This is a genomic window from Nocardioides sp. LHD-245 (assembly GCF_030929495.1).
GTDB lineage: Bacteria > Actinomycetota > Actinomycetes > Propionibacteriales > Nocardioidaceae > Nocardioides.
In genome coordinates this window covers 1-40,744 of sequence record NZ_JAVFWN010000027.1, presented here as the reverse complement: position 1 = coordinate 40,744, position 40,744 = coordinate 1, and the positions used below count along the sequence as shown (strand labels likewise).

General features: G+C 70.7%; 42 protein-coding genes. 38 read left to right on the top strand and 4 right to left on the bottom strand.

Features of this window, described 5'->3' with window-relative positions:
• Window positions 1-180: 180 nt before the first annotated feature.
• Both RB608_RS27760 and soxR read right to left on the bottom strand, forming a co-directional pair.
• Entirely contained in the window at window positions 181-726 is a 546-nt protein-coding gene (locus RB608_RS27760) for a hypothetical protein (protein WP_308091344.1), read from the bottom strand.
• Between the two features lie 80 nt (window positions 727-806).
• Complete coding sequence (gene soxR / locus RB608_RS27755; RefSeq protein WP_308091343.1) at window positions 807-1,274, bottom strand: redox-sensitive transcriptional activator SoxR; 468 nt, start codon at window positions 1,272-1,274, stop codon at window positions 807-809.
• A gap of 36 nt (window positions 1,275-1,310) precedes the next feature.
• On the opposite strand from soxR, the gene RB608_RS27750 reads away from it, so the two are divergent.
• Together RB608_RS27750 and RB608_RS27745 are read left to right on the top strand one after the other, a co-directional pair.
• Window positions 1,311-2,270, top strand: a complete 960-nt coding sequence (locus RB608_RS27750) for a zinc-binding dehydrogenase (RefSeq protein WP_308091342.1) — start codon at window positions 1,311-1,313, stop codon at window positions 2,268-2,270.
• Window positions 2,267-3,607: an MFS transporter gene (locus RB608_RS27745; protein ID WP_308091341.1), complete on the top strand. Its 1,341-nt coding sequence runs from the start codon at window positions 2,267-2,269 to the stop codon at window positions 3,605-3,607. Before RB608_RS27750 ends, RB608_RS27745 begins: the two co-directional genes overlap by 4 nt.
• 1 nt (window position 3,608) lies before the next feature.
• Here RB608_RS27745 and RB608_RS27740 read toward each other — a convergent pair whose 3' ends face one another.
• Window positions 3,609-3,779, bottom strand: coding sequence for a hypothetical protein (locus RB608_RS27740; RefSeq protein ID WP_308091340.1), 171 nt, complete (start codon window positions 3,777-3,779; stop codon window positions 3,609-3,611).
• Window positions 3,776-4,129 carry a hypothetical protein gene (locus RB608_RS27735; RefSeq protein ID WP_308091339.1) on the bottom strand — a complete coding sequence of 118 codons (354 nt, stop codon included), beginning with the start codon at window positions 4,127-4,129 and terminating at the stop codon, window positions 3,776-3,778. The genes RB608_RS27740 and RB608_RS27735 overlap by 4 nt, the downstream gene beginning before the upstream one ends.
• Before the next feature lie 232 nt (window positions 4,130-4,361).
• Here RB608_RS27735 and RB608_RS27730 point away from each other — a divergent pair, with 232 nt between their 5' ends.
• From RB608_RS27730 to RB608_RS27555, 36 genes are all read left to right on the top strand, one after another.
• Window positions 4,362-5,669, top strand: a complete 1,308-nt coding sequence (locus RB608_RS27730; protein WP_308091338.1) for a homoserine dehydrogenase — start codon at window positions 4,362-4,364, stop codon at window positions 5,667-5,669.
• Window positions 5,666-6,727, top strand: coding sequence for a threonine synthase (gene thrC / locus RB608_RS27725; RefSeq protein WP_308091337.1), 1,062 nt, complete (start codon window positions 5,666-5,668; stop codon window positions 6,725-6,727). The genes RB608_RS27730 and thrC overlap by 4 nt, the downstream gene beginning before the upstream one ends.
• 5 nt (window positions 6,728-6,732) lie before the next feature.
• Window positions 6,733-7,653: a homoserine kinase gene (thrB, locus tag RB608_RS27720; protein ID WP_308091336.1), complete on the top strand. Its 921-nt coding sequence runs from the start codon at window positions 6,733-6,735 to the stop codon at window positions 7,651-7,653.
• A gap of 182 nt (window positions 7,654-7,835) precedes the next feature.
• Window positions 7,836-9,827: a transcription termination factor Rho gene (rho, locus tag RB608_RS27715; protein ID WP_308091335.1), complete on the top strand. Its 1,992-nt coding sequence runs from the start codon at window positions 7,836-7,838 to the stop codon at window positions 9,825-9,827.
• A gap of 120 nt (window positions 9,828-9,947) precedes the next feature.
• Entirely contained in the window at window positions 9,948-10,163 is a 216-nt protein-coding gene (gene rpmE, locus RB608_RS27710; protein WP_308091334.1) for a 50S ribosomal protein L31, read from the top strand.
• Between the two features lie 108 nt (window positions 10,164-10,271).
• Window positions 10,272-11,345 carry a peptide chain release factor 1 gene (prfA, locus tag RB608_RS27705; RefSeq protein ID WP_308091333.1) on the top strand — a complete coding sequence of 358 codons (1,074 nt, stop codon included), beginning with the start codon at window positions 10,272-10,274 and terminating at the stop codon, window positions 11,343-11,345.
• 8 nt (window positions 11,346-11,353) lie between these two features.
• Complete coding sequence (gene prmC / locus RB608_RS27700) at window positions 11,354-12,241, top strand: peptide chain release factor N(5)-glutamine methyltransferase (RefSeq protein WP_308091332.1); 888 nt, start codon at window positions 11,354-11,356, stop codon at window positions 12,239-12,241.
• Complete coding sequence (locus tag RB608_RS27695) at window positions 12,238-12,978, top strand: L-threonylcarbamoyladenylate synthase (RefSeq protein WP_308091331.1); 741 nt, start codon at window positions 12,238-12,240, stop codon at window positions 12,976-12,978. The genes prmC and RB608_RS27695 overlap by 4 nt, the downstream gene beginning before the upstream one ends.
• Window positions 12,971-14,152: an MraY family glycosyltransferase gene (locus RB608_RS27690; protein ID WP_308091330.1), complete on the top strand. Its 1,182-nt coding sequence runs from the start codon at window positions 12,971-12,973 to the stop codon at window positions 14,150-14,152. Before RB608_RS27695 ends, RB608_RS27690 begins: the two co-directional genes overlap by 8 nt.
• A gap of 70 nt (window positions 14,153-14,222) precedes the next feature.
• On the top strand, window positions 14,223-14,666 hold the full coding sequence (locus tag RB608_RS27685) for a hypothetical protein (protein ID WP_308091329.1): 444 nt from the start codon (window positions 14,223-14,225) through the stop codon (window positions 14,664-14,666).
• A 30-nt stretch (window positions 14,667-14,696) separates the two neighbouring features.
• Window positions 14,697-14,951: an AtpZ/AtpI family protein gene (locus RB608_RS27680; protein ID WP_308091328.1), complete on the top strand. Its 255-nt coding sequence runs from the start codon at window positions 14,697-14,699 to the stop codon at window positions 14,949-14,951.
• Window positions 14,952-14,967: 16 nt separating this feature from the next.
• Entirely contained in the window at window positions 14,968-15,765 is a 798-nt protein-coding gene (atpB, locus tag RB608_RS27675; protein WP_308091327.1) for a F0F1 ATP synthase subunit A, read from the top strand.
• Window positions 15,766-15,830: 65 nt separating this feature from the next.
• On the top strand, window positions 15,831-16,049 hold the full coding sequence (gene atpE / locus RB608_RS27670) for an ATP synthase F0 subunit C (protein WP_036542107.1): 219 nt from the start codon (window positions 15,831-15,833) through the stop codon (window positions 16,047-16,049).
• A 44-nt stretch (window positions 16,050-16,093) separates the two neighbouring features.
• The gene (locus RB608_RS27665) at window positions 16,094-16,657 is read left to right on the top strand and encodes a F0F1 ATP synthase subunit B (protein ID WP_308091326.1); all 564 of its coding nucleotides are present in this window, start codon (window positions 16,094-16,096) and stop codon (window positions 16,655-16,657) included.
• Window positions 16,657-17,463 (top strand): F0F1 ATP synthase subunit delta, encoded by an 807-nt coding sequence (locus tag RB608_RS27660; protein WP_308091325.1) that lies wholly within the window; start codon window positions 16,657-16,659, stop codon window positions 17,461-17,463. Before RB608_RS27665 ends, RB608_RS27660 begins: the two co-directional genes overlap by 1 nt.
• A gap of 52 nt (window positions 17,464-17,515) precedes the next feature.
• Complete coding sequence (gene atpA / locus RB608_RS27655) at window positions 17,516-19,153, top strand: F0F1 ATP synthase subunit alpha (protein ID WP_308091324.1); 1,638 nt, start codon at window positions 17,516-17,518, stop codon at window positions 19,151-19,153.
• A 3-nt stretch (window positions 19,154-19,156) separates the two neighbouring features.
• The gene (locus tag RB608_RS27650; RefSeq protein ID WP_308091323.1) at window positions 19,157-20,074 is read left to right on the top strand and encodes a F0F1 ATP synthase subunit gamma; all 918 of its coding nucleotides are present in this window, start codon (window positions 19,157-19,159) and stop codon (window positions 20,072-20,074) included.
• A 33-nt stretch (window positions 20,075-20,107) separates the two neighbouring features.
• On the top strand, window positions 20,108-21,562 hold the full coding sequence (gene atpD / locus RB608_RS27645; protein WP_308091322.1) for a F0F1 ATP synthase subunit beta: 1,455 nt from the start codon (window positions 20,108-20,110) through the stop codon (window positions 21,560-21,562).
• A 2-nt stretch (window positions 21,563-21,564) separates the two neighbouring features.
• The gene (locus RB608_RS27640; RefSeq protein WP_308091321.1) at window positions 21,565-21,972 is read left to right on the top strand and encodes a F0F1 ATP synthase subunit epsilon; all 408 of its coding nucleotides are present in this window, start codon (window positions 21,565-21,567) and stop codon (window positions 21,970-21,972) included.
• Window positions 21,973-21,990: 18 nt separating this feature from the next.
• Window positions 21,991-22,443: a DUF2550 domain-containing protein gene (locus tag RB608_RS27635; protein ID WP_308091320.1), complete on the top strand. Its 453-nt coding sequence runs from the start codon at window positions 21,991-21,993 to the stop codon at window positions 22,441-22,443.
• 367 nt (window positions 22,444-22,810) lie between these two features.
• Window positions 22,811-23,710, top strand: a complete 900-nt coding sequence (locus RB608_RS27630) for an ATP-binding cassette domain-containing protein (protein ID WP_308091319.1) — start codon at window positions 22,811-22,813, stop codon at window positions 23,708-23,710.
• A gap of 73 nt (window positions 23,711-23,783) precedes the next feature.
• Window positions 23,784-24,443, top strand: coding sequence for a hypothetical protein (locus RB608_RS27625; RefSeq protein WP_308091318.1), 660 nt, complete (start codon window positions 23,784-23,786; stop codon window positions 24,441-24,443).
• 50 nt (window positions 24,444-24,493) lie between these two features.
• Complete coding sequence (locus tag RB608_RS27620) at window positions 24,494-25,237, top strand: ABC transporter permease (protein ID WP_282400141.1); 744 nt, start codon at window positions 24,494-24,496, stop codon at window positions 25,235-25,237.
• Between the two features lie 5 nt (window positions 25,238-25,242).
• Complete coding sequence (locus RB608_RS27615) at window positions 25,243-26,094, top strand: ABC transporter permease (protein WP_308091317.1); 852 nt, start codon at window positions 25,243-25,245, stop codon at window positions 26,092-26,094.
• Entirely contained in the window at window positions 26,095-27,267 is a 1,173-nt protein-coding gene (locus RB608_RS27610) for an MCE family protein (protein WP_308091316.1), read from the top strand.
• Window positions 27,264-28,352, top strand: a complete 1,089-nt coding sequence (locus RB608_RS27605; RefSeq protein ID WP_308091315.1) for an MCE family protein — start codon at window positions 27,264-27,266, stop codon at window positions 28,350-28,352. The genes RB608_RS27610 and RB608_RS27605 overlap by 4 nt, the downstream gene beginning before the upstream one ends.
• Window positions 28,349-29,416 carry an MCE family protein gene (locus tag RB608_RS27600; RefSeq protein WP_308091314.1) on the top strand — a complete coding sequence of 356 codons (1,068 nt, stop codon included), beginning with the start codon at window positions 28,349-28,351 and terminating at the stop codon, window positions 29,414-29,416. Before RB608_RS27605 ends, RB608_RS27600 begins: the two co-directional genes overlap by 4 nt.
• The gene (locus tag RB608_RS27595) at window positions 29,413-30,627 is read left to right on the top strand and encodes an MCE family protein (RefSeq protein ID WP_308091313.1); all 1,215 of its coding nucleotides are present in this window, start codon (window positions 29,413-29,415) and stop codon (window positions 30,625-30,627) included. The genes RB608_RS27600 and RB608_RS27595 overlap by 4 nt, the downstream gene beginning before the upstream one ends.
• Before the next feature lies 1 nt (window position 30,628).
• Entirely contained in the window at window positions 30,629-31,747 is a 1,119-nt protein-coding gene (locus RB608_RS27590; protein WP_308091312.1) for an MCE family protein, read from the top strand.
• A complete protein-coding gene (locus tag RB608_RS27585; protein WP_308091311.1) occupies window positions 31,744-32,787 on the top strand; it encodes an MCE family protein in 1,044 nt (347 codons plus the stop codon). The genes RB608_RS27590 and RB608_RS27585 overlap by 4 nt, the downstream gene beginning before the upstream one ends.
• 284 nt (window positions 32,788-33,071) lie before the next feature.
• The gene (locus tag RB608_RS27580) at window positions 33,072-33,869 is read left to right on the top strand and encodes a hypothetical protein (RefSeq protein ID WP_308091310.1); all 798 of its coding nucleotides are present in this window, start codon (window positions 33,072-33,074) and stop codon (window positions 33,867-33,869) included.
• 228 nt (window positions 33,870-34,097) lie between these two features.
• Window positions 34,098-35,372 (top strand): hypothetical protein, encoded by a 1,275-nt coding sequence (locus RB608_RS27575; RefSeq protein WP_308091309.1) that lies wholly within the window; start codon window positions 34,098-34,100, stop codon window positions 35,370-35,372.
• A 161-nt stretch (window positions 35,373-35,533) separates the two neighbouring features.
• Window positions 35,534-36,220, top strand: a complete 687-nt coding sequence (locus RB608_RS27570) for a hypothetical protein (protein WP_308091308.1) — start codon at window positions 35,534-35,536, stop codon at window positions 36,218-36,220.
• Window positions 36,221-36,369: 149 nt separating this feature from the next.
• Window positions 36,370-37,692 carry a hypothetical protein gene (locus tag RB608_RS27565; protein ID WP_308091307.1) on the top strand — a complete coding sequence of 441 codons (1,323 nt, stop codon included), beginning with the start codon at window positions 36,370-36,372 and terminating at the stop codon, window positions 37,690-37,692.
• 111 nt (window positions 37,693-37,803) lie between these two features.
• Window positions 37,804-38,589, top strand: coding sequence for a hypothetical protein (locus tag RB608_RS27560; RefSeq protein ID WP_308091306.1), 786 nt, complete (start codon window positions 37,804-37,806; stop codon window positions 38,587-38,589).
• A 124-nt stretch (window positions 38,590-38,713) separates the two neighbouring features.
• Entirely contained in the window at window positions 38,714-40,597 is a 1,884-nt protein-coding gene (locus tag RB608_RS27555; RefSeq protein WP_308091305.1) for a hypothetical protein, read from the top strand.
• Window positions 40,598-40,744 lie beyond the last annotated feature (147 nt).

Sequence of the window (40,744 nt, the reverse complement as noted above, 5' to 3'; positions counted from 1 at the left end):
CACACCAGCTCGAAGAACTGGTCCCACTGCTCCCACGATCGACACGAACCCCGCCCTGACAACGGTCTCATCGCAACGCTCCTCCAAGGTCACGTTGCTTCGACCCCTTGAACCCGCCACCGGATCCACGACAAGACCGGTAGTTGAAACGGGCTCACGCCGTCGACTCCCGCGATACGGTCAGCGCCGCTTCGTCGGCTTGCGCAGGTTGTGCTTGAGGCCGGACACCACGACGTCGTCGATGATCCAGCGGACGTACGCGCAGTAGAGGACCTTGCGGGTGCTGCCGCTCTTGTAGGGGAGCACCTTCGTGAACGCGCCGCCCTCGCCGAGGGGGAGGCCGCTGTAGAGGTGCGCGGTCTGGTCGCCGTTGGCGATGAAGATGCTCCGCATCTCGTCGAAGGCGACCGGGCAGGCCTTCACCACCGAGCGGGCCGCGACGAACAGCTCGAGGTCGTAGGAGTAGGTGAGGGAGCTGCCCGGTGAGATCGGACCGGACCTGTTGGTGCCCCAGACCTTCAGGCGCACCCGGTCCTTCGCGTGCGGGCGGCGCTTCACGTCCAGGTAGAGCTGGCTCTCGGGGAAGTTCGGCGCCGCGGCGTACTCCGACTTCCAACCGCGCGCCGCGGGGTCGTCAGGTCGTTGCTCGGCCGCGTGGGCGAGCGTGCCGGGCGCCCAGACGAGGAGCGCGGTCAGGAGGAGCAGGACGCCGAGTCGGTTGCTCATGCGGCCACACCAACATGACACTCGTCGGCGGCGCAACCCCGGGCCCGGACGGATCGGCCTCCGTACGCCGGCTCCGGCGCTCAGCCGGACCGCCCGACGAGCCGGACCGGCCCGTCGCCGTACTCCTGGAGGACATCGCCGGGGTTGGCCAGCGAGCACGACCGCAGCGACAGGCAGCCGCAGCCGATGCAGTCGTCGAGGGTGTCGCGCAGCCGCTCCAGCCGGGCGATCCGCTCGTCGAGGCTGCTGCGCCAGGTGCGCGACAGCCGCGCCCAGTCGGCCTTCGTGGGGGTGCGGCCCTCGGGCAGGGTGGCCAGCGCCTCCCGGATCTCCGCGAGTGAGACGCCGACGCCCTGGGAGACGCGGATGAACGCGACCCGACGCAGCATGTCGCGGTGGTAGCGGCGCTGGTTGCCGGCGGTCCGGAGGCTGGTGATCAGGCCCTCCCGCTCGTAGTAGTGCAGTGCCGAGACGGCGACGCCCGAGCGATGGGCCAGTTCGCCGGGCGTGAGGTCGTGGCTGCGGAGGGCGCGGTTGATGTCCGTCATTGACCTCAACCCTAGTTCAGGTTGTCGACTGACGTCATGCACGCGATCCGCCACCACGCCTTCGGGCCCGCCGATGTCCTGCGTCTCGAGCAGCTCCCCGACCCCGACCCGGGCCCCGGCCAGGTCCGGGTCGCGGTCGAGGCGGCCGGCGTCCATCTGCTCGACACCTCGATCCGGGCAGGCCTGGCGTTCCCCTCGACACCGCTGCCCGAGCTGCCGATGGTGCCCGGGCGCGAGGTCGCCGGTGTCGTCGACGGCGTCGGGGCGGGGGTCGACGACGACTGGCTCGGCCGCCGGGTGGTCGCCCACCTCGGGCCGGGCGCGCGGGGCGGCTACGCCGAGCTGACCCTCGTCGACGCCGGGCGCGTCTACGCCATCCCCGACGGGCTGGACGCGCCGACGGCGGTGGCCGCCATCGGCACCGGCCGCACCGCCGCCGGCATCCTCCACCACGCGGCGATCGGCGCCGACGACGTCGTGGTCGTCACCTCCGCGGCCGGCGGACTCGGTGTCCTCCTGATCCAGGGCGCCCGCCATGCCGGCGCCCGCACCGTCGGGCTGGCCGGCGGCACCAAGCTCGACGTCGTCCGTGGCTTCGGTGCCGACACGGTCCTCGACTACCGTGCCCCGGGCTGGGTCGAGGCGCTGCGGGCCGCCGAGCCCCGGTTGACGGTGCTCCTCGACGGCGTCGGCGGCGAGGTGCCGCGCACCCTCCACGGGCTCCTGGAGCCGGGTGGGCGGATGGTGCGCTTCTCCGGCGACACCGAGGGGTACGACGGCCCGGACCGTCCTGTCGTCGACATCCTCGGCCCGGCCCTGCTGCCCCGGCTGGCCGAGTTCGAGCAACAGGCCCTGGCCGCCGCGGCGGACGGCAGCCGGGTGCCTCATGTCGGCTCGCGATTCCCCCTCGCCGACGCCGCCGCCGCGCACCGCGCCCTCGAGTCGCGGACCTCGGTCGGCAAGGTCGTCCTCCTGGTCGACCGGACCGGCGGGTGACCGCCCTCGTCCCCGCCCCCGTCGCCTCGCCGTGGCGGGGCCGGCACGGCCGGACCACGGTCGGCGTCTTCTCCCTCGCCTTCCTCTTCGCGTTCGAGGCGCTCGCGGTCGCCACGGTGATGCCGGACGTTGCCGCCGCCCTCGACGGCCTGCGCTGGTACGCCGTGGCGTTCGCCGCGCCCCTGGCCGCCGCCGTCGTGGCCCTGCCGGTCACTGGCGCCGCGGTCGAGCGGCTCGGTCCCGGCCCGGTGCTGCGCCGTGGCCTGGTGGTCTTCTGCTTCGGCGTACTGGTCGCCGGGCTCGCGCCGAGCATGCCGGTCTTCCTGCTCGGCCGGCTCGTCCATGGGTACGGGGGCGGCGTGCTCGGCGTCGGCCTCTACGTGCTGATCGCCCAGGCCTATCCGGAGCAGTTGCGGCCGCGGGTGTTCGCCGTCCTCACCATGGGCTGGGTGCTGCCCGCGCTGGTCGGCCCGGTGGCCGCCGCGTGGGTGGCGGCCGCGGTGGGCTGGCGCTGGGTCTTCCTCGGCGTCCCGGTGCTCGCCGTCGCGGCCTGGTTGCTCGTCGCCGACGCGCCCTCACGCGTCGCGCGGGCGCGCCCGCAGCCGGCCCGGCTGCCGTACGCGCTGCTCGCCGCCGGCGGGGTGCTCCTGGTCAGCGTCGCCGGGCAGCGCGCGCTCCCGCTCTGGCCGCTGCTCGTGGTGGCCGGACTCGCGGCGATCGTCGCCGGTGGAAATCGGCTGCTGCCGCCGCGGGTCTGGACCCTGCGGGCCGGGCTGCCCGCGGTCCTCGGCACCCGGGCCGCGGTCGGGACCGCCTTCGCCACCGCCGAGGTCTACCTGCCGCTCCTGCTCACCCTCGAACGCGATCTGACCCTCACCCAGGCCGGCTGGGTGCTCACCGTCGGCGCCGTCGCCTGGTCCGGCGGCGCGATGCTCGCCGCACGGTGGTCGCTGCTCGCGGACCAGGCCGGGCGGGTCCGGCTCGGCGCAGCGCTGCTCGCACTGGGGATCGGCGGGTTCGTCCTCGTGGCGGTCCCGGCAGTCCCGCTCGTCGTACCGGTGCTGGCCTGGGGGTGCGCCGGGCTCGGCATCGGCATGGCGTTCCCGACGCTGGCGGTGCTCGCGCTCGCGACGGCCACCGCGGGCGAGGAGGGCCGGACGTCGTCGGCGCTCCAGCTCAGCGACTACCTGGCCAACAGTGCCGGCGTCGCGCTCGGCGGGGTGCTCTTCGCGGGCTTCGCCGAGACCGCGCCGGTCCCGGCCGCGACCGCACTGGTCGTCGCGGGCGCCGTCCTGGGTCTGCTCGCCCTCCTTCCGGCCCGCAGGCTGCACGGCTGACCTACTGCTGTGCGGCCTGCTCGAGCTTCTGGATGGCCTGCTTGCCGAACTTCTCGAGGTCGGCTCCGTCTGCGCCGGTGAGACCGCCGTTGAGCAGAGTGATGCCGTTGTGACCGATCTGGATCATCAGCACGTTCATCGTGGCCGAGAAACCTTCGGAGTCGACGGTCATGGCGATGGCGAGGGAGGCATCGCCGAGGTTGGCATCGAGAGCGGGGACACCTTGAAGTCCGAATTCACGCCGTCTTCGTCGACGGTCGAGAAGGATGAGCAGTCGCTCAGCGCGTCGGCGACCTGCTGGAGCCTGTCCTCGTCGATCTCGTCGGGGAAGGACGAGATCGACTGGCTGAGGAACGTGCCGAATGCGCCGCCCTTGTTGAGGTTGATCTCCTCCTCGGCCGAAGGCTCGGAGGTGTCGTCGTCGAGCGCATCCAGGACTTTGTCGCATTCGGCAGGAGTGACCTGGTCATCGGAGTCGTCCTCCCCGTCGTCCTCCTCGCCGAGGGTCCAGCCAGAGGGCATGTCCGGTACGGCGAGCAGAGGTGCCTTCGCCGGCGCCTGGGTGAGCTCTCGTCCGGCGGCGGCGTTCGACGGGACTCCTTCGTCGGGTCATGTCGCCGGGAGCCTAGGAGCCCTGGCCCCTGGCTGAGGGAAACGCCGGAATCGACTCCGAACGGTCGACGATCGCACCGCAAGGTGTCCGCGATCTGCCGTCCCTGACCGGACGGACCACAACCGCCGATACCCTTGCGGTGTGAACAGTCCTCTCAAGGTTGCCGTGCTCGGCTGCGGTTCCGTGGGGTCGCAGGTGGTGCGCCTCCTCGCTGAGCAGGCCGACGACCTGGCCGCCCGCATCGGGGCGCCCGTGGAGTTGGTCGGGGTCGCCGTACGACGCCTCGACGCGCCCCGCGAGGTCGACGTGCCGGCCACGCTGCTCACCACCGACGCCGCGGCGCTCGTCGCCCGCGACGACGTCGACGTCGTGATCGAGGTGATCGGCGGCATCGAGCCGGCCCGGTCCCTCATCCTGTCCGCGCTCGAGCACGGCGCGTCGGTCGTCACCGCCAACAAGGCGCTGCTCGCCGAGGACGGCGCGACGCTCTTCGAGGCGGCCGAGAAGGCCGGACGCGACCTCTACTACGAGGCGGCCGTCGCGGGTGCCATCCCGATCCTGCGCCCGCTGCGCGAGTCGCTGGCCGGCGACAAGGTGACCCGGGTGCTCGGCATCGTCAACGGCACCACCAACTTCATCCTCGACAAGATGGACACCGCAGGCAGCGGCTTCGGCGACGCGCTCGAGGAGGCCCAGGCCCTCGGGTACGCCGAGGCCGACCCGACCGCCGACGTCGAGGGCTTCGACGCCGCCGCCAAGGCCGCGATCCTCGCGAGCCTGGCGTTCCACTCGCGGGTGACCGCCGCCGACGTGCACCGCGAGGGCATCACCGACGTCTCCGCCGGCGACGTCCGCTCCGCGCGCGAGATGGGCAGCGTCGTCAAGCTGCTGGCCATCGCCGAGCTGCGCACCGACGCCGACGGCGAGGAGGCGGTCAGCGTTCGCGTCCACCCGGCGATGATCCCCCGGTCGCACCCGCTGGCCAGTGTCCGCGAGGCCTACAACGCGGTGTTCGTCGAGTCCGAGGCCGCCGGCCAGCTGATGTTCTACGGTCCGGGCGCGGGCGGCTCGCCGACCGCGAGCGCGGTGCTCGGCGACCTCGTCACGGTGGCTCGCAACCACCGGCAGGGCACCCGGGGCGTCGGCGAGTCGGCGTACGCCGACCGTGCGGTGCTCCCGATGGGGGAGACCCGCACCCGCTACCACGTGGCCATCGACGTCGACGACCGCGCCGGCGTACTGGCCGCGGTCGCGCACGCGTTCGCCGAGCACGGTGTCTCGATCCAGACCGTCCGTCAGGAGGGCAGGGGCAACGACGCCCAGCTCGTCGTCGTCTCGCACGAGGCGACGGACGCGGCCCTGGCCGCGACCGTCGAGCGGCTGCGTGGCATGGAGATCGTCCGCGAGGTCACCTCGGTGATGCGCGTCGAGGGGGCAGAAGAGCAGTGAGCGCGCATCAGTGGCGGGGCGTCATCGAGGAGTATCGCGACCTCCTCGACATCCCGGCGGACACCCCCGCGGTCACCCTGCGCGAGGGCGGCACACCGCTGGTCTACTCCGAGTGGCTCACCGGGCTGACCGGCGCCCAGGTGTGGCTCAAGGTCGAGGGCAACAACCCGACCGGCTCGTTCAAGGACCGCGGCATGACCACCGCGCTGTCCGTCGCCGTCCACGAGGGCGCGAAGGCGGTCGTGTGCGCCTCGACCGGCAACACGTCGGCGTCGATGGCCGCGTACGCCGCCAAGGCCGATGTCACGCCGATCGTGCTGGTGCCCGAGGGCAAGATCTCCGCCGGCAAGATGGCCCAGGCCGTGCTCCACGGGTCCCAGGTCATCCAGGTGCGCGGCAACTTCGACGACTGCCTGCGGATGGCCCGCGAGATGGCGTGGAAGTACCCCGTCGCGCTGGTCAACTCGGTCAACCCGCACCGCCTCGAGGGGCAGAAGACCGCCGCGTTCGAGATCGTCGACTTCCTCGGCGACGCGCCCGACTTCCACCTGCTGCCCGTCGGCAACGCCGGCAACATCTCGGCCTACTGGCTCGGCTACACGCAGTACGCCGGCCTCGGCCGCGCCTCGAAGAGGCCGGTCATGCGCGGCTTCCAGGCCGAGGGCGCCGCCCCGCTGGTGACCGGTGAGCCGTTCCCCGACCCGGAGACCCGCGCGACGGCCATCCGGATCGGCAACCCCGCCTCCTGGAAGCTCGCCGAGGCCGCCCGCGACGAGTCCGGCGGCCGGTTCGCCGCCGTCTCCGACGCGCAGATCCTCGCCGCCCAGAAGGCACTCGCCGCCAACGACGGCGTCTTCGTCGAGCCCGCCTCGGCCGCCGGCATCGCCGGCCTGCTGGCCGAGCTCGACGCGGGGGAGTCCTACCAGGGCGCCACCGTCGCGATCACCGTCACGGGCCACGGCCTCAAGGACATCGCCACCGCGCTCGACGGTCTGGTCCTGCCCGAGACCGTGGTCGACGCCGACGTCGACGCCGCCGCGCAGGCCGCCGGACTCTAGGGCCGATGACCTTCGTGGAGGGCCCGGCCCGGGTCCGGGTGCCCGCGACGTCGGCGAACCTCGGCCCGGGCTTCGACACCCTCGGCCTCGCCCTCGACCTGCACGACCGGCTCGAGGCGGAGGTCACCGCCGGTGGGCTGGTCGTCGAGGTGCAGGGGTACGGCGAGGGTGAGGTCCCGCTCGACGAGCGGCATCTCGTCGTCCGTGCGATGCGCGCGACCTTCGAACGTCTCGGCAAGCAGCCTCCCGGCCTGCGGCTGTCGTGCACCAACGTCATCCCGCATGCTCGCGGACTCGGGTCGTCCTCGGCCGCGATCGTGGCCGGGGTGTGGCTGGCCCGCGAGCTCGTCGCCGGCGGCCGGCTGCTGCTCGACGACGCCGCGCTGCTGGACCTCGCCGCCCGGCTCGAGGGGCACCCGGACAATGTCGCCCCCGCGCTGCTGGGCGGCTTCGTCATCTCGGGCCAGGACACCGACGGCCCCTTCTGGGCGGTTCCCGGCAGCGTCGACCCGCGGGTGGGCGTGGTGGTGTTCGTGCCCACCACCCCGGTCGAGACCGAGGCCGCGCGCGGCCTCCTGCCGGCCGTCGTACCCCACGGCGACGCGGCGGCCAACGCCGGCCGTGCGGCACTCCTGGTCGCGGCGCTGTCGAGCCGTCCTGAGGAGCTGCTGCGGGCGACGGAGGACCGGCTGCACCAGGACTACCGCCGCCCGGCGATGCCCGCGAGTCTCGCCCTCGTCGAGGCGCTGCGGGCCGACGGCGTCCCCGCCGTGATCTCGGGGGCGGGGCCGACCGTGCTGGCCTTCACCGACGGCCCCGGCTCGGTCACCACCGAGGGCCTGCTCGCGCGCTGCCCCGAGGGCTGGTCCGCTCGTGCGCTCGCCGTCGTCGGTGTCGGCGCCGCGCCCGACGAGCACCGGCCGTGAGCACGGCCACCGTGGTGGTACATTGACGCTGCGCCGCAGTTCTCGGCGCCCGGCGAGCATCCCTCGCCCCTCTTCCAGGTCCACACCGGCCGTCGGCCGGACGGACCTTCGCAGAACCAGACCGATGCGCGTTCCGCCGTCCTCCGGGCCCGGGACGCGCGAGATACGTGGGAAGGACTCACGTGACCGAGACCCCCGACTCCACCGCGCCCGCCGCGGAGGCCGCCACGGCCCCCAAGAAGCGCAGCGGTGGACTCAACGCCATGCTGCTCGCCGATCTCAAGGCGATGGCCAACGGCATGGGCATCCCCGGCGCCGGCTCGATGCGGAAGGCCGCGCTCGTCGACGCGATCAAGGCCGCCCAGGCCGGCGGCGCGGGACGGCGCAGCACCCCGGCCGCCGAGCGGCCCACGACTGACACGCCCAAGGCCGACGCGCCCAAGGCCGACGCGCCGAAGTCCGAGGCGCCCAAGGCCGAGGCGCCCAAGTCCGACGCGCCCAAGGCCGACGCGCCCAAGGCCGAGCCGCCGAAGTCCGAGCGGCAGACCGCGCCGAAGACGGAGGCCAAGCCGGACCGGAAGGCCGAGCAGGCGGCCGAGTCCAAGCAGGAGCGCAGGGCCGGGCAGAAGTCCGAGCAGAAGGGGGGCCAGACCAAGGTCACCCAGCGCCAGCGGCAGCAGGACGGCCGCCAGGACGGCCCGGCCAAGCAGGACGGCCGCCAGGACGGCCCGGCCAAGCAGGACGGCCGCCAGGACGGCCCGGCCAAGCAGGACGGCCGCCAGGACGGCCCGGCCAAGCAGGACGGCCGCCAGGACGGCCCCGCCAAGCAGGACGGCCGCCAGGACGGCCCCGCCAAGCAGGACAGCCGCCAGGGCAATCAGCAGAAGCAGCAGGATCAGTCCCGCGCCGACGCCCCGAAGCCGGAGGCGGCCCGTGACCAGGACGACCTCGACGACGACGGCGAGGGTGGCAGCCGCCGCAACCGGCGGCGCCGCGGACGTGACCGCGACCGGGCCGGCCGGACCGGCCGCGAGCCCGACACCGAGGTCCGCGAGGACGACGTCCTGGTGCCGGCCGCCGGCATCCTCGACGTCCTCGACAACTACGCGTTCGTACGGACCGGCGGCTATCTCGCCGGGCCCGACGACGTCTATCTGTCGCTGTCGATGGTCCGCAAGTACGGCCTGCGTCGCGGCGACGCCATCACCGGCCAGGTGCGCCAGCCCCGTGACGGCGAGCGCCGCGAGAAGTTCAACCCGATGGTCCGCATCGAGTCGGTCAACGGCGTCGACCCGGAGCAGGCCAGGAACCGGGTCGAGTTCACCGACCTCACCCCGGTCTCGCCGACCGAGCGGTTGCGCATGGAGACCGGCTCCGACGACCTGACCGGTCGCCTCATCGACATGGCCGCCCCGGTCGGCAAGGGCCAGCGCGGCCTCATCGTCTCGCCCGCCCGGGCCGGCAAGACGACGTTGCTGCGGTCGATCGCCAACGCGATCACCGCCAACAACCCCGAGTGCCACCTGATGGTGGTCCTCGTCGACGAGCGGCCCGAGGAGGTCACCGACTTCGAGCGCTCGATCAAGGGCGAGGTCATCGCGAGCACCTTCGATCGTCCCGCGATCGACCACACCACCGTCGCCGAGCTGGCCGTCGAGCGGGCCAAGCGGCTCGTCGAGCTCGGTCACGACGTCGTCATCCTGCTCGACGGACTGACCCGCCTCGGTCGCGCCTACAACCTGGCGGCCCCCGCCAGCGGTCGGATCCTGTCGGGCGGCGTCGACTCGTCGGCGCTGTTCCCGCCGAAGCGCTTCTTCGGGGCGGCCCGCAACATCGAGAACGGCGGGTCGCTGACCATCCTCGCGACTGCGGTCGTCGACTCCGGGTCGCGGGTGGACGAGGTCTTCTTCGAGGAGCTGCGCGGCACCGAGAACCTCGAGCTGCGCCTGCGCAGCGACTTCGCCGAGAAGCGGCACTTCCCTGCGATAGACGTCGTCGCCTCGGGCACCCGTCGCGAGGAGCTGCTGCTCGGCAAGGAGGAGCTGGAGATCATCTGGAAGCTCCGCCGTGAGCTCGCCGAGGGGGATCGGGCGGAGGCGCACGCCGCGCTGCTCCAGCGGCTGCGGAACTCCCGCACCAACTACGAGTTCCTCCTCAAGGTCCAGCGCGACTGAGCGCCGGAAGGTCGTCACCCCGAGCATTTGGGCGGCATGGTCGCTGCCCGTAGAATCGACTGTTGGCTCCGGTTCACGCTGCGCACCCCGCCCGGCGACCCGGATCCGTGAGAGGACACCATGAAGAAGGACATCCACCCCGACTACGTCGCGACCCAGGTGACCTGCACCTGCGGCGCCTCGTTCACCACCCGCAGCACCGCGACCTCCGGCTCGATCCACGCCGACGTCTGCTCGCAGTGCCACCCGTTCTACACCGGCAAGCAGAAGATCCTCGACACCGGCGGCCGCGTCGCCCGCTTCGAGGCCCGCTACGCCAAGGCCGCCAAGAAGTAGCTGCCTTCCTGCGCCGGCCGTCCGCACCTGCGGACGGCCGGCGTTTCGCTTTGTCCCGGCCACTTGACGCGCATTCCTGCAGCCGCACCACCACCCCGAGGAGTCCAGGTGTTCGAAGCCGTCGAGGGAATGCTCGCCGAGCACGCCGGGCTCGAGGCGAAGCTGGCGCTTCCCGAGACCCACGCCGACGCCCGGCTGGCGCGCACCGTCAACCGCCGCTACGCCGAGCTCGACGCGGTGATCGCGACCTGGCGCGAGTGGCAGCGGTACGGCGAGGACGCGGACGCCGCGCGGGAGCTGGCCGCCGACGACCCGGCGTTCGCCGACGAGGTCGACACGCTCCTCGCCCAGCGCGACGAGGCGGCCGAGCGGCTGCAGCGGCTGCTGGTGCCGCGCGACCCTGCCGACGACAAGGACGTCCTGCTGGAGGTGAAGTCCGGCGAGGGCGGCGAGGAGAGCGCGCTCTTCGCCGGCGACCTGCTGCGGATGTACAGCCGCTACGCCGAGCGGCGCGGCTGGAAGACCGAGATCCTCGACGCCACGGAGTCGGACCTCGGCGGCTACAAGTCGGTCACCGTCGCGGTCAAGGCCGCGGGTGCCACGGACGCCGGCCAGACGCCGTACGCGCTGCTGAAGTTCGAGGGCGGCGTGCACCGGGTCCAGCGGGTGCCGGTGACCGAGTCGCAGGGCCGGATCCACACCAGTGCGGCCGGCGTGCTCGTCATGCCGGAGGCCGAGCAGGTCGACGTCGAGATCAACGACAACGACCTGCGCATCGATGTCTTCCGCTCCTCGGGACCGGGCGGCCAGAGCGTCAACACGACCGACTCGGCGGTGCGGATCACCCACCTGCCCACGGGCATCGTGGTCAGCTGCCAGAACGAGAAGTCGCAGCTGCAGAACAAGGAGCAGGCGATGCGCATTCTGCGCGCCCGGCTGCTCCAGGCCGCCCAGGAGGCCGCCGACGCCGAGGCCAGCGACGCCCGGCGCAGCCAGGTCCGCACCGTCGACCGGTCCGAGCGGATCCGCACCTACAACTTCCCGGAGAACCGGATCTCCGACCACCGCACCGGCTACAAGGCCTACAACCTCGACCAGGTCCTCGACGGCGACCTCCAGCCGATCCTCGACTCCTGCGTCGAGGCCGACCTGGCCGCCCGGCTCGCCGCGCTCGAGGACTGAGCGGAGCGATGAGCGAGCCCAGGCAGCTGCTCCGCGACGCCGCCGACCGGCTCCGGGCAGCCGGCGTCGCCAGCCCCGAGCACGACGCCGGGGAGCTGCTCGCGCACGTCCTCGGAACCACCCGCGGGCAGCTCCTCCTCGTCACCGACGTGGCGCCCGACCATGCCCGCCGGTACGACGACCTGCTGCTCCGCCGCGCCGCCCGGGAGCCGCTCCAGCACCTGCTCGGGGCGGCCTGGTTCCGCCACGTCGAGGTCGCCGTCGGGCCGGGCGTCTTCGTGCCACGACCGGAGACCGAGCTGCTGGCCGGCTGGGCGATCGAGCACGCCGCCGCGCTCGTCGCCGCGGGGGAGGCGCCGGTCGTGGTCGACCTGTGCACCGGCTCCGGCGTGATCGCGAAGAGCATCGCCGACGAGGTGCCGCAGGCGCGGGTGCACGCCGTCGAGCTCGACCCGCCGGCCCACGCGTGGGCCGAGCGCAACCTCGCCGGCACCGGCGTCGACCTGCGGCTGGGTGACCTCGCCACGGCGTTCGAGGAGCTCGCCGGACAGGTCGACGTCCTGGTCAGCAACCCGCCCTACGTCCCGCTGGAGGCCTGGGAGTCGGTGGCCGTCGAGGCGCGCGACCACGACCCCCACCTGGCGCTGTTCTCGGGTGACGACGGCCTCGACGCGATCCGGGTGATCGCCCGGCGGGGGCTGGTCCTGCTGCGGCCCGGCGGCGTCGTCGGCGTCGAGCACGCCGACGCGCAGGGCACCTCCGCGCCGGCGGTGTTCAGCGACGGTGGGCGTTGGGAGGAGGTCCGCGACCATCGCGACCTCGCCGGGCGTCCCCGGTTCACCACGGCACGCCGCCCGCGCTCGGAGCACGACGCGGTGGGAGGATGGACGGCGTGAGTGCCGAGCGGTTCCCGACCGAGACCGACGAGGAGCGCGAGGCCGCGCTCGACGCGGCCAGCCGTGCTGTCCGCCTGGGCCGCCTGGTCGTGCTTCCCACCGACACCGTCTACGGCGTCGGCGCCGACGCCTTCGACCCCGAGGCCGTCACGCGGCTGCTGGCCGCGAAGGGCCGGGGCCGCGAGATGCCGCCACCGGTGCTCGTCGGCACCAAGGGCACGCTCGAGGCGCTCGCCACCCGGGTGCCGGCGTACGTCGCCCCGCTGGTGGAACGGTTCTGGCCGGGCGCCCTGACCGTCGTGTGTCATCAGCAGCCGTCGCTGCAGTGGGACCTGGGCGAGACGCGCGGGACGGTCGCGGTCCGGATGCCCGACCACGCCGTGGCCCGCGCCCTGCTGGACCGCACCGGTCCGCTGGCGGTGAGCTCCGCGAACCTCTCCGGCCGCCCGGCGGCGCTCGACGCGGAGGCCGCGACGGAGATGCTGGGGGAGGCGGTCGCCGTCGTCGTCGACGCGGGTGCCTCGCCGGGCGGGGTGCCCTCGACCATCGTCGACGCCACCACCGACCGGCCCCGGCTGCTGCGGCTCGGCGCCATCCCGGTCGCCGACCTCGACGCAGCGCTGGCCGACCTCGGTCTCACCGTCGAGGTCGAGCCAGCGAGCGCCCCCGAGCCGACCGACTCCGAGCCGACCGACTCCGAGGGGGAGCGGGAGGAGGCCGGGCCCGCCGATGCGTGAGTACCTCGTCGTCTTCCTCGTCGCCGCGATCGTCACCCACCTGCTGACGGTCGTCGCCCGGGAGATCGCGATCCGCACCGGCGCGGTCGCCAAGGTCCGCGACCGCGACGTCCACGCCGAGCCGATCCCCTATCTCGGCGGCATCGCCATGCTGGGCGGCCTGTGGGCGGCCTACCTCGTCGCCCAGCAGCTGCCGTTCCTCAGCACCCGCAACCCGTTCGCCAGCGACGCCCTGCCGGTCCTGGTGGCCGGCACCCTGGTGTGCGCGGTCGGTGTCGTGGACGACATCCTCGACCTCGACGCGCTGACCAAGTTCGGCGGTCAGGTCCTCGCCGTCGGAGTGCTCGTCTACGCCGGCATCCAGTTCAGGTACTTCTACCAGTCGACCGGCGAGGTCTTCGCGCTCGACACCAGCCAGGGCGCCCTGCTGACCGCCTTCGTCGTCCTCGCGACCGTCAACGCGGTCAACTTCATCGACGGACTCGACGGTCTGGCGGCGGGCGTCATCGGCATCAGCGCTGCCGCCTTCTTCCTGTTCTGCTACGCCCTGGCCTATCTCAACGATCTCACCCTGGCCACGACGGGCGCGATGCTCGCCGCGGCGCTGACCGGCGCCTGCGTGGGCTTCCTGATCCACAACTTCCACCCGGCCCGCCTGTTCATGGGCGACAGCGGGTCGATGCTGATCGGCCTGGTGCTGTCGGCCACGGCGATCACGATCACCACCCAGTTCCCCCCGGGCGACCTCGTCGAGGGCGCGGACGGCGCCCGGGCCAGCCTGCTGCCGGTCTTCCTGCCGTTCGCGCTGCCGATCCTGATCCTGATCGTGCCGCTGGCCGACCTGGTCCTGGCCGTCGTACGACGCACGCGGGCCGGCCGCTCGCCCTTCGCCCCCGACAAGCAGCACCTGCACCACCGGCTGCTCGAGATCGGCCACTCGCACCGCCGCGCGGTGATCATCATGTGGATGTGGGCGGGCCTGATCGCCTTCGGCGTCGTCCTGGCCAGCGTGTTCACCGGCCCCGTGGTGTGGGTCGGCCTCGGTGTCAGCCTGCTCGTCACGGTCGGCCTGACCTTCGCGCTGCCCCACGTGCACGACCCCAACGAGGTCGCCGACGAGGCCGCGGGGGAGTCCGTACCCACCCCCGATGCGGAGCCTTCCGGGACTTTGTGATAACTTTCACGAACTCCCGGAGTACGCCTCCGGGCCCCGCCCACGCACCCGAGCAGGACGGCCGCCGACGATGACGACCGAAGCCCGAACACCCCCCGTGGTGATACGTGCGGCCTTCGTCTCCGTCCTCGGCGCGGTCGTGCTGGTCGTGGTCGGTGCCGTCGTCGGCGGCTCCGATGCTGCTGCGGGGGCCGCGGTCGGCGGGGTGCTGGCGGTCGGCGTCCTCGCCTTCGGGGCCTTCGCGGTGGACGCCGTCTCCCGGTTGATGCCGACGGCCGCGCTGCTGTTCGCGATGCTCACCTACACCTTCCAGGTCGTCGTCATGGCGCTGGTCTTCGTCGCGCTCAACGAGTCCGGTCTGCTGGACGACGCGCTCGACAGCATGTGGGTCGGCATCGCCATCATCGCCGGCGTCTTCGTGTGGATGACGGTGCAGATCGTGCTGGCCACGACGGCCCGGATCCCGGCCTTCGAGCCGCGTCCGGCGGCCCCGGCCGAGGGCGGTGCGCGATGACCCGAGCCGACTGCTATTGTCCGGGTCGCAATGAGTCAGCCCGAGGAGAAGCCCCAGGGCGACCCGTGGCATGCGTTCGGCTACGTCGTGGCCGGGGTCGCGTTCTACGGCTTCCTCGGTTGGCTCGCGGATCGCTGGCTGGGCACCACGTTCCTCGTCGCGGTCGGCATCCTCGCGGGTGCCGCGCTGGGGATCTACATGACCGCCAAGCGGTTCCGCACGATGCCATCCGGCTCACCAGATTCGCCCCACAGCCCCAAGCCCGACAGTTCCGACGAGCAGTGACCGCAGAGGAGACCTGGTGACCATCGCAGCCAGCGCCACCATCGCCGCCGAGGGTGGGGAGGGGTACCACGCCCCGGGCCCGAGCCTCTTCGAGCTCCCCGGCATCGCCGGCAGCGACGTGACCAAGCCGATGGTGCTGCTCTTCCTGGCCGCGTTCCTCGTGTTCGGCTTCTACTACATGGCCTCGCGCAAGCGGGCCCTGGTGCCGGGCAAGCTGCAGTTCGCCGGCGAGGAGGCCTACGGCTTCGTCCGCAACAGCGTGGCCCGCGACATCATCGGCGGCCACGACTTCCAGAAGTTCGTGCCCTACCTGGTCACGGTCTTCTCCTTCATCCTGGTCAACAACCTGTTCGGCACGATCCCGTTCATCCAGTTCCCGACCTTCAGCCGGGCCGGCATGGCCTATGCGCTGGCAGGACTCTCCTGGCTGGTCTACAACGGGGTCGGCGTGCACAAGCACGGCCTGGTCGGCTACCTCAAGCTGCAGAGCGTCCCGTCCGGCGTCAGCCCGGCGATGTACCCGCTGCTGGTCCCGCTGGAGTTCTTCTCCAACATCCTGGTCCGCCCGGTCACGCTGGCTCTGCGTCTGTTCTGCAACCTGTTCGCCGGTCACATCCTGCTTGCGCTGTTCTCGACCGGTGGTCTCTACCTCATCCAGCACGTCGGAGGGATCGGCTACGTCGCCGGCCCGCTGGCCTGGGTGCTCGCGATCCTGGTCGGCTTCCTGGAGATCCTCGTCCAGGTGCTGCAGGCCTACGTGTTCGTCCTGCTCAACGCCATGTACATCCAGGGCGCGCTCGCCGACGAGCACTGACGCACCTCCTTCACCTCAACCCCCACAGTTCTCACACGAGAAAACAACCCGAAAGGAAAGTAGCCATGGGTGGCTCTCTCAACATGATCGGTTACGGCCTGGCCGCCATCGGCCCGGGTATCGGCATCGGTCTCATCTTCGCCGCGTACATCAACGGCGTTGCCCGCCAGCCCGAGGCGCAGAGCCGCCTCCAGTCGATCGCGATCCTCGGCTTCGCGCTCGCCGAGGCGCTCGCCATCATCGGCATCGCCCTGGCGTTCGTCCTCAAGGCCAGCAACACCTGAGCCGTACCGGCCGCCTCCGTTCCCACGAGATCTAGGTCAGGTCCATGAAGTCACTTTTGGTGATCGCCGCCGCTGAGGGCGAGGAGCACAACCCGCTCCTCCCCGAGTGGATCGAGGTCGTGCTCGCCCTCGTGGTGTTCGCGATCCTGTTCTTCCTCATCAAGAAGTTCGTCGCCCCGAACTTCGAGAAGACGTTCGCCGAGCGTTCCGCGGCGATCGAGGGCGGCATCGCCGCGGCTGCGACCAAGCAGGCCGAGGCGGACGCCAAGCTGGCCGAGCTGGAGAAGCAGCTCGCCGACGCCCGCCACGAAGCCGCGCGCATCCGTGAGGAGGCGCGTGAGCAGGGTGCCGCGATCGTGGCCGAGCTGCGTGAGCAGGCCCAGGCCGAGTCGTCTCGCATCGTCGAGCACGGCAAGGCGCAGATCGAGGCCGAGCGCCAGCAGGCGGTCACCTCGCTGCGGGCCGAGGTCGGCACCCTCGCGACCGGCCTCGCCGGTCGGATCGTCGGAGAGTCGCTCGAGGACGACGCGCGCCAGGCGCGGGTCATCGAGCGCTTCCTCTCCGAGCTCGAGACGGTCGACGCCGCCGACGCGGGCAAGGACGCGTGATGGTGTCCTTCCGTGGCGCGTCGGCGGACGCCATGGCCGCCCTCACCGACCTGGTCGGTGGGGTGGCCGAGGCGTCGGCCTCGGTGGTGGCCGGCGACCTGTTCGCCGCCGCCGGCACGGTGCGCCGTGAGGCGTCGCTGCGCCGGGTCGTCACCGACCAGTCGGTTCCGGCCGCGGCCCGCTCGGGCCTGATCGGCGACCTCTTCACGGGCAAGGTCGACGCGGCCACGCTCGGCCTGCTGCGCGACGCGGTGGGCCGGCGCTGGACCCGCCCCCGCGACCTCGCCGACACCCTAGAGCAGCTCGGGGTCGTCGCTGCCGTCCGCTCCACGGGACTGGAGGCGGGCCGGCTGATCGACGAGCTGTTCGCCGTGCGCCAGCTGGTGACCGGCAACAGCGACCTGCGCAACGCGCTCTCCGACCCCGTGCGCTCGGCCGCCGACAAGGCCGCCCTCGTCGACACCCTGCTCAGCGGCAAGGTGCTCGCGGCGACCGGCCAGCTCGTCAAGCAGGCCCTGTCCGGCTCGTACCGGACCGTGGTCGCGGCGCTCGAGGACTACGAGCGCACCGCGGCGCGGGTGCAGGGGGAGGGTGTCGCCACCGTCCACGTCGCCCGCCCGCTGGCCGACGCCGACCAGCAGCGACTTGCCTCCGCACTGACGCGTCAGTACGGCCGTCAGGTGCATCTCAATGTCGTCGTCGATGCCGAGGTCCTGGGCGGCATCAGGATCGAGATCGGCGACGACGTCATCGACGGCACGGTCCTCAGCCGCCTGGACGACGCTCGCCGCAAGATCGCCGGCTGACCGGCACCCCACCAAGACTTCAGAGCAGCAGAGAAGAGAGAAGGCACCTGAGATGACGGAACTCTCCATCCGTCCGGACGAGATCCGCGACGCCCTCGCGAAGTACGTCGCTGACTTCCAGCCCGCGGCCGCGAGCAAGGAAGAGATCGGCACGGTCGCCTCCGCCGGCGACGGCATCGCCCGTGTGGCGGGCCTCCCGTCGGCCATGGCCAACGAGCTCCTCGAGTTCGAGGACGGCACGCTCGGCCTCGCGCTGAACCTCGAGGAGCGCGAGATCGGTGTCGTCGTCCTGGGTGACTTCGACAAGATCGAGGAGGGCCAGACGGTCCGCCGCACCGGCGAGATCCTCTCGGTCCCCGTCGGTGAGGGCTACCTCGGCCGCGTGGTCGACCCCCTCGGCAAGCCGATCGACGGCCTCGGCGACATCGCCACCGAGGGCCGCCGCGCCCTCGAGCTCCAGGCGCCCGGCGTGATGTCCCGCAAGTCGGTCCACGAGCCGCTCGCCACCGGCATCAAGGCCATCGACTCGATGACCCCGATCGGCCGCGGCCAGCGTCAGCTGATCATCGGCGACCGCTCCACGGGCAAGACCACGGTCGCGATCGACACGATCATCAACCAGAAGCAGAACTGGGAGTCGGGCGACCCGACCAAGCAGGTCCGCTGCATCTACGTCGCCATCGGCCAGAAGGGCTCGACCATCGCCGCCGTGCGGGGTGCCCTCGAGGAGGCCGGCGCGCTGGAGTACACCACCATCGTCGCCTCTCCGGCGTCCGACAGCGCGGGCTTCAAGTACCTCGCCCCCTACACCGGCTCGGCCATCGGCCAGCACTGGATGTACGCCGGCAAGCACGTCCTCATCGTGTTCGACGACCTGACCAAGCAGGCCGAGGCCTACCGCGCCGTGTCGCTGCTGCTGCGTCGCCCGCCGGGCCGTGAGGCCTACCCGGGTGACGTCTTCTACCTGCACTCCCGCCTGCTGGAGCGTTGCGCGAAGCTGTCCGACGAGCTCGGTGCCGGCTCGATGACGGGTCTGCCGATCATCGAGACCAAGGCCAACGACGTCTCGGCGTTCATCCCGACCAACGTCATCTCGATCACCGACGGCCAGATCTTCTTGCAGTCCGACCTGTTCGCGGCCAACCAGCGCCCGGCGATCGACGTCGGCATCTCGGTCTCCCGCGTCGGTGGCGCGGCGATGACCAAGGCGATGAAGGCCGTCACCGGCTCGCTCAAGGTCGACCTCGCGCAGTACCGCGCGATGGAGGCCTTCGCGATGTTCGCCTCCGACCTCGACGCCGCCTCGAAGCAGCAGCTGGCCCGCGGCCAGCGGCTGATGGCGCTCCTCAAGCAGCCGGCCTACTCGCCGTACCCGCTCGAGGAGATGGCGGTCTCGCTGTGGCTCGGCACGTCGGGTCGCCTCGACGCCGTCGCCACGGGTGACGTGCTCCGCTTCGAGAGCGAGTTCCTCGACTACCTGCGCCGCTCGCACGACGGCATCCTCGCCGCGATCCGGGAGACCCAGAAGTTCGAGGACGAGGACGGCGTCGCCGCCGCGTACGACTCCTTCCTGGACCAGTTCGAGACCTCCGACGGCGGCAGCATCAAGGTCGGGCACGAGCCCGAGGCCGAGGCGCTCGCTGACGACGAGCTCGAGCAGGAGCAGATCGTCAAGCAGAAGCGGGGCTGACACATGGCCGTATCGCTGCGTGAGTACCGCGCGCGGATCAAGTCGACGGAGTCGATGAAGAAGATCACGCGCGCCATGGAGCTCATCGCTGCGTCCCGGATCATCAAGGCGCAGCAGCGGGCCGCGGCGGCAGCGCCGTACGCCCGGGAGCTGACCCGTGCCGTGTCGGCGGTGGCGACGTTCTCCAACGTCGACCACCCGCTGACGCGGGAGGAGGAGAACCCGAAGCGGGCGGCCGTGCTGGTCATCACCAGCGACCGCGGCCTGGCCGGTGCCTACTCCTCGAGCGTCATCAAGGAGGCCGAGCGGCTCTCCGAGCGGCTGCGGGCCGAGGGCAAGGAGCTCGACTTCTACCTCGCCGGGCGCAAGGCGGAGGCCTACTTCAAGTTCCGCGGGCGTCCGTTCGTGCAGGCGTGGACGGGCTTCTCCGACCAGCCGACCTACGACAAGGCCGCCGAGATCGGCGCGGCGCTGATCGAGGCGTTCCTCAAGGAGCAGGGCGAGGAGGGCGACGTCGACGAGGTCCACGTCGTCTACACGCGGTTCCGCTCGATGCTCACCCAGGAGCCGACCGCGATCCGGCTGCTGCCGCTCGAGGTCGTCGAGGGCGAGGAGGCCCCCGAGGCCGACGAGCTGCTGCCGCTCTACGAGTTCGAGCCGTCGGCGGCCCAGGTGCTGGACGGGCTGCTGCCGCAGTACGTCCAGAGCCGGATCTTCTACGCCCTCCTGCAGGCCGCGGCCTCCGAGCTCGCCGCCCGCCAGAAGGCGATGAAGTCCGCCACCGACAACGCCGAAGAGCTGATCAAGAAGCTCACCCGGATCGCCAACCAGGCGCGTCAGGCGGGCATCACCCAGGAGATCAGCGAGATCGTCGGTGGCGTGAACGCGCTCGCCGACGCCCAGGCCGCGGCCAACGACTGAACCCACCAGAGAAAACACCAAACGGAGTAAGACATGACTGCAACGGTTGAAGAGACCACCGCCAGCGGTGCGGCCTCGGTGGGTCGGATCGCGCGGGTCATCGGCCCGGTCGTCGACATCGAGTTCCCGACCGACGCGATGCCCGAGATCTACAACAAGCTCGAGGCCGAGATCACCCTCGAGGGCGAGACCACGGTGCTGCCGCTCGAGGTGGCCCAGCACATCGGCGACGGCATGGTCCGCGCCATCTCGCTGAAGCCGACCGACGGCCTGGTCCGCGGCCAGTCGGTGACCGACACCGGCGAGCCGATCACGGTCCCCGTCGGCGACGTCACCCTCGGCAAGGTCTTCAACGCCACGGGAGACTTCCTCAACCTCGAGGCGGGCGAGACCGTCGAGGTGACCGAGCGGTGGGGCATCCACCGCAAGGCGCCGGCGTTCGACCAGCTGGAGTCGAAGACCCAGATGTTCGAGACCGGCATCAAGGTCATCGACCTGCTCGCGCCGTACGTCACCGGTGGAAAGATCGGCCTGTTCGGCGGCGCCGGCGTCGGCAAGACCGTGCTCATCCAGGAGATGATCGCGCGCGTCGCCAAGAACCACGGTGGTGTGTCGGTGTTCGCCGGTGTCGGCGAGCGCACCCGCGAGGGCAACGACCTGATCGTCGAGATGCAGGAGGCCGGCGTCTTCGACAAGGTCGCCCTGGTCTTCGGCCAGATGGACGAGCCGCCGGGCACGCGCCTGCGCGTCGCGCTGTCCGCGCTGACGATGGCGGAGTACTTCCGCGACGTCCAGGGCCAGGACGTGCTGCTGTTCATCGACAACATCTTCCGGTTCACCCAGGCCGGCTCCGAGGTGTCGACCCTGCTCGGCCGGATGCCGTCCGCGGTCGGCTACCAGCCCAACCTGGCCGACGAGATGGGCACCCTGCAGGAGCGGATCACCTCGACGCGCGGTCGCTCGATCACCTCGATGCAGGCGATCTACGTCCCCGCGGACGACTACACCGACCCGGCTCCGGCCGCGACGTTCGCGCACCTCGACGCGACGACCGAGCTCTCCCGTGAGATCGCGTCGCTGGGCATCTACCCGGCCGTCGACCCGCTGACCTCGACCTCGCGGATCCTCGACCCGCAGTACATCGGTCAGGCTCACTACGACTGCGCGATCCGCATCAAGCAGATCCTGCAGCGCAACAAGGAGCTCCAGGACATCATCGCGATCCTCGGTGTCGACGAGCTGTCCGAAGAGGACAAGATCATCGTGTCCCGCGCGCGTCGTATCCAGCGGTTCCTGTCGCAGAACACCTACGTCGCCAAGCAGTTCACCGGCATCGAGGGCTCGACGGTTCCCGTGGCCGAGACCATCGAGGCGTTCAACAAGATCGCCGACGGTGAGTACGACCACGTCGCCGAGCAGGCGTTCTTCATGTGCGGTGGTCTCGACGACGTCGAGCGCAACTGGGCCGAGATCCAGAAGAGCCTCTGATCATGGCGGACACCCAGGTCGAGCACCTGCACGTCGAGCTCGTCGCTGCCGACCGGACCGTGTGGTCCGGTGAGGCGGCGATGATCATCGCGCGCACGGTCGAGGGCGACATCGGTGTGCTGCGCGGTCACGCGCCGACACTGTCGCTGCTCTCGGCCTCGGTGGTCGAGATCCAGGTCGCGGACAAGAACCAGCTCGTGGTCGTCGCCGTGGACGGCGGCTTCCTGTCGGTGGCGGGCGACCGGGTCTCGATCCTGGCCGAGCGCGTCGAGCGTGCCGAGGACATCGAGGTGTCCCAGGCGCGCATCGACCTCGAGGAGGCCAAGCGCCTGCTCGACTCGAGCAACGAGGCCGAGCAGCGGGTCCGGCACGCCGAGGCGCGTATCCGCGCCGCGGAGATGGTCTCGTAGACGGTCACTGATGCGCAGATGACATGGTGGGAGTGGCTCCTCGACGTCTGTGGTGCGCTCCTGCTCCTGTGTGTGCTGTACGGCGTCGGACTCATCGTCCGGCGCCGTCTGCTCTCCCGGGACGGTGGCACCTTCGAGCTGAGCCACCGGCTGCGCGCCACGACGCCGGAGCGCGGCTGGGTGCTGGGTCTGGGCCGCTACTCCGGCGAGCGGTTGGAGTGGTTCCGGGTGTTCACCCTGTCGCGACGTCCGCGGCGCTCGTGGCGGCGTGACGAGCTGTCCTACGACGGCCGCCGGGCGCCGGCCGGCACCGAGCAGGCCTCGCTCTACCCCGACCACCTGGTCATCCGCTGTCAGTCGCCCGACGGGCTCGTCGAGCTCGCCATGAGCGTCTCGTCGCTCACCGGCTTCCAGGCCTGGTTGGAGGCGCAGCCCCCCGGGACCGACTGGAACCGGACGAAGGGCCTGTGAATGAACGAAGCGCGGTCGCCATCGGCGGCCGCGCTTCGTCGCGTCCGGGCCGCGGTGGCGCACGCCCCTTTCGGTGGCCCGACCCCGGGGCACCCGGAGAAAACAGAAACCGGACACCAGTTCACGTTCGAGCGCGAACCTGGCGCTCACATGACAACTTGTGGTGCCCTTTCCGGTCTCACCCCACGTGACGCTTGACACACGGCCCTGGCTGGTGTGGGGTGGGGGCGACGTGTAACAGCTTGTTACAACTGGCAGTTGCACTCGCCGTTCGAAAGGGAGAGCGAACGGCGAAGGCACGGTCCGCCCGGGGAAGCAGGAGCCCCGACGCGAGCCGTGCGCAACCCGCTCACCGGAGGGCACCTCAGTGACGACCGGAATTCCACTCACCCAGCTCGACCTCGCGGCGGCCGCCGCGGGCGCCACCACCGATGGCGACACGGCATCGGCCGCCGGGATCGCTCCCGACGCCGTCATCGCCCTCCGCGGCGTCAGCAAGTCGTTCGGCCCCATGCAGGTGCTCGACGACGTCAGCTTCGACGTGACCCGCGGGCAGATCACGTCCGTGCTGGGCCCCTCGGGCACCGGCAAGTCCGTCCTGCTCAACACGATCATCGGGATGTACCCGCCCGAGCAGGGCCAGATCTACGTCGACGGCGAGCCGATCGTCGGCATGCGCCACCGCGACCTGATGCGGGTCCGCCGCAAGTTCGGCGTCCTCTTCCAGGACGGTGCGCTGTTCGGCTCGATCAGCCTCTACGACAACATCGCCTTCCCCCTGCGCGAGCACACCGACCTCTCCGAGGAGCAGATCCGCGAGATCGTGCACACCAAGGCTGACATGGTCGGCCTGGTCAAGCACCTCGCCAAGATGCCCGGCGAGGTCTCGGGCGGCATGAAGAAGCGCGCCGGCCTGGCGCGGGCGCTGGCCCTGGACCCGGAGATCGTGTTCTTCGACGAGCCCGACTCGGGGCTGGACCCGGTCCGGGTCGCCCACCTCGACGACCTGATGAAGTCGGTCCAGGCCGTGACCGGGTGCACCTTCTTCGTGATCACCCACAACATCGACTCGGTGCGCCGCACGGCCGACCACATCGGCATGCTGTTCCGTTCCAAGCTGGTCGCGTTCGGTCCCGCCGACGAGGTCCTGGCCAGCGACCGACCGATCGTGGAGCAGTTCTTCGCCGGCCGCGCCCGCGGCCCGATCGGCATGGACGAGATGGTCGACGCCGAGGCCGAGTTCGCCGACGAGCTCTACACAGCCTGATCGCAGCACTGCGACCGGCGCTGCCCCGATCGCAGCGCGTCCTTCGATGTTCCGTCGACCCCAAGGGAGAGCCATGTCTACGAGCGTCATCACCAAGAAGCGGCTGGTCACCAGCAAGCCCGCTGCCGAGGAGGCGGTCGAGGAGACCGACGCCTCGGCCGCGCCCGCCTCCGAGAGCACGGCGTCGGACGGCGCCGACGGGAACCCACCGGTCGAGCCGCCGACGGCCTCCCGGTTCGGCCGGAGGACCCCGCTGGTGGCGGTGGTCCTGCTCGTCCTGCTGCTCGTCGCCGCCGTCGGCTACCTCTGGTTCCGGCTCGACGACAGCCGCGCCGAGGTCGACCGCCTGGCGACGGCGCAGTCGGACCGGGCTGAGGTGCTCCAGCAGGCCCAGGACCTGGCTGTCGCCCTGACGACCTACGACTACCGCGACCTCGAGGCCCAGCAGCAGCTGCTGGAGCAGGGCACCACCGACGCCTTCCAGCAGAAGTTCGCCGAGACCAACAAGACGCTCGCCCCGGTATTCACCCAGCTGGAGGCCTCCGCCACCGGCACCGTCGTCGACGCCGCGGTCCAGAAGGTCGACGGCGACCTGGCCACGGTGCTGGTGTTCGCCGACCAGTCGGCGAGCAGCAAGCAGAGCGAGGAGGCCACCAGCCAGGCGAGCCGCCTGCGCCTGCACCTGGTCCGCCACGGCGACACCTGGCTCCTCGACAGCGTGGACCTGCTGTGAGGAATGGGTCGCTCCCCGCGCTCGGTGAGAGCGCACGCAGCTTCGGCGGCATGGTCGCCATGTTCGTGGACTCGTGCACCGTCACCGTGCGCGCGCTGGTCCGCCGCCGCTTCTCCTGGTGGGAGTTCCTGCTCCAGACCCGGTTCCTCGCGTCGGTGGCACTGCTCCCCACGATCCTGATCGCGATCCCGTTCGGGCTGGTGCTGGTGCTGACCGTCGGCGGTCTGACCAGCCAGGTCGGCGCGGCGTCCCTGGTCGGTGGCGTCAACTCGGTCGGCACGGTGCGGCAGGCGGCGCCGATCATCAGCGGCATCGTGCTCGCGGGGGCCGGTGGCTCGGCGATCTGCGCCGACCTGGGCTCCCGCGCGATCCGCAGCGAGATCGCGGCGATGCGGGTGATGGCGGTCGACCCGCTGGAGCGCCTGGTCGCGCCGCGGATCCTGGCCACGATGCTGGTGAGCGTCCTGCTCAACGGCGTGGTCGCCTTCGTTGGCATCATCAGCGGGTACCTCTCGGCGGTCTATCTGCTCAACAGCACGGCGGGCGGCTTCCTGCACTCGTTCAGTGCGTTCTCCCAGCCGGCCGACCTGATCGAGTCGACCGTCAAGGCAGCCCTGTTCGGCCTGGTGGCCGCGCTCGTCGCGTCGTACCAGGGCCTCAACGCCCAGCACGGACCAGCGGGGGTCGGTGACGCGGTCAACCGGTCGGTGGTCCTCACCGGCGTCCTGCTGTTCGTCATCAACCTCGTCGTGAGCCAGATCTTCCTGCTGGCCGCGCCACCGAGAGTGGGGTGAGGGCGATGGCGACCTCCTTGCTGCCGCGCACCGGCCCACGCTGGGGCGGGATGCTCGTGCGTGCGTTCACCGGCAACCTGCGCCGCCAGGGCACCATGCTGCTCTTCTGCATCCATGCCGTCGTCACGATCCCGATGGCCCTGCGGCGCTACCGCCACGAGGTGTGGCGGCTGCTCGCCGAGATCGCCTTCGGCAAGGGCCTGCTCACGGTCGCGGCGAGCACGGTGTTCGTGTCCGCGCTGCTGTCCGCCGTGATCGGCGTCCAGCTCGGTCTGGAGGGGATGGAGGGCCTCAGCATCGTCGGTCTGGCGCCGCTCTCGGGCCTGGTCGCCGCGGTCGGCAACACGCGCGAGCTGGCCCCGCTGATCACTGCCTTCGGGCTCGCTGCCCAGATGGGCTGCCGCTTCACCGCGCAGCTCGGTGCGATGCGCATCAGCGGCGAGATCGACGCCATGGACACGATGGCGGTCTCCAGCATGGAGTACCTCGTGACCACCCGGCTGATCGCGGTCAGCATCTTCGTGGTGCCGCTCTACCTGGTCACCCTCTCCGGCGCGTACTTCGCCTCGAAGCTCACGGTCCAGCTCATCGCCGGCCAGGGCACCGGCACCTACGACCACTACTTCTTCCTGTTCCTCGATCCCGGGGACGTGTTCCTGTCCGTGCTCAAAGTCGTGGTCCTGGCCCTGATGATCACCTTCATCCACTGCTTCTACGGCTTCACCGCCGAGGGCGGCCCGGAGGGCGTGGGGGTCGCGTCGGGCCGGGCGATCCGGGCCAGCATCGTGACCATCGCGGTGGCCGACATGCTGATGACGCTGCTGTTCTGGGGCACCTCGACGGGGGTGCGGATCTAGATGTCGGACATCTATGCGCTCTACCGCAACCCCCGGGTCCTGGCCCGGCTCGGCGTCCTCTTCACGGTGGTCGTGCTGACGGTCGGTGGGCTGGTGTTCGCCCAGTTCGGCGGGGCGTTCTCGGGCGCGCCGGTGCTGCGGGTCCAGCTCCCGCCTGCCAGCTCGGTCGTGGCCGTCGACAGCCCGGTGACCTACCGCGACGTGCGCATCGGCACCGTCGTCGAGGGTGCCCGGAGCGGGTCCGGCGACGAGGCGGGGGAGATGCCCGAGGTCCGGGTCCGGATCGACCGCAAGTGGCTGGACAAGCTGCCCCGCGACGTCGTCGCGACGGTCGGGCCGATCTCCATCTTCGGCAACCAGTACGTCCAGCTGCTCGCCACCGACGACGGCGGCCCGGAGGGCCTGCCCGAAGACGCCGTCGTCCCGGCGTACGACGCCTCACGGAACCCCTCGCTCCAGGGCACCTTCGTCGCCCTCAACGACGTGCTCAAGGAGGTCAGCCCCGCCCGCCTGAACGCCGGCCTGTCCGGCCTGGCCACGGCGCTGCAGGGACAGGGCGCGGAACTCGGCAAGACCCTGGTGGCCACCAACGACTACCTCGGCATCATGCTGCCGCTGTGGCCGACGCTGGTCGAGAACCTCGGCGAGCTGGCCACCTTCGCGGGTGGCCTCAACGAGATCACTCCCGAGTTCCTCTCGCTGATCGAGAACGCGTCGACCACCGCGACGACCGTGCGTGAGAACGCCGACTCGTTCCGCTCCCTGGTGAGCAACGGCGCCAAGCTGTCCACCACGTCCGCAGCGCTGCTGCGCAGCACGATGGACGCCTACGCCGACTCCGTGGACGGCGCGGTCGCGCTGCTCGCAGCGCTCTCGCAGGGCCCCGACGTCATCACCAAGATGCTCAAAGGCATCGACAGCTGGGCCTCCACCTGGGCGCCTGCGCTGGCCGACGGGATGCCCGACATCCGGATGGCCGCGCTCTCGGTGCGCAACCCCGCCGACCTGGTGCTGGCCATGACCGCCGGTGGCGACGCCGATCAGCTCGCCCGGCTGCTCAACGAGGCGGTCCGTCCCGGCTTCGCCAACCCATCGACCTATCAGAGCTGCCCGGAGCCGCTCTGCTCGTTCAGCCGTCGTTCCGGCGGCTCGACCGACGGGAGCACCCCATGACCAGCACCCGGCCCGTCCGTGCCGGGCGGCTGCTGGCCTCGGTGGCCGTGTTCGTCGCGGTCTCGGTGCTCCTCACCGTCTTCGTGGTGATGTCGGTGCTCGACCTGGGCCAGCGCAACGGCGAGGAGTACCATGCGCGGCTCGCCAACGCCGCCGGCCTGCGGTCGGGGGACGACGTCACCGTCGCCGGCCTCGAGGTCGGCAAGGTGACCGGCGTCGAGCTGCGCGGCAAGGACGTCGAGGTCTCCTTCGTGGTCAGCGGCGGTCATGCGCTGCACACCAACACCCGCACCGCGGTCCGCTACGCGAACCTGATCGGCAGCCGCTATCTCGCCCTGGTGCCGCCGGAGGGCGCGCCCGCGCAGCGGCTGCGTCCGGGCGGCACCCTCCCGGAGTCGCAGAGCCTGCCGGCGGTCGATCTCACCGCGGTCTTCGACGGCTTCCAGCCGCTCTTCGACGCGCTGGACCCCGAGCAGGTCAACCAGCTGACCGCCTCGATCGTCGCCATCTTCCAGGGCGAGTCCGGCACGGTGGCCAACCTGGTCGAGCAGGTCGGCACGATCACCACGCACCTCGCGGGACGCAAGGAGGTGATCTCCACGGTGATCACGAGCCTCGCCGACCTGCTCACAAGCGTCAACGGGCAGGGGGAGGCGCTCGGCAGCATGATCGACGACTTCGGCTCCGTGGTCGGGACCCTGAGCGACCAGCGCGCGGTGCTCGCCTCGACCATCGACGGCCTGGCCCGGTTCGGGGAGGACGCGTCAGCACTGACCCGCGAGTCGACCGACGCGATCAACAAGGGCATCGACGGCGTCGCCGAGGCCTCCGCGGTGCTGACCAAGAGCTCCGGCGCGATCGTCGACCTGATGCGGGACATCCCGGACTTGGTCGACAACCTCAACCGGATCATGGACTCGGGCTCGTTCGTGAAGGTCTACCTCTGCAACCTCGACCTCCGGGCGACGGGTCGGCTCAACCTGTCCCTCGTCCCCGGCCTGCCGGCTCCCCAGGATCCGGTCGGCCTCGAGCTGCCCTCGGGCCAGGTCGGCGATCCCGCCCGGGCCGGAAAGGTGTGCCGATGACCCCGTCGATCCTGAAGAAGGTGCGCGACTTCGACCTCGACGACTGGCGGGTCTCGGACCGGGACCCGCTCAAGGTGGCCGCGATCGCGGCGGCGGTGCTGCTGGTGCTGGTCCTCCTCGGGCTGAACCTGACCCGGCTGCCGTTCCTCACCAGCAAGGACGACTACTCCGCCTACTTCACCAGCGCCTCCGGCCTGACCGGGGGAGAGACCGTGCAGGTCCGAGGCGTCCGGGTCGGCAAGGTGACCGGCATCGTCCTGGAGGACGACCGGGTCCGGATCGACTTCGAGGTCAACAGTGACGTCGACCTCGGCGATGACACCGCCGCCCGGGTCAAGGTGCTCAACCCGCTCGGGGCGCAGTTCGTGGAGCTCGAGCCGGCGGGATCGGGCGAGCTGAGCAAGCCGATCCCGGTCGAGCGCACCTTCGCCAGCCGGACCCTGGTCAACGAGCTGGGCCGGGTCTCGGGACAGCTCGACCAGACCGACATCCCGCAGCTGCAGCAGGCCATGGACGTGCTGACCGAGACGCTGTCGGCGTCCTCGTCCGACGCCGTGGCCAAGGCACTCACCGGCCTCAACGACTTCGCGGGCAATCTCGCTGCGGACGCCGACAAGATCTCCGAGCTGGTGTCGTCGGGCAGCGAGCTGATCGCGATCATCAACGACCGCAGCGACGTGATCGTCAACCTGGTCTCCCAGGGTGACGCGCTGGCGGCGGTGCTCAACGAGCGTCGCGACGCGATCACCCGGCTGGTGCGGGGCACTGCCGACCTCAGCAAGCAGATCGCCGGCATCCTCGAGGTCAACCGCGACAAGCTCGGCCCGATGCTGCGCAACCTGGAGCAGATCTCCCGGGCGCTGGCCACCGAGAACGAGAGCCTCGGCAAGGCGATCCCCGCGATGGAGCAGCTGAGCAGGAATATCGCGCGGGTCACCGGCACCGGACGGTTCGTCGACATCGTGGCCCCCAACGGGCTGATCCCCGACGCCGTCATCCAGCAATGCGCCGCCGCCGGCGCCTACCCAGCGCCCAACGACCCGAGAGTGGGGTGCCGTCCATGAGCCGCCGACGACTGCCGAGGCCGGCCAGGCTGCCGAAGCTGCCGGCGCTGTCGGGGCTGCCGCGCGGGAGGGCGCTCCTCCTCGTGGCCGGGGCGCTCGTCCTGCTCCTGGCCGCCGTGCTGGTCTGGCGCCAGACCTCGGGGCCGGACGACTACCGCGTGACGGCGACCTTCGCTGAGGCCCCGGGCGTCTACGAAGGCAATGCCGTCAAGATCCTGGGCGTCCCGGTGGGCCGGGTGACCCGGGTCGATCCCGGGTCGAAGGGCGTCGAGGTGGAGCTGGAGGTCAGCGGCGATCACCAGCTGCCGACCGACGTCAGCGCCTTCCTGATGGCGCCCAACGCCGTCAACGACCGCTTCATCGAGCTGGCCCCTGCCTACAGCGGTTCCGGTCCGCACCTCGACGATGGCGACCGGCTCGGACTGGACCGGACCGTGGTCCCGCAGTCGGTGGACCAGATCATCGACAACCTGGAGGAGTTCTCGCGCACCATGGGGCCCGAGGGGGCCAACGCCGACGGCTCGCTCTCCCGCGTGCTGGCCGCGGTGGCCGAGAGCATGGGCGGTCAGGGCTCGACGATCCACGAGCTGGTCGACAACCTGGGCACCACCCTCGACGCCACGGCATCGGACAGCGACGCGCTCACCGAGGGCCTGACCGACCTCGGTGAGCTGAGCACGGCCGCCGCGGGCGTCAGCTCGACGTACCGCAACCTGGCCGAGAACCTCGCGTCGGTGAGCGGGACGCTGGCGGGCGACGCGCCCCAGGTGACCGCGGTGCTGACGAACCTGCAGGACCTGCTAGCCGAGCTCAACACCTTCGTGAAGGAGAACAAGGACCAGTTGGCCGGGACGATCACCAGCCTCTCCGGTGTCGCCGGTGAGGTGGGCAAGCAGCAGAAGGCGCTGACCCGGCTGATGCGGAACCTGCCCCTCGCCGTCTCCAACGCCGGCAACACCGTCGTCGACACCCCGCAGGGCAAGGCGATCCGGGCTCGGTTCGACCCGGTCGCGGGAGCGGGCGTGCGCTCGGAGATCTGTGGCGACGGCCTGCTCCGGTTGATGGCGGCGGCGCTCGCCGCCCCGGCCGACCGCACGGTCCTCGACGTCGCCTGCGGCGCCGATCGCTGGCTCGACGAGCTGAGCAAGCCGAAGGGCACCCCCGATGCCGGGGCGTGGACCCGGCAGGCGCTCGCGGGACTGGGAGGCTGAGATGCGACGGACTGACCTGACGACGGTCCTGCGCGGCCGTCCCGCCCTGCGGGCACCGGCGCTGATCGCCGTCACCGCGATCGCACTGTCCGGCTGCTCGCTCAGCCTGCAGGACATGCCGAAGCCCGGCGGCCTCAGCGCGGAGACCTACAGCGTCACGGCGTCCTTCGACGACGTCCTCAACCTCCCGGCCAACGCCGAGGTCCGCGACGGCGCTCGCGTGGTCGGCGAGGTCGGCGCGATGAAGGTCGACGGCTACCGCGCCGAGGTCGAGCTGCGCTTCCTCTCCGAGGTGGAGATCCCGACCGGGACGACCGTCGAGGTCCGCTTCGACAACCCGCTGGGCGACCAGTTCGTCGAGATCCACCGCCCGACAGACGGCGGGGGAGGAGGAGCGCTCCTGCGCGACGGCGACAAGCTCGACGCCGAGGACACCGCTGCGGCGCCGACCGTGGAGGACACCCTGGGCGCGTTCGCGACCGTGCTGACCGGAGGCGGCGTCGGTGACCTGCACTCGATCTCCCGGGAGCTCAACGCCGTCTTCTCCGGCAACGAGGCGAAGATCAAGGAGCTGCTCGGCCGGATGGCGGAGTCGGCGGAGCTGCTCGCCGGTGGCCTGGGTCCGATCGATCGGGCGCTGGACGAGGTCGCGCGGCTCTCGAAGCAGCTCGACGACAACAGCGACGTCCTGGTCGACGGGATCGAGGCGATCTCCCCGGCGATCGGCGTACTCGCCGACCTCAACGAGGACTTCACCACGCTCCTCAAGGGGCTCGACGAGTTCGCCGTCGCGGGCAACCAGATCATCGCCCGCAGCGGGAAGCAGACCGTCCGCGCACTGAAGCGGCTGGTCCCCGTCGTCCAGCAGATCGTCGACTCCCGTGAGCTGATCACCCCGATGATCAAGAACATCCGCACGCTGGCCGACCAGGTGCCCGACGTCACCGCCTACGGGTACGCACGGACGTCGGTCGCCGCTCAGCTCGACTTCAGCTCGGCGCCCTCCACCGCGAGCGGCACCGTCTCGGGCCGGCTGCCGGGCCGTCCGCCGGCGACGTCGCTGATGACACCGCTGGGTCCGCTGGAGTCAGGGCGTCTCGACGAGGGGAGGCAGCCATGAGCCGCACGTCACTGGTCCCGCGGCTGGCCGGGATCGTGTTCGGGATGCTGATCGGTCTCTACTACATCGGCGTGCAGATCATCGGCTGGTCGCCGGTCGACGACGACTACACCGTCGCCGTGGAGGTGCCTCGCGCCGCCGGGCTGTTCGAGGACAGCGACGTGAGCTACCGGGGTGTGGGGGTCGGGAAGGTCTCCTCGATCGCGGTGAGCCCCACCGGGGTGCAACTACGGCTGAACCTCACCGACGACCAGCCGATCCCACAGCAGGTCGAGGCCCGGGTCCGCATGCTCTCAGCGTTGGGGGAGAGCTATGTGGACCTGGTCCCGACCGGCGCGGCCGAGCCCCGGCTGCGCGAGGGCAGCACCATCGCGACGGGCACGGTCCCGACCACCGTCAGCGAGGCACTTGCCAGCAGCGCAGCGCTGCTGCGCTCCCTGGACCCGGCCGACCTGGAGGTCGTGCAGACGCTGATGGCCGACGCCTTCAGCGGCCTCGCTCCCGAGCTGCGCACCCTGGTGGTCGGCGGGCAGCGGCTGATCAACGCCGTGACCGCGGCCGCACCCGGCACCCGGCAACTCATCGTGGACGGACTCACCGTGCTGCGCACCGGCAACGCCACCCAGGCCCAGCTGGCTCAGATCGTCAGCGCCTTCGACACCCTGGCCCAGCAGTTCGCCGACAACGACGCCGACTTCGAGCAGCTGCTCGTCGACGGCGGCGAGGCCGCTGACAACATCGAGGAGCTGGTCCGCACTCAGACCGGCCCGTTCCAGGAGCTGCTGAAGGGCACCGGCGCCATCGGCACGGCCCTGAGCCGCAACACCGACGCCATCCAGGTGCTCTTCGACCTCCTCCCCGGCGTCAGCAACGACCTGAGCAAGGTCGCCCGCGACGGCGTCTTCCACGGCGACCTGACCCTGAACCTCGGGCAGCCGCTGTGCAGCACCCGTTCCCTGGCGGTGCCATCGACCTCCGGCACCGCCGTACCCAAGGCCTGTGCGAAGGGTCCGCGCCTGCTCCAGCGCGGCCCGGACTGAGGACGAGGAGCGATATGGCGGAGCTCTATCCATAAATTGATATCGAATCATGGGGGTGATCGAGTGCTATTGCGGCCCAATTCTCGGTATGGATCGTGATTTAGTGGGGCGCGGCCAAAAATAGATCCAGCAGATAAGAAAAATCTAAAAAGGGTTCCACCAAGGGCTTTTCAATGCGTGTAACACGGTGTTGCAATGGGTGCGTCAAGAGATCCCTCTCGTGACGAGACAGCTGGTCGACAGGCGACCAGTTCCATCACAAGGATTGGTAAGGAGAGTTTTCAATGCGGAAGAACTTGAAGACCATGAAGACGGCCACGGCCATCGGCGGAGCTGCGGCCGCCCTCGTGCTGGTGGGTTCGTTGACCTCGCCCGCCGAGGCCGCCGGCACCAAGTGGGTGCTGGGCTACACGGACAGCACTCCGGGCACCCCGCACTACGCCACCATGGGTGACGTCATCGGCAGCACCAACCTGAACCTCCAGTTCACCGGCCAGTACCAGGGCAGCCCGGCGACGATCGACTGCGTCAATGTGGCCACCACCGGCTTCAGCTACACGGTGCCCGCGACACCGCCGAGCGGCGCGCCCAACACCTCGATCACCATCATGCTGAACACGCCGACCACGACGCTGACCGGCTGCACCAACAGCGTCGACAATGGTCCGGTGAACGTCTCGTTCGCGTCGGGCTCGCAGTGGGAGCTGGAGATCGGTCTGCCCGCAGCGCACACGGTCATCGGCACCCCGCACACCGGGACGCTGTCGGGCAAGATCACCGTCCCGAGCGGCGGGAGCGGCAACGGCACGGTGACCGCGGTCGCCACGACCCTGCCCAGCGACGTTCCTGGCCAGCCCTGCACCATCCAGGGACCGGCGTTCGGCACCGACATGGAGGTGCCCGGGACCTACGACCCGACCACCGGGATCGCGGAGGACGACGGGTCGCAGCCGGTCCTCGATATCAACAACAGCACCAGCCCGGCGAACTGCTCGGACGTCCTCGACTGGGCGACGCTGCAGGCGGCGAGCGTGGAGCTGTCCGGCCCGGCGGGCGCGATCCCGACCGCGGTCTGGCAGTAGTCCCAGGCTCCTGGGACCGCCTCGGCGGGGCCCGTGAGAGTCGGTTGTCGGCCGCCGGGAAAAGCGGCGGCCGGCAACCGGTCTGGGGAATCCGAGCGCAGGCCCTCGGGGCACACGTGCCAAGAGGGCCCGCGTTCACCCTTCGATGATTCTGGCACAGCGTCCACCGCCTCGAGCGCACCTGGCGTGCGGGGTTCAGGCGGGCGAACGGTGAGGAGAGCACCACTCATGACGATCGAACACACCGTGCGTCGCGGCCGGCGACAGGTCGGGCGCCAGTGGCTCTGGGGGACCGCGGCCGGCCTGGCCGGCGCTCTAGCGCTGGTCGGCTTCCCCGCGGCACCGGCCGCAGCGGACTCGACCGACCCGAACGCGCCCTTCGAGCTGCCGGCGCTCTACGGCAAGCCCTGGTCCGACCTGTTCAGCGGCTCCGCCGACCGGGCCGACTACCTGCGCACCGGCGGCGTCAACTGCCCCAAGCCGGCTCCGTTGGCGGCGAGCAACGCCGGCAGCGGTCACGGCTATCGCGCGCCGTTCACGATGGCGCTCACCGACGGCCGGGTGCTGGCCGGCTACTCGCCGCTGGCTCTGCAGGCGGGCCAGCTCCCGTTCGGCGTCAGCATCTATGGGGTGACCGGGTGGGTGCGTGGCTGGGTCAGCCTGCCCGCGTTGCGCGTCGAGATCCCCGAGGACGGGGTCATCCTCTGCTCGGGGTCAGGCGTCTCCTGGACCTCGGGTTTCAACGCGCAGGCGCCCGGCACCTTCACCGGCAAGAAGGTCGCGGCCGCCACCGACGCTCCCCAGAACACCGGCGTCTACGCCTGGACTGAGCTGAAGCCGGTAGGGACGCCGCAAGCCGGGATCACCGGGCTCACTCCGAGCGGTGCGTTGGAGTTCTCAGCCTCGATGAAGGTCGAGGTACATGCCATGCAGAATCGCGCGAACGACCCATCGGACAACGACTGCACGACCACGGTGGAACTGACCCTGGGCACGACTCCGGAGCCGTTGCCGACCACCTTCGCGCCGATCGAGGGCGCACTGCCGAGTGACCCGGGCCAGTGGCGTCGCCGTCAGGAGTATGACGCCTACTACCACGACCCACACGACATGAACAGCATCCCGCCGCCGCGTTACCAGATGCCGTCGCGCGCTCTCGCCGGGGCGCTGCCCGGACGGAGCGCCACGGTGGTCAATGGCACCGTGACGATGCCGGCGCTGACCGCGCCGGGCGCACCACGCACCGGCGTGTGTGGTCCGGCCAGCCCGGGTGCGGGCAGCTTCGGAAGCTTCCTTCAGGGACTCGTGGCGCCGACGGACCTCGACGGCCGGGTGCAGCCGGGGGCGGTCATGAAGGGCGGGCAGCCGGAGCTTCTCACGAACATGCTGTACCAGGCTCCGCTGTACGACATCCCGGCGGGCTCGGTCCAGACCAGCGTCGACATCACCATCGCCGACATCGGGATGCCCCGGGGCTTGCCGACCGGCTTCGGGTTCTCGTGAGGCACACCGCCCGCCATGGGCAGAAGGAGATCAGCCGGATGAGGTTTTCGAGCCAAGGTCCACGAGCGCGGCGACGGGCAGTCGGGGCGACCCTGGCGGCGTTCGCCCTGGCTGTCACCGGCGGGTGGTTCGCGCCTGCGCAGGCGGCAGGGACGAAATGGGTGCTCGGCTACACCGACAGCACGCCGAGCAACCCGCACTATGCGGCGCCGGGCGATGTGATCGGCAGCGTCGACGTGAACCTGCAGATCACCTACCAATGGCAGGGCGCTCCGATGACCTTTGACTGCGTCGGCGTGCCCACCACCGGTTTCAGCTATCCGGTGCCGAGCACCCCGCCGGGCGGTGCGCCCAGCACCTCGATCACGATCCTGCTGAGCCCGCCGACGGCGGCCCTGGCTGGCTGCACCAACTCGTGGGACGGCAGTCCGGTCGACCTCTCGTTCCCGCCGGGCTCGCCGTGGGAGTTGGAGATCGGCCTGCCCGCTGCGCACACGGTCGTCGGCACGCCGCACGCCGGGACGCTGTCGGGCAGGATCACCGTCCCGAGCGGAAGCAGCGGCGATGGCACGGTGACCCAGACCCTCCGCACGTATCCCTCTGATATCCCTGGTCAGCCGTGCACCGTTCAGTGGCCGGCATACGCCACCGACCTAGAGGTGCCCTGGACCTACGACCCGAGCATTGGTGTGCTCGAAGACGACGGCTCGCAGCCGGTCTACGACCTCAACACCACCGCCAGCCCGGCGAACTGCTCGGACATCCTCGACTGGGTCACGATCCAGGAGGCCAGCGTGACGCTGTCTGGCCCGGATGGCGCTACTCCGACCATGGTCTGGGCGCCGTGATCCGCGTGTTCCGGACACTCGCTGTCGGACGAGCCGAAGGCCGGCCACCGAGACGACGGCGACCGGCCGGTCGAGAGTGTCCTCACAGCTCCGTGGGCTGGACCCCGCGGTGAGTCAACGCACCACACCTCAACGAAGGAGATTCTGACATGTTCCGCAAACTCCGTCTGCGACGCCCCGCTGTGGGCCTGGCCTCCGTGGCTGTCGCGATCGGCGGGCTGAGCGCCGGCCTCGGCGCCGCCCCCGCGCAGGCCGATCCGCTGCCGCCGGCACTGCAGAAGTTCGCCAACTGTCCGGTGCAGAACAACGCCGTCACCGCGTGCTACGTCATGGAGACCAGCAGCGTCGGGATCAAGGCCGGCAAGTTCGACGAGGCGACCACCACCGACCCGATGGTCCTGCAGTTCGGCGGCATCGCCGACTCGGTCAAGCAGACCGTGATCTCGGTCCCGCCGGCCAACGGGGTCAGCCCTCTACAGGCTCCGCCCATCGAGTTGCCAGGCGGGATCCTCGGCATCCCCGGCTTCGAGTTCTGGCCCTTGGAGGCATACATCACCCCGGAGATCGTCGGGTTGCCGCAGCTCAACCTGGACAACCTGATGACCAACGAGCCGGTGATGAACCTCAACCTCAAGGCCAGGATCTCCAACCCGTTCACCAACGTGCTCACCATGCTGGGCGATAGGTGCACCATCGGGTCCGACTCCTCGCCGATCAAGCTGAACCTCACCGCCGGCACCACCAACCCGCCGCCGCCCAACCAGCCGATCACGGGTGTCCCGGGCACCTTCGACTACAACTACCAGGGCACCGGGGTGATCCGACTCAGCGGGCAGACCGTGGTCGACAACGCCTGGGGCCTGCCGAAAGCCAGCGGCTGCGGCCTCACCGGGGCGCTGAACGGGGTCATCGACATCGCCGACGGTCAGGCCAACGCCGGGCCGGGGCACAACTCGACCACGATGGACACCACCATCTGGTCGGTGAGTGCCAACAAGGTGCGGACCGCGATGGGCCTGCCGGTGGTCAATCCCCCGCGGCCGGGACGCCCGAGCGAGCGGGTCTCCGACGGTGGCTTCACCGACCCCGGGATGGGGCCGTGGGAGTGCACCGGTCAGTGCGGGGTCGACCACGGTCTCGGCAACGCCCGTACCGGGCCCGACAACGGCTGGGTGCGCAACAGCAACAACAAGTGGAACGACCTCCACCAGAGGACGCTGCTTGCCCCGAACACCAACTACACCCTGGCCGGGTGGGTGCGTACCTCGGCGAACAACACCGACGGCTACTTCGGAGTGCGCACGCTCGACGGCACCGTGATTGCCGAGCAGAAGTTCGGCAAGCACACCGGCTATACCCAGCTGACCGTGACCTTCAACAGCGGCAGCCACACCGGTGTGGAGGTCTTCGGAGGCCTGTGGCCGCACGGCGATACCTGGGCACAGTTCGACGACATCTCGTTGATCAACTGAGGTCGGCGAACGCCTGACCCCCGGGGGTCTCGGCTCAACGCCGAGGCCCCCGGGCCCGCAGGGGGACGTCGGCGGGCGGCCAAGCAGTGACACAGGGAGAGGAAACAGAGCATGACCGAATTGGACCGACACGTCGGGAGGCCACGGCGCATCTGGCGGCACGCGCCGCTACTGGCCGCAGCCGGCGTGGTCCTGACCATGCTGCCCGGTTCCGCGGCGCCTTCGGTCACGGTGGCACCGTTGAGGACGACTGCCGTCGCCCAGGCCGCCGTGCCGCTGCCGGCGGCCTGCAAGCCGACTTCCAACCCGCCTCCGACGGAGTACGGCTTCGTCGCCCGGGTCACCGGGGGGACGGTGCAGGGTGACGGACCGCTGAAGGTCACCGGGATCGACGTCTCCGTCTGCGGCATCGTGCGATTGGTCGCGGCGCAGTCCGGCGGCTGCACCGGCGTTCAAGGCCGACTGATCATCCCCAAGGAGGGCGTGGTTACCAACGGTCTCGAGGCCGGTCTCGTCATCGACGGCATGCCCCCGATGGGGAATGTGCCCACCGAGGTGATCGCCGAGCCGATGTCCAGCGACATCGCCTGCGACGACTCCGACGACGGTCTGACGATGGATCTCCGCCTGAAGATCAACGGCTCCGCCGGGATCTTCGGTCTGCAGTGCCGGGTTCCGTTCACCGGAGAGGTGCAGGCCACCGTCACCGGTCCGCTCTTGACCCCGCCCTTTCAAGGGACGACCACCATCACGGGCACGGTCGCTGCCGGGTCGGTGAGCAACAACGACAAGTTCTGCCCCGGGCAGCTGCCGAAGCGACTGAACGCGATCGCCGAGTTGCCGGCCATGGGATACCAGGTCAACTGGCCCACCACCGTCTCGATCTACCAGCCGTGAGAGGTGGTGCTGCCCGGAGTCCTATGTGAGGGTGCGTGTAACACGCTGTTACGAAACTGGGGACAGCAAGTCTCTACCCGAGGTGAGGAAGTGATTCACAGTGCGAGTGCGGATATCAACAGCCGTGGTGGGGGTGGTCGGCCTGGTGGCCGGAGCCTTGGCCGTGACGTCACCGTCGGCGATGGCGATGGAGCCGGTGGAGCTGGGCGGGAGCGTGGTGCAGGTCAACCGGGACGCCACGCCGGCCGTGGGCACCGTGCCCTATACCGCTGTCAGTGACGGACTCGATACCAACGTCTTCGCGGTTCGTGCCGGCGATGGCACGCTGGAGCGGGTCGTGACCGACGGCAACGCAGCCATGGACATCCCCGTGGAGGTGGCCGGTGAGCGGATCGTCGCGCTCGGCGCGCACGGGGCGACTGCCCCCGACTCCGGCATGGTCGCGGTGGTGACCGAGGACGGCCTTCCGCACCTGTGGGGGGCGGACGCTGACGCCCTCGCCGTGGATGCCGTGGCCGGTCTGACCAGTCCGGAGCTGCTCGGCGGTGCCGGGGCGCCGGCCACGGCCGAGCAGATCGCGGTCACCGGCGGGGTCCTTGGCGTGCTGCTCGCGGACGGCAGGGTGGGCGTCGTCACCTATGTCCTCGGTGCCTATGACTATCGCGTGCTCGACCTGCCGGAGCCGGTCGAGCAGATCGCTGCGCTTGACGGCGGAGGGGGCGCCCTGGTGCTGCGGCTGGCGAACGGCGGCGCGCTGATCTGGAACAGCGACGGAACCGACCAGGGGACGGTGACGGTTCCCGCGTTCCCGGAGATGGCCGGGCGGCCGACTGGTCCAGCTGACCCGCTGATCGACATCCAGTCGAGCAAGAGCCTCGCGGTCGGGGTCACCGCGGCCGGCAAGGTGTACGCCATGAGCCAGGGCGGGACCCGCGCGAACGAGGATTACCTCGCCCCCACCGCCGCTCTGGAGGACAAGCCCGTCGAGGCCACCGTCCTTTCCAGCCCGTTCGGTATGTCCACCCCGGTCTACATGGTGCGCACCGAGGGGAACCAACTCCACGTCTACGGTACGAGTGCCGGCTCACAAGCGTCGAGGGTCGCGCAGTACCGGAGCCAGGCGGACAGTCTGGATCTGTCCGGCAAGGAGATCGCCTCGCTCACCGGGGGGTACAGCTCCTTCCAGCTGATCGTCGCCGATGCCGACCTCGCGGTCGAGGATGCCCCGACGATCGCGTCGTCGGGCGATATCGCCAACCCCAAGGTGGGAGACACGCTGACGGGCACACCGGCTACGTTCACGGTGTCGGAGGGCGTGACGCTCACCAACGAGTGGCTGGCGGACGACGCGGTAGTCACCACCGGCACGGAGCTGGTGCTGACCGGCGATCACCTGGGGGAGACGATCACGTTCCGCACCACGGCCGTTCGTGGCGCTGAGAGCGTTCCGTCGGTCTCCGAGGCGGTCGGCCCGGTCGCTCTCCCCGATCTCGAGGTCGCCAATGCCCCGACGATCGCGGGCACGCCCCTGGTCGGGAGCACGCTGACCGGCACGCCGGCCACCTTCAACGCAACCGACGGCGTGACGCTCGGCAACCAATGGCTGGCCAATGGTGAGGTGATCGTCGGCGCGAATGGCACCACGCTCGCGTTGAGCAGTGCGCACGAGGGCAAGACCATCACGTTCCGGACGACAGCGGTCCGTGGCGCCGAGACGGTGCCGTCCACATCGGCAGGCGTCGGTCCCGTGACCGTTCCGAAGGTCGGTCCGACGCCAGAATGTCTGGCGGCTCAGGCTGCGGCCGGGGCAGCGCAGGCTGCTCTGGGCGGGGCGCAGGCCAAGGTGACCAAGGCCAAGGCCAAGCTGAAGAAGGCGAAGAAGGCGAAGAAGCCCGCGGCCAAGATCAAGAAGTTGAAGAAGAAGCTGAAGAAGGCCAAGAAGGCGCAGAAGGCGGCCGCATCCGCGTCGACCACGGCCAGCGCCAATGTCACGGCTAAGTGCAGCTGATCGAGGCTGCCTAGCCTGATCGGGCGGCGGCTCGGCGGCGCGGGGACCTACGGTCCCCGCGCCGCATCCGAGCCGGCGCGTCGGTCACGCCCTGTCTGCACCCCAGCGGCGGCTCAGTCCGCCGGCCCCGATCGCGCGACCGGCGCC

What these genes read in the sequence shown, in the direction of transcription:
- RB608_RS27760 (WP_308091344.1), bottom strand. Translation starts at nt 726, where the DNA reads ATGAGCAACCGACTCGGCGTCCTGCTCCTCCTGACCGCGCTCCTCGTC.
- soxR (WP_308091343.1), bottom strand. Translation starts at nt 1,274, where the DNA reads ATGACGGACATCAACCGCGCCCTCCGCAGCCACGACCTCACGCCCGGC.
- RB608_RS27750 (WP_308091342.1), top strand. Translation starts at nt 1,311, where the DNA reads ATGCACGCGATCCGCCACCACGCCTTCGGGCCCGCCGATGTCCTGCGT.
- RB608_RS27740 (WP_308091340.1), bottom strand. Translation starts at nt 3,779, where the DNA reads ATGACCGTCGACTCCGAAGGTTTCTCGGCCACGATGAACGTGCTGATG.
- RB608_RS27735 (WP_308091339.1), bottom strand. Translation starts at nt 4,129, where the DNA reads ATGCCCTCTGGCTGGACCCTCGGCGAGGAGGACGACGGGGAGGACGAC.
- thrB (WP_308091336.1), top strand. Translation starts at nt 6,733, where the DNA reads ATGACCTTCGTGGAGGGCCCGGCCCGGGTCCGGGTGCCCGCGACGTCG.
- rpmE (WP_308091334.1), top strand. Translation starts at nt 9,948, where the DNA reads ATGAAGAAGGACATCCACCCCGACTACGTCGCGACCCAGGTGACCTGC.
- prmC (WP_308091332.1), top strand. Translation starts at nt 11,354, where the DNA reads ATGAGCGAGCCCAGGCAGCTGCTCCGCGACGCCGCCGACCGGCTCCGG.
- RB608_RS27690 (WP_308091330.1), top strand. Translation starts at nt 12,971, where the DNA reads ATGCGTGAGTACCTCGTCGTCTTCCTCGTCGCCGCGATCGTCACCCAC.
- RB608_RS27685 (WP_308091329.1), top strand. Translation starts at nt 14,223, where the DNA reads ATGACGACCGAAGCCCGAACACCCCCCGTGGTGATACGTGCGGCCTTC.
- RB608_RS27680 (WP_308091328.1), top strand. Translation starts at nt 14,697, where the DNA reads ATGAGTCAGCCCGAGGAGAAGCCCCAGGGCGACCCGTGGCATGCGTTC.
- atpE (WP_036542107.1), top strand. Translation starts at nt 15,831, where the DNA reads ATGGGTGGCTCTCTCAACATGATCGGTTACGGCCTGGCCGCCATCGGC.
- RB608_RS27665 (WP_308091326.1), top strand. Translation starts at nt 16,094, where the DNA reads ATGAAGTCACTTTTGGTGATCGCCGCCGCTGAGGGCGAGGAGCACAAC.
- RB608_RS27660 (WP_308091325.1), top strand. Translation starts at nt 16,657, where the DNA reads ATGGTGTCCTTCCGTGGCGCGTCGGCGGACGCCATGGCCGCCCTCACC.
- atpA (WP_308091324.1), top strand. Translation starts at nt 17,516, where the DNA reads ATGACGGAACTCTCCATCCGTCCGGACGAGATCCGCGACGCCCTCGCG.
- RB608_RS27650 (WP_308091323.1), top strand. Translation starts at nt 19,157, where the DNA reads ATGGCCGTATCGCTGCGTGAGTACCGCGCGCGGATCAAGTCGACGGAG.
- atpD (WP_308091322.1), top strand. Translation starts at nt 20,108, where the DNA reads ATGACTGCAACGGTTGAAGAGACCACCGCCAGCGGTGCGGCCTCGGTG.
- RB608_RS27640 (WP_308091321.1), top strand. Translation starts at nt 21,565, where the DNA reads ATGGCGGACACCCAGGTCGAGCACCTGCACGTCGAGCTCGTCGCTGCC.
- RB608_RS27635 (WP_308091320.1), top strand. Translation starts at nt 21,991, where the DNA reads ATGACATGGTGGGAGTGGCTCCTCGACGTCTGTGGTGCGCTCCTGCTC.
- RB608_RS27625 (WP_308091318.1), top strand. Translation starts at nt 23,784, where the DNA reads ATGTCTACGAGCGTCATCACCAAGAAGCGGCTGGTCACCAGCAAGCCC.
- RB608_RS27620 (WP_282400141.1), top strand. Translation starts at nt 24,494, where the DNA reads ATGGTCGCCATGTTCGTGGACTCGTGCACCGTCACCGTGCGCGCGCTG.
- RB608_RS27615 (WP_308091317.1), top strand. Translation starts at nt 25,243, where the DNA reads ATGGCGACCTCCTTGCTGCCGCGCACCGGCCCACGCTGGGGCGGGATG.
- RB608_RS27610 (WP_308091316.1), top strand. Translation starts at nt 26,095, where the DNA reads ATGTCGGACATCTATGCGCTCTACCGCAACCCCCGGGTCCTGGCCCGG.
- RB608_RS27605 (WP_308091315.1), top strand. Translation starts at nt 27,264, where the DNA reads ATGACCAGCACCCGGCCCGTCCGTGCCGGGCGGCTGCTGGCCTCGGTG.
- RB608_RS27600 (WP_308091314.1), top strand. Translation starts at nt 28,349, where the DNA reads ATGACCCCGTCGATCCTGAAGAAGGTGCGCGACTTCGACCTCGACGAC.
- RB608_RS27595 (WP_308091313.1), top strand. Translation starts at nt 29,413, where the DNA reads ATGAGCCGCCGACGACTGCCGAGGCCGGCCAGGCTGCCGAAGCTGCCG.
- RB608_RS27590 (WP_308091312.1), top strand. Translation starts at nt 30,629, where the DNA reads ATGCGACGGACTGACCTGACGACGGTCCTGCGCGGCCGTCCCGCCCTG.
- RB608_RS27585 (WP_308091311.1), top strand. Translation starts at nt 31,744, where the DNA reads ATGAGCCGCACGTCACTGGTCCCGCGGCTGGCCGGGATCGTGTTCGGG.
- RB608_RS27580 (WP_308091310.1), top strand. Translation starts at nt 33,072, where the DNA reads ATGCGGAAGAACTTGAAGACCATGAAGACGGCCACGGCCATCGGCGGA.
- RB608_RS27575 (WP_308091309.1), top strand. Translation starts at nt 34,098, where the DNA reads ATGACGATCGAACACACCGTGCGTCGCGGCCGGCGACAGGTCGGGCGC.
- RB608_RS27565 (WP_308091307.1), top strand. Translation starts at nt 36,370, where the DNA reads ATGTTCCGCAAACTCCGTCTGCGACGCCCCGCTGTGGGCCTGGCCTCC.
- RB608_RS27560 (WP_308091306.1), top strand. Translation starts at nt 37,804, where the DNA reads ATGACCGAATTGGACCGACACGTCGGGAGGCCACGGCGCATCTGGCGG.